The 41387-nt window shown below is 43.5% G+C and carries 38 protein-coding genes (1 of these 38 only partly in view); 6 read left to right on the forward strand and 32 right to left on the reverse strand.

The features are described 5' to 3' along the window. Together DFP79_RS01215 and folA are read right to left on the reverse strand one after the other, a co-directional pair. Window positions 1-410 carry the 5' portion of a secondary thiamine-phosphate synthase enzyme YjbQ gene (locus DFP79_RS01215; protein WP_133502140.1) on the reverse strand. The gene continues 10 nt to the left of window position 1, outside the view, so 410 of the gene's 420 nt are visible here — the first part of the coding sequence; its start codon is at window positions 408-410; its stop codon lies beyond the left edge, outside the window. 24 nt (window positions 411-434) lie between these two features. Beyond that, the gene (gene folA, locus DFP79_RS01220) at window positions 435-947 is read right to left on the reverse strand and encodes a type 3 dihydrofolate reductase (protein ID WP_133502141.1); all 513 of its coding nucleotides are present in this window, start codon (window positions 945-947) and stop codon (window positions 435-437) included. A gap of 135 nt (window positions 948-1082) precedes the next feature. Here folA and DFP79_RS01225 point away from each other — a divergent pair, with 135 nt between their 5' ends. Continuing rightward, a complete protein-coding gene (locus DFP79_RS01225; RefSeq protein WP_133502142.1) occupies window positions 1083-1934 on the forward strand; it encodes a thymidylate synthase in 852 nt (283 codons plus the stop codon). Between the two features lie 57 nt (window positions 1935-1991). Here the strand turns inward: DFP79_RS01225 and lgt are convergent, their stop codons facing one another. From lgt to DFP79_RS01240, 3 genes are all read right to left on the reverse strand, one after another. Continuing rightward, window positions 1992-2852, reverse strand: coding sequence for a prolipoprotein diacylglyceryl transferase (gene lgt / locus DFP79_RS01230; RefSeq protein ID WP_133502143.1), 861 nt, complete (start codon window positions 2850-2852; stop codon window positions 1992-1994). A 6-nt stretch (window positions 2853-2858) separates the two neighbouring features. Further along, window positions 2859-5150 carry a phosphoenolpyruvate--protein phosphotransferase gene (gene ptsP, locus DFP79_RS01235; protein WP_133502144.1) on the reverse strand — a complete coding sequence of 764 codons (2292 nt, stop codon included), beginning with the start codon at window positions 5148-5150 and terminating at the stop codon, window positions 2859-2861. A gap of 97 nt (window positions 5151-5247) precedes the next feature. Next, window positions 5248-5748: an RNA pyrophosphohydrolase gene (locus DFP79_RS01240; RefSeq protein ID WP_133502145.1), complete on the reverse strand. Its 501-nt coding sequence runs from the start codon at window positions 5746-5748 to the stop codon at window positions 5248-5250. Window positions 5749-5931: 183 nt separating this feature from the next. On the opposite strand from DFP79_RS01240, the gene DFP79_RS01245 reads away from it, so the two are divergent. Further along, window positions 5932-6588: a histidinol-phosphatase gene (locus tag DFP79_RS01245; protein ID WP_133502146.1), complete on the forward strand. Its 657-nt coding sequence runs from the start codon at window positions 5932-5934 to the stop codon at window positions 6586-6588. A gap of 105 nt (window positions 6589-6693) precedes the next feature. On the opposite strand, the gene DFP79_RS01250 is transcribed toward DFP79_RS01245, so the two are convergent. After that, window positions 6694-7890 carry a class I SAM-dependent rRNA methyltransferase gene (locus DFP79_RS01250; protein WP_133502147.1) on the reverse strand — a complete coding sequence of 399 codons (1197 nt, stop codon included), beginning with the start codon at window positions 7888-7890 and terminating at the stop codon, window positions 6694-6696. Window positions 7891-8008: 118 nt separating this feature from the next. Between DFP79_RS01250 and DFP79_RS01255 the strand changes: the two genes are divergently transcribed. Beyond that, the gene (locus DFP79_RS01255; protein ID WP_133502148.1) at window positions 8009-8875 is read left to right on the forward strand and encodes an HDOD domain-containing protein; all 867 of its coding nucleotides are present in this window, start codon (window positions 8009-8011) and stop codon (window positions 8873-8875) included. A gap of 58 nt (window positions 8876-8933) precedes the next feature. Here DFP79_RS01255 and DFP79_RS01260 read toward each other — a convergent pair whose 3' ends face one another. The 20 genes from DFP79_RS01260 to ffh form a co-directional block, all read right to left on the reverse strand. Continuing rightward, on the reverse strand, window positions 8934-10004 hold the full coding sequence (locus DFP79_RS01260) for an ABC transporter ATP-binding protein (protein ID WP_133502149.1): 1071 nt from the start codon (window positions 10002-10004) through the stop codon (window positions 8934-8936). A 16-nt stretch (window positions 10005-10020) separates the two neighbouring features. Next, window positions 10021-11694, reverse strand: a complete 1674-nt coding sequence (locus tag DFP79_RS01265) for an ABC transporter permease (RefSeq protein WP_208111377.1) — start codon at window positions 11692-11694, stop codon at window positions 10021-10023. A 47-nt stretch (window positions 11695-11741) separates the two neighbouring features. Continuing rightward, window positions 11742-12806, reverse strand: coding sequence for a Fe(3+) ABC transporter substrate-binding protein (locus tag DFP79_RS01270; RefSeq protein WP_133502150.1), 1065 nt, complete (start codon window positions 12804-12806; stop codon window positions 11742-11744). Between the two features lie 290 nt (window positions 12807-13096). Beyond that, window positions 13097-14104, reverse strand: a complete 1008-nt coding sequence (locus DFP79_RS01275) for a sterol desaturase family protein (RefSeq protein ID WP_133502151.1) — start codon at window positions 14102-14104, stop codon at window positions 13097-13099. Window positions 14105-14118: 14 nt separating this feature from the next. After that, on the reverse strand, window positions 14119-15486 hold the full coding sequence (locus DFP79_RS01280; protein ID WP_133502152.1) for a DUF4856 domain-containing protein: 1368 nt from the start codon (window positions 15484-15486) through the stop codon (window positions 14119-14121). A gap of 138 nt (window positions 15487-15624) precedes the next feature. Beyond that, a complete protein-coding gene (locus DFP79_RS01285; RefSeq protein ID WP_133502153.1) occupies window positions 15625-16845 on the reverse strand; it encodes a UbiH/UbiF/VisC/COQ6 family ubiquinone biosynthesis hydroxylase in 1221 nt (406 codons plus the stop codon). An 89-nt stretch (window positions 16846-16934) separates the two neighbouring features. Beyond that, on the reverse strand, window positions 16935-18236 hold the full coding sequence (locus DFP79_RS01290) for an aminopeptidase P N-terminal domain-containing protein (protein ID WP_133502154.1): 1302 nt from the start codon (window positions 18234-18236) through the stop codon (window positions 16935-16937). 59 nt (window positions 18237-18295) lie between these two features. Beyond that, the gene (locus DFP79_RS01295; protein ID WP_133502155.1) at window positions 18296-18892 is read right to left on the reverse strand and encodes a UPF0149 family protein; all 597 of its coding nucleotides are present in this window, start codon (window positions 18890-18892) and stop codon (window positions 18296-18298) included. Window positions 18893-19055: 163 nt separating this feature from the next. Continuing rightward, window positions 19056-19898, reverse strand: a complete 843-nt coding sequence (folD, locus tag DFP79_RS01300) for a bifunctional methylenetetrahydrofolate dehydrogenase/methenyltetrahydrofolate cyclohydrolase FolD (RefSeq protein ID WP_133502156.1) — start codon at window positions 19896-19898, stop codon at window positions 19056-19058. Between the two features lie 92 nt (window positions 19899-19990). Beyond that, the gene (gene recJ, locus DFP79_RS01305) at window positions 19991-21712 is read right to left on the reverse strand and encodes a single-stranded-DNA-specific exonuclease RecJ (protein ID WP_133502157.1); all 1722 of its coding nucleotides are present in this window, start codon (window positions 21710-21712) and stop codon (window positions 19991-19993) included. Window positions 21713-21887: 175 nt separating this feature from the next. Then, window positions 21888-23021: a GGDEF domain-containing protein gene (locus DFP79_RS01310; protein WP_133502158.1), complete on the reverse strand. Its 1134-nt coding sequence runs from the start codon at window positions 23019-23021 to the stop codon at window positions 21888-21890. Between the two features lie 192 nt (window positions 23022-23213). Then, window positions 23214-23924, reverse strand: a complete 711-nt coding sequence (locus tag DFP79_RS01315) for a 16S rRNA (uracil(1498)-N(3))-methyltransferase (protein ID WP_133502159.1) — start codon at window positions 23922-23924, stop codon at window positions 23214-23216. A 77-nt stretch (window positions 23925-24001) separates the two neighbouring features. Beyond that, the gene (gene thrC / locus DFP79_RS01320) at window positions 24002-25387 is read right to left on the reverse strand and encodes a threonine synthase (protein WP_133502160.1); all 1386 of its coding nucleotides are present in this window, start codon (window positions 25385-25387) and stop codon (window positions 24002-24004) included. Window positions 25388-25416: 29 nt separating this feature from the next. Next, window positions 25417-26718 carry a homoserine dehydrogenase gene (locus tag DFP79_RS01325; protein ID WP_133502176.1) on the reverse strand — a complete coding sequence of 434 codons (1302 nt, stop codon included), beginning with the start codon at window positions 26716-26718 and terminating at the stop codon, window positions 25417-25419. A 252-nt stretch (window positions 26719-26970) separates the two neighbouring features. After that, on the reverse strand, window positions 26971-27678 hold the full coding sequence (locus DFP79_RS01330) for a thioredoxin fold domain-containing protein (RefSeq protein ID WP_133502161.1): 708 nt from the start codon (window positions 27676-27678) through the stop codon (window positions 26971-26973). Between the two features lie 207 nt (window positions 27679-27885). Beyond that, complete coding sequence (gene rplS, locus DFP79_RS01335; RefSeq protein WP_133502162.1) at window positions 27886-28248, reverse strand: 50S ribosomal protein L19; 363 nt, start codon at window positions 28246-28248, stop codon at window positions 27886-27888. Between the two features lie 68 nt (window positions 28249-28316). After that, window positions 28317-29069, reverse strand: a complete 753-nt coding sequence (gene trmD, locus DFP79_RS01340; protein WP_133502163.1) for a tRNA (guanosine(37)-N1)-methyltransferase TrmD — start codon at window positions 29067-29069, stop codon at window positions 28317-28319. Between the two features lie 62 nt (window positions 29070-29131). After that, window positions 29132-29677, reverse strand: coding sequence for a ribosome maturation factor RimM (rimM, locus tag DFP79_RS01345; protein WP_133502164.1), 546 nt, complete (start codon window positions 29675-29677; stop codon window positions 29132-29134). A gap of 16 nt (window positions 29678-29693) precedes the next feature. Further along, window positions 29694-29942 carry a 30S ribosomal protein S16 gene (gene rpsP / locus DFP79_RS01350; protein WP_133502165.1) on the reverse strand — a complete coding sequence of 83 codons (249 nt, stop codon included), beginning with the start codon at window positions 29940-29942 and terminating at the stop codon, window positions 29694-29696. Between the two features lie 186 nt (window positions 29943-30128). Next, window positions 30129-31529 (reverse strand): signal recognition particle protein, encoded by a 1401-nt coding sequence (gene ffh, locus DFP79_RS01355; protein WP_133502166.1) that lies wholly within the window; start codon window positions 31527-31529, stop codon window positions 30129-30131. Window positions 31530-31712: 183 nt separating this feature from the next. On the opposite strand from ffh, the gene DFP79_RS01360 reads away from it, so the two are divergent. From DFP79_RS01360 to DFP79_RS01370, 3 genes are all read left to right on the forward strand, one after another. Next, window positions 31713-32480 (forward strand): cytochrome C assembly family protein, encoded by a 768-nt coding sequence (locus DFP79_RS01360; RefSeq protein ID WP_133502167.1) that lies wholly within the window; start codon window positions 31713-31715, stop codon window positions 32478-32480. A gap of 117 nt (window positions 32481-32597) precedes the next feature. Beyond that, the gene (locus DFP79_RS01365; protein ID WP_133502168.1) at window positions 32598-33854 is read left to right on the forward strand and encodes an HlyC/CorC family transporter; all 1257 of its coding nucleotides are present in this window, start codon (window positions 32598-32600) and stop codon (window positions 33852-33854) included. Window positions 33855-33879: 25 nt separating this feature from the next. Next, window positions 33880-34425, forward strand: a complete 546-nt coding sequence (locus tag DFP79_RS01370; RefSeq protein ID WP_133502169.1) for an NUDIX hydrolase — start codon at window positions 33880-33882, stop codon at window positions 34423-34425. A gap of 59 nt (window positions 34426-34484) precedes the next feature. Here the strand turns inward: DFP79_RS01370 and DFP79_RS01375 are convergent, their stop codons facing one another. From DFP79_RS01375 to DFP79_RS01400, 6 genes are all read right to left on the reverse strand, one after another. After that, window positions 34485-34796: a YqfO family protein gene (locus DFP79_RS01375; protein WP_133502170.1), complete on the reverse strand. Its 312-nt coding sequence runs from the start codon at window positions 34794-34796 to the stop codon at window positions 34485-34487. A 68-nt stretch (window positions 34797-34864) separates the two neighbouring features. Next, window positions 34865-35749, reverse strand: coding sequence for a DUF72 domain-containing protein (locus DFP79_RS01380; RefSeq protein WP_133502171.1), 885 nt, complete (start codon window positions 35747-35749; stop codon window positions 34865-34867). Next, window positions 35746-35925, reverse strand: a complete 180-nt coding sequence (locus DFP79_RS01385) for a GreA/GreB family elongation factor (RefSeq protein WP_243730167.1) — start codon at window positions 35923-35925, stop codon at window positions 35746-35748. Before DFP79_RS01385 ends, DFP79_RS01380 begins: the two co-directional genes overlap by 4 nt. Window positions 35926-36582: 657 nt before the next feature. After that, a complete protein-coding gene (locus tag DFP79_RS01390) occupies window positions 36583-38565 on the reverse strand; it encodes a site-2 protease family protein (protein WP_166637615.1) in 1983 nt (660 codons plus the stop codon). Between the two features lie 132 nt (window positions 38566-38697). Next, window positions 38698-40035, reverse strand: coding sequence for an efflux RND transporter periplasmic adaptor subunit (locus tag DFP79_RS01395; protein ID WP_133502173.1), 1338 nt, complete (start codon window positions 40033-40035; stop codon window positions 38698-38700). Between the two features lie 3 nt (window positions 40036-40038). Then, on the reverse strand, window positions 40039-41387 hold a 1349-nt coding region (locus tag DFP79_RS01400; protein WP_133502174.1), incomplete at its 5' end, for a putative Ig domain-containing protein.

Genomic DNA, 41387 nt, shown 5'->3' on the forward strand with positions numbered 1-41387 from the left:
TTAAACGTCAGTACTAATCTACGGGAGCCACCGTAGTCGCGGTGCTCACCGAGATAAATACCCTGCCACATCCCCAGATATAAGCTTCCGTCCCTCACAGGAAGAGTAAGAGAGCTTCCTAGCAAGCTTGCTTTGATATGCGCTGGCATATCGTCCGCACCTTCGTATGTATGCTTATAGTAAGGCTGATTTTCAGGCACCATATGGCAAAAATGTTTCTCCATGTCTTCTCTAACCAAAGGATCTGCGTTTTCATTTATGGTTAATGAGGCAGACGTATGGAGAATTTGAATATGCAGTAAGCCAACATGAGCGTGACGAATCTCATTTAACGCAGCTTCAATGTACGCCGTAATTAAGTGAAAACCACGCGATTTTTTCGGGATTTGAATCTCTTTTTGCCACCACATATTCTTAACCTCTCAACCTTAACCTTAACCTTTTAGGCTAATGCTTTGATAAATACAAAAACGATAGTCATAAGGGTTAGGGCCTGACGCTTCAAAACGTTCTTCTGCGATCTGATCGTACTTATCCCATTGCACTTCTGGGAAAAAAGCGTCGCCTTCGACATGCGCATCGACATGTGTAATATATAGACGATCTGCTCGTGGTAAGGCTAGATCGTAAATTTGCGAGCCACCAATGATCATCACTTCCTCGTGACCATTTACTAAACAGATGTCTTCACCTAATTGAATCGCCTCATCCAACGAAGCAACAACGTCTACCCCATCTGCTTTGTAATCTGGGTTACGCGTAATGACAATATTTCGGCGGCCAGGCAAAGGTTTACCAATCGACTCAAATGTATTGCGCCCCATCACGATCGGCTTACCCATCGTCGCTTGCTTGAAATATTTAAGATCATTAGGCAAATGCCAAGGGAGAGCATTATTAATACCAATCACTCGGTTCGTAGACATCGCCACAATCAAAGACAACATAGTTTTACCTTTTTTTAAAATGTGAATAACTTCACGAGGAACACATTTGCTATAATCCGTTTCAGACTATTATACCTGTGGTGAGCACGATTTCATTGTTGAATACCACGCGCATTATTTAACTTAGGTTTTTTCATGAAACAATATCTCGACCTTTGCCAGCGAATCCTAGATGAAGGGGTTTGGGTAGACAACGAACGAACAGGAAAACGCTGTTTAACGGTCATCAATGCCGATCTTACATACAAGGTGGGTGCAGGTGAGTTTCCATTGGTCACTACACGTAAAAGCTATTGGAAATCAGCCATTGCGGAGATTTTAGGCTACCTTCGAGGTTACGACAATGCTGCCGACTTTCGTAAGCTAGGCACTAAAACGTGGGATGCAAATGCCAATGAAAACCAAGTTTGGTTAAACAACCCCTACCGCAAAGGCGAAGACGACATGGGACTATGCTATGGCGCTATTGGCCGCAATTTTCCTAAACCCGATGGCGGTAGTATTGACCTATTGAAGCAAATCGTTGATGACCTTAAACGAGGTGTGGATAACCGTGGGGAAATTTTAACCTTTTATCATCCCGGTGCCTTTCATATGGCCTGTTTGCGCCCTTGTATGTATAGCCATCATTTTTCCCTGCTTGGCGACACTCTTCACCTTAACAGCACACAACGAAGCTGTGATGTGCCATTGGGTCTGAACTTCAACATGGTGCAGGTATATGTATTGCTGGCTCTGATGGCTCAAATTACCGGAAAAAAACCAGGCAACGCTTACCATAAACTGGTTAATGCACATATTTACGAAGATCAGCTTGCACCGATGCGTGATGTTCAACTAAAACGCGAACCTTTCGCTGCACCAACTTTGAAAATCAACCCAGCGATCAAATCACTCGAAGACATTGAAACATGGGTGACTATGGACGACTTTGAAGTAGAAGGTTATGAATGCCACGAGGCGATTCAATACCCTTTTTCAGTATAGTGTTTCATTCGCTTTTCATGAGTCTTTTGCTAAGAGCAAAGACTCATGAAAGTTTCTCTAATTTTTAACCTTTTTCGATTTACCCTTCTTAGACTTCTGCCCGGTTTCTTCAGCCTTCGGCTCTGCCGGTGGAAAGGTATTGAACTTAAACGCCAATACAACTAATCCAGCACCAAGCACGACCATTGGGAAAGAAAGCAACTGCCCTTCTGTTAACCAGCCAAACGCTAAGTAGCCAATGTGTGCATCGGGCTCTCGGAAAAATTCCACAAAGATACGAAACAGACCGTAGAAGATTAGGAACATACCAGATACCGCATATCTCGGCTTTTGTTTGCGACTAAAAAACCAAAGGATTGCGAATAAAGCGACACCTTCTAATGCTAGCTGGTAAAGCTGCGAAGGGTGACGCGTCAGTTGTAACGGATCATGCGGAAAAATCATCGCCCAAGAGACGTCGGTTTCACGTCCCCAAAGTTCGCCACCAATAAAGTTTCCTAAACGTCCAGCACCTAGACCAATCGGCACAAACGGAGCAGCGAAATCTAATACATCAATCATGTGTTTGTTATATCGCTTCGCAAACACAGACATGGCAATAATCACACCAATTAAACCACCATGGAATGACATGCCTCCTTCCCAAATACGAAATAAAACAAGCGGATTGTCGACGAATGAGGAAAATTGATAAAAGAGAATATACCCTACGCGACCACCTAATATGACACCGATAGCACCATAAAAAATCATGTCGCTGACTTTATCCTGATCCCAAAGACCGTTAGATGTTTTTGCACGGTAACAGCCTAGGTAATAAGCAGAGGCAAAGCCGATGAGATACATAATGCCGTACCAATGTACGGAAATAGGGCCGATTGAAATCGCAATCGGATCGATATTAGGGTAGGCAATCATTTTATACTACTGATTCATTGATGAAGATTTAGCCGGACGTACAAAGCGCTCTATATTGGCATTGCGCATTAGGCCTTCCATGGTCTTTTTGACCGCAGAGGCACGTGATAGGTTCAACACTTCGTCCAGCATATTTTGTGCTTGTGCCATGGTAATGTTTCGAATGACTGCTTTCACTTTTGGCAAACTGGTAGAGCTCATTGAAAGCACATCATACCCCATCGCCATAAAGAGAATCGCACCCATCGGATCACCCGCCATTTCACCACATACACTTAGCGTAACATTTTCATCTTTCGCTTCTGTGACAATGCTCTGCAATGCTCTAAGTACCGCTGGGTGGAATGAGTGGTATAAATCTGCAACACGCGGGTTGTTTCGATCTACTGCCAGCAAGTATTGGGTCAAATCGTTGCTACCAACCGACATAAAGTCCACCAGCGCAGCCAGCTCTTTTACCTGATACACGGCAGCTGGAACTTCGATCATAACACCCACTTCAGGCATTACGACGTCATACCCTTCTTCAAGTACTTCGTCATACGCTCGTTGAATTAATACGATTGCTTCTTCTACTTCCGATACATTTGAAATCATCGGAAGCATAATTTTCAGGTTATGAAGACCCGCACTGGCTTTAATCATGGCGCGTATTTGCGCCACGAAGATCTCAAGATGGTCCAAAGTAACACGGATACCGCGCCAGCCTAGAAACGGGTTTTCTTCTTTAATCGGGAAATAAGGTAATGCTTTATCTCCACCGACATCAAGTGTCCGCACTGTAACGGGCGCTGGAGCAAAGCCTTCCAACTGCTGGCGGTAGATGACTTCTTGCTCCGCCTCTGTAGGGAATCGATCTCGAACCATGAACGGAACTTCCGTCCGATAAAGTCCAATCCCTTCGGCACCTCGGTCAAGTGAACGCGCTATGTCAGCAGACAATCCAGTATTAACAAACAAAGACAGGCGTTTTCCATCTTTTGTTTCACACGGAAGGTCTTTTAATGCTTCAAATTCCGTTTCTAACAATCGCTCTTCATCGACGATTTGCTGGTAATTTTCGGTAAGATGGTCAGACGGGTAAGTAAAAATTTGACCTGAATACCCATCCACAATCATGTCAACTTTATCAAGCTGAGTGTAGGGCACATCCAGTGCGCCCATGACGGTTGGAATCCCCATTGCTCGGGCAAGAATCGCAACATGTGAGTTGCTTGATCCCATGACAGACACTAGACCGATAACTTTATCTATAGGAACTTCGCCCAGCATAGAAGCGGTCAACTCTTCTCCGATCAAGATCACTTGTTCTTTGAATGTTTCTGCGGGGCTTGGTGCGGTTTCTTGAAGGTGAGAAAGAATACGGCGTCCGAGATCTTTTATATCGGATGCTCGTTCGCGTAGGTAAGGGTCTTCCATGCGATTAAAGTTCGACACGTGAAACTGAATCACCTGACGCAATGCGCCTTGCGCCCAATTCCCCTCTTTGATCTTATTTTCAACTTCTGCTGCTAGCGCATTGTCATCCAAGATTTTGAGGTAAACATCGAACAGGGCTTTTTCATCTTCACTCAGGTGCTGGCTTAAACGCGAGCTTGCACGCCGAATGTCTTTGCGTACGGCTTTAAGCGCTTCTGAAAAGCTACTTAGCTCAGATTCTGTATCATGCGTCTTTCGATCTGGAATCACATCCAAATCAGCAGGAGGATACACAACCATACCTTTACCAATAGCCACACCGTGGCTACCCGCTATCCCTTTATAGCGAAAATCCTGCCCTGCTGGTTTCGAGGTCTGGCTCAGTGTCGTCATCGCGCCCGTTGCTTCAGCATGCGCAATAACACCTGCTAATTGGGCGGACAAGGTAATCAAAAAGGCTTCTTCACCTTCATCAAATCGACGTTTGTCTTCATGCTGAACAACAAGAACGCCTAATACTTGGCGATGATGAATAATCGGAACCCCAAGAAAAGACTGATATCGTTCTTCTCCGGATCCACTTAAATAATGGAAAGATGGATGAGCATGCGCATCTTCGAGGTTCACAGGCTCAGCTCGACGACCAACCAAACTGACCAAACCTTCATGAGCTTTTAGACTCAATTTGCCCGCGACATCTGCATTCAGTCCACGGGTCGCCATCAAGACATATTCTTCAGTATGAGGGTCAACTAAGTAGATCGAACACACCTCGGAGCGCATTGCCCGACGCACTCGTCGAACAATGATATCCAATGCTGAGGGCAACGTTTGCGCTGCTGTCACCTCTTGTGTGATTCTTCTCAATAAACTTAGCATAACCCTCCTTTTGAATTTCTAGTATGTGAAACAATATGCAAAGCAAGAACTAAGACACTCTCTCATGCTGAGCACAGCAAATCGTATTGCGTCTAATTCAGAGTTTTAACTGTTTTCTTTCTAACCAGCGATGCGCATTAGGAACAAGTTCTTTTAGCGCACGACGGTAGACATCCTTTTTGAATGCCACAACTTGTCCAAGAGGATACCAATAGCTGACCCATCGCCATCCGTCAAATTCTGGGCATTCAGAACTGTCTACACAAACACAGGTATCAGCACAGCGAATGGTTAATAAAAACCATTTTTGCTTTTGACCAATACACAGTGGCTTACTATTATGCCGTAACATTCGTTTTGGCAAACGATAACGTAACCACCCCCGAGTTTTCCCCACGATTTCAACTTGGTGTGGATCCAACCCTACTTCTTCTTTTAGCTCTCGGTATAGAGCTTCTTCAGGGGTTTCATCAGATTTAATGCCACCTTGGGGGAATTGCCAGGCATTTTGCCCTACTCGCCTCGCCCAAAGCAGCTGGCCACGCTCGTTCATCAAAATGATGCCCACATTCGGCCTATATCCGTCTGCGTCAATCACGAGCTATCACCTATACTTTAAAGATAAACTGAATTCATTGTTCCATAAATCGGACTTTTACACAATTCGATATACATTTTGGCACACTTTTAGAAGCGCATTCTGCGATTCAAAATATACGCTATCGTAAGAAGCATTGGATGCGTATAATTTGCCCTTACTCTGTATAAGTGAGGCCAACTCGTGACTCTTGCGATTTTTGATTTAGACGGTACGTTGCTTAGTGGTGACAGTGATTACAACTGGGGACAATTCCTTGTAGAAAAAGGACTTGTTGATATTGATACGTACAAAGAAGCCAACGACCGATTCTTTGAGCAATACCAAAGTGGGACGCTGGATATTCTTGAATATTTAAGTTTCTCTCTTAAACCTCTTACGCGCTTCACTAAAGACGAACTGGACACTCTGCACAACGAGTTCATGATCGAAAAAGTCGCGCCTATGATGCAGCAGAAAGCCGCAGACCTTTTAAAGAAACACAAAGATCAAGGTCATTTTTTACTTCTGATCACTGCAACCAATCAATTTGTAACGGGCCCTATCTCAGAACAACTGGGTATGGATCACATTATTGCCCCCGTTCCTGAGATTATTAATGACGCCTATACCGGTGGCATTGTTGGCGTACCCAGCTTTCAAGAAGGAAAAGTTACGCGATTAAACGACTGGCTTAAAGAGACTGGACACTCGATGGAAGGCAGCTACTTCTATACCGATTCAAGAAACGATCTCGCACTTCTTGAACAAGTCGAACACCCAATCGCAGTTGATGCAGACAATATTCTGACGGAAATTGCCAAAGAGCGTGGCTGGGAACATATCTCACTTAGAGATTAAGAGGGTTTAGCCTTTAGAACCCACCTCCCCTTTTTTAACCGGGGAGGTCTAGGAACTTTATCAGGCAGCACCACAAAAAGTGTGCAGATAACGCTATAAATACGTTTATAGCCCCATATTATTATGCACACGATAGAACAGTGCCTTAAGATATTCCGTCTCGTCAATCGCAGGATGAACAGGATGATCCGGTGCTTGCGTTCCACGGTAAATTAACTGCGAAAAGCGTTCTAGTTGGCGGCTGTTACTGCGAATGATGTCGTGAAGACGATCTGTAGCAAGATGCATTGAGCAGGACCCCGTTACAAGAAGACCGCCTTTTGCGACCAATCGCATAGCCAATTGATTTGCTCGATGATACGCCCCTTCTCCCGCCTTAATGTCTTTACGACGAGCAATAAATGCAGGAGGGTCCATAACGACAATATCAAAACGTTGCTTTTCTTCTATCAAGGATTGCATGGCTTCGAAGGCATCTCCATGCATTAAGTTTGAACCACCTTCGTATTGGTTAAGCGATAGATTGGCTTCAACATGCTCCAGAGCCGATGCAGATGCATCGATAAAAGTCACATCGGTTGCGCCTGCCGCAGCCGCTTGGACGCCCCAGCCACCAACATAAGAGAATACATCTAATACACGTTTACCCGCACTGAATTGCTGCATGGTTTTGCGATTTTCTCTGTGGTCGTAAAACCAACCCGTTTTTTGTCCGTCCCAAACAGGCGCTTGAAAAAGTACATCATTCTCTTGAAGGTAAACCACTTCCGGAACGGTTCCGAGCACTTCTTCCACGTATGTATCCAGACCTTCTACATTACGCATTTTGCCATCGTTTTTCATAAGAATAGCAACAGGTTTGATGACATCTTGCAGCGCTTCAATGATCTCATTTTTGACCCGTTCCATTCCAGCAGTCGAAATTTGCACCACTAAGATATCAGCAAAGCGATCTACAACGAGGCCAGAAAGACCATCAGCATCTCCAAAAACTAGGCGATAGTAAGGCGTGTTATAGCTCGACTCTCGTAATGAAAGAGCTATTTTTAGGCGATGAACCAGCGTAGATTTATTTAAAACCGTATCAACACTTCGGCTAATTAATCGTCCACAAATCAGCGTATTAGGGTTTATCGTAGCAATGCCGAGCGCTTTACCTTGGGCATTCTCAACCACTACCTGATCACCGGGTTCAAATTGCTTCAAAGGTGTAGCATCGGTGTTTACCTCGTTACTGTAAATCCAATGATGTCCTGCACGAAGACGACGATCTGATTGACCTTTAAGTCGAATTACACTCAATTTATTCACCCAATAGCATTAAAAAAGCGATATTATAGTGACTATACTCTTCGATTGCTAAACGAGTATTATATTAGTGTGAAAAGATGTAATGACAATACGACAGTGAGGCAAGCCGATGTCAACTGAGCTCTCTGATTCTCAAATAAAACGCGTCCTACAAGGTATTACGATCCCTCCCCAACCCCAAGTCATGGTCGACTTGCATATGGAACAAGCAATGCCTGAACCTGATATGGGACGCATCGCTCAAATTGTTTCTCAGGATGTGGGTCTATCCGCTGCGGTTTTAAAATTTGTAAACTCAGCATTTTATGGTTTGCCAAGGAAAATTGCGTCTATTCAGCAAGCGGTCATGATGCTGGGGATCAACAGCATAGCCAACATCGTAAACGGAATTTCGGTAAAAAGTGAGTTATCAGACCAAAGCATTGAATCCATGCACCAGTTTTGGGATAACGCAATGGATGTCGCAGCGGTGAGTTCGAGTATCGCAACTCAAGTTGGATTTAAATATCAGGACGAATGCTACGCCTTAGGGTTATTTCACAATGCAGGCGTACCAATGATGATGACTCGCTTTGATGGCTACCCTGAAGTAATGAAAGAAGGGTATCAGGACGAGAGCTTTAATTTGACCGACAGAGAGAATAAAGCGTTTAAAACGAATCACTCGGTTGTTGGTTATTACCTTGCCAAATCATGGGCTCTTCCTAAGACTTGCTGCCATGTCGTCGCTCATCACCACAGAGCAGAGCAACTTTACCAAAATAGAATAGCGGGAGACGCAAAGCATCTCACTTTTATGTCCATCTTAAAAATGGCTGAACATATTAGTAAGACCCACGATATTTTGGGTGGAAGCCGTATCGACCACGAGTGGACGAAAATTGGGCATTATGCTTTGGAACACCTAGAACTCACAGACTACGACTTCGAAGGCATAATCGACGCATGTCGAGAGCAAGGCATCGGTGCAATGTAATTTAGATCCTAGAACATCAACGGCATTAAGAATAGAGCAATAGAAAACCTCTATTTCTCTATTCATGCTCGAACATCACCAAGTGATCAAGTTCAACGGTAATGCCTATTTCTTGTCCAATAAAGTGATTGTGATGCGACGAAGCGAAACAATATACAACATGGCCTGAACCCAATTTCACTCGATATAAAAAGTGAGACCCTCGAAACCATTTACTCACTATAAGGCCTTTTGACGGGCTGTCGTCATCGTGAATAATATCGTCTGGTCGTACCAATAGATCCACTTTTACATCATTTTCAAAACCGTGGTGCAGCTCACCTTGAATACGCCCTAAATCCGAATGGACACAGTTTGGACCGCAAACAACCGCAGGTAAGAAATCTCCCTGACCAATAAACGTCGCTACGAAACGCGTTTTAGGACGGTGATAAATTTGATAAGCCGTACCATATTGATGCACTCGACCCGCATCCATCACAGCAATCATGTCGGCCATTGCAAAGGCTTCCATTTGATCATGCGTTACCAATATGGCACTCATTTTTTCATGCAAAAGTATGCTTCTGATGTCTGGAACAAGCTCTTCACGTAGCTTGGCGTCCAACCCAGAAAACGGCTCATCCATTAGGAGTAATTTTGGTTTTGGCGCGATGGCTCTGGCTAACGCAATACGTTGCTGCTGCCCGCCAGAGAGTGAATGAGGATAACGCTCTTGATACCCCGATAAGCCGACTAGATTCAACAACTCCTCCACTCGCGCTTTCTTATCGGATTTGGACAGGTGACTGAGCCCAAAAGCGATGTTCTCTGCGATAGTAAGATGTGGAAACAGTGCAATATCTTGAAATACCATACCGATTTCACGCTGTTCAGGCGGTAAAACGTTCGCCTCATTTGAAAGAGTCTTATCATTCAAACAAATTTCGCCAGACATAACGGGTTCAAAACCCGCAATAGCTCTTAACAGGGTGGATTTCCCGCAACCACTTGGCCCTAACAAGCAGCCGATCTGACCTTCTAACAGTTTAAATGTAACGCCTTCCACTACGGCATTCCCTTGATAACCCACAGCAAGGTCAATTACATCCAATTCTTTTAAGATTTTATTAGGAGGGAAGGAAGTCATGGAATGTCCTGAATCATCAGTGGTTATTTGAAATAGATCGATTTAACAGTATCACAGGTAATAGACCCACCAATACGATCATTAAAGACGCAGGAGCTGCATCCACCAGCCGCTCGTCTGAGGCCAACTCAAATGCCCGCACGGCCAACGTGTTGAAGTTAAATGGGCGCAATATTAGAGTGGCAGGTAATTCTTTTAATACATCGACAAAGACAATCAGAATCGCCGTTAATATTGAGCTTTTTAATAAAGGAAAATGAATTCGCCTCAAGACCGCCATAGGCTTCAAGCCTAAAGAGCGCCCTGCCATGTCCATACTCGGTTTTACTTTCCCTAAGCCACTTTGTACTGCGCCCAATGACACAGCCATAAAACGAACCGTATAAGCGAATAATAGCGCAACCAAAGTACCTGACAGCAGCAAACCGATTTTCACATCAAACGTATGTTTAACAAAAGTGATAATTTTATGGTCCAGCCACGCCAGCGGAATAATCACACCAATAGCAATAATAGTTCCTGGAAGAGCGTACCCCATTCCCGCACTGGTCACGGCGTATGAAACACTTTTACTTTTATGAAGTCGCATTGCGTAAGATAAAACAAGAGCCAGAAAGACGGCAATAATGGCCGCATACAATGCAAGAGAAAATGAATTCCACGCCAGTTGGATAAAATCCCATGTAATAGGTTCAGCCTCAAACACAGCCCAATACAATAGAACCGATGCGGGTAAGATAAATCCAAGCAACACAGGTACAGCACATACAAGTGTCGCTGCGACGCCCTTCCAGCCAGATAAAGGAATTTTTCTTTGACTGGTTTTACTTAATCCAGAGGAATGATATTGAATCTTGCGACGCGAATAGCGCTCGGTTAACACCAATACACACACAAATAAAAGCAAAACACCCGCCAGTTGAGAAGCCCCCGCTAAGTCGCCGAAACCATAAAATGTTCGCATGATCCCAGTCGTAAACGTCGTAACACTAAAATACTGCACCGTGCCGTAATCTGCCAGCACCTCCATCATTGCCAGTGTTAAACCTGCAATAATGGCGGGTCTTGCGAGAGGCAGCGCCAATTTGAAAAAAGATTTGATATTGGAATGGCCGAGAGTGCGACTGACTTCTAAAGTGTTTGCAGATTGCTCGAGAAAAGCCGCTCGACTCATTAGATAGACATATGGGTACAAAACGAGGCTTAGCATAGCAACCGCACCACCGATCGACCTCATTTCAAAAAACCAATACTCGCCATAGCCCAAACCAGTGATATCACGAATAAAAGTCTGTATGGGGCCTGCAAAATCAAACAGCCCTGTATAGGTATAAGCGATAATATAGGCAGGCATGGACAGAGGAAGTAAAAGCGCCCAAGTTAACACCTTCCTTCCTGGAAAGTCGCAAACGCTTGTTAACCAAGCGGCAGGAACACCGAGGAGCAATACCCCCATTGCGACACTCAGCATCAATATTAGCGAATTAGAAACATAATCCGCTAATACTGTATTAACCAAGTGCACCCAAACCTCAGTTCCACTAAAGAGGTTTGAAACAATAACCAACACAGGCAGAAACAAGAGCACAGCGATCATAACGCTTGCCCATTTTAAATAAGGGAAAGAGCTCATAGAGACTGCTTTGCTAACAGACCCACCGGCACTCGCTCTTTCTAACTTCTTATTCATTCACTCTGCCTACTCTACTCACTCGCTATAAAGGTCATTCAAAAACGCTACTTCCAGCCCGCTTCATCCATCAGCTCAACCGCTAAACGGTTATTATCACCTAACACGCTGAGAGACAGTTTATCTGCTTTAAATTCACCAAATGGTTGTAAGCTTTTAGGCGGAAGAACACCTTCAACAACCGGGTATTCATTATTAACATCTGCGTACCACATTTGAGACTCATGGTTCGTCAGATAACGCATGAGTTTCACAGCATTATCAACGTTGCTTGCTGATGCTGTCACAGCTGCGCCGCTGACATTAACATGTGCACCTCGTTCATTCGCTTGTTGATTTGGCCAGAAGAGAGCCAATTTGTTATATACCTCATTGTCTTTTGGATTGCTGCTTTGGCCTAAGCGCCCAAAATAGTAGGTATTCGCAAGCGTTAGATCGCATACTCCAGCGGCAACAGCTTTTAATAAGTCAGTGTCTCCACCAAAAGGTGGGCGAGCAAGATTTCCGATATACCCTTCTATCCATTCGAGCGTGGCTTCTTTTCCATCTGCGTCGATCATAGAAGCGACTAAAGACTGGTTGTAAATATTCGTCGACGAGCGAGTGCATATCCGTCCCTTCCATTTCGGGTTTGCTAGGTCTTCATAAGTTGAAAACTCAGATGCATCCACTTTTTTAGGGTTGTAGAAAACAACACGTGCTCGTTGGGATAAACCAAACCAATAATCGTCACTGTCACGCAGGTTTTCAGGTATCGCGCTTTCCAGTTCAGCATCCTTAATAGGTTGCAACACACCCGCGTCTTTTGCTCTGAATAATCGCCCAGCATCGACTGTGATAAACATATCCGCAGGACTGGCATCACCTTCTACTTGTAAACGGCGTAGCAATGCGTCGGCTGAACCTGTAATTAAATTTACAGTAATGCCCGTTTCATCGGAAAATCGATCCAAGGCAGGTTTGATTAATGCTTCTTTACGAGCGGAATATACGTTCACTTCATCGCTCGCAGCAGCGTAAAAGGGGGTAGATGAAATGACGGTGGCTAAGGTTAGGCTGGAAAAACGAATGTGATTTAAAAAACGAGAAATAAAAGAAGTTTGCAAGCGCATCGGTATTAGTCTCTTTACTTTAATTCTTCAATCATCAAAACCTTATCCTAAAGAGCAATCGTACTCAGATTTTGACAAAAAACAGGTCACGTTGATTACGTTCAAAATGATAAATGAAAAGCGTTTTTATTAATATGTATATTTTGTAGCTCATCTTAAAGATTCAAATTATTTGTCCGCTCCTTGTCTTTTATCGACTTTTTTCACCAAATAATGACGTTTTTTCTCGAAAAAATCGAAAAACACGTTTTTGCAGGACGCAAATCAGTCCTCTCATACGACTTCACAGGTTAGCGATGCTTTATCAAACGACGCAATGAGGAAACACCTGATCGAGCTAAGCTGATAAAGGGTTCAACGTACAGCATTACAACATGAGATTGATCCAATGAAGTTCCCGTACCATAAAGTAACTTTTGCGAGTCACTCCCTTTCGCCCATGAAGAAAACAGCCGATCCCAAATGGCTAAAACCACACCAAAGTTACAATCGTAATGCGCCTTATCACGAGAATGATGCAACTGATGTTGGGCCGGAGAAATGATCCATTTTTCAATTTTAGAACCATAGCTGAGTGGTATCGGAGAGTGCCTTAAATTCGCCCCTAAAAGATTGAATACGAACGTACTCGCAAACACACCCATCACCATGAAAAGCGATACCTGCCCCGGAAACAAAATAATGAATGTCGAAACAAGCACGGACTGTACCGCCAAAGAGCGTAAGTAAAACAGTACGCCTTCAATAGGATGGGTTCTCAGAACTGTGAACGGAGTCAACACAGTCGCACTGTGGTGAACTCGATGAAATTGCCACAAAAACGGCCACCAATGCATAAGCCGATGCGTATAAAATCGTGAAAAATCATCCAATAAGAAATAGCTCACGGAGAAAAGAGTCATCACTTGCCAATCACTGAGCGCTAACGACACTTCGAATAATTCCACTCTGCCTAGTTGATACATCAAAAAGGTAATCAGCGTGAGCTTGGTAATAAGCTTTGGATAAATAAACGGTAAGATTAGGCGATTCAAAATCCAAAGACCGTAATCGGATCGAGCGGACCGATTCGTCCACAGAGTAAGGGTAAACAGTGGTTTAAGTCTTTCTATGGCTGTCGCGCGGTAACGCAAATAAAAAATCACGTACGTAAAGAGAATGCCCGTCAATAAATACGGAAGGGACACTCTCTTCTTTAAGTTAGTTAGATCAGAGAAAATTCCACTCAATTCGATCACAAGCCACTCGCTATAGCCTGCGATCATACTGCTTAGAACTCCACCTAACTCAATCGACATGCGAAACGAACACCTTAGTCGTTCTCTGCACTAGAGCCTGTGTTTAACTGATTCAATACTTTGTCCAACCCTGCTGTTTTGTCTTTGAGTCTTGCGGACAAACCAAACTGGGACGCCAATACATTTTGTACTTTAATCATATTAACTTTGTATTCTTGCATTGTGATGGTCGGCGCTTGGACATAGCCGCCTTTACCGTTTGCTGCGACGACTTGGGCATCACCGAAGAGTACCGGACTGAATCCAATAAGACGATCCAACTGCACTTGCGCTTCACCTAACTCACGTCCTGCCGCTTCCAAAGCCAGTGCGAAGCCTTTCAGCTCACCCCAGTGCTTGATATAAGATCGGTATGCTTTTTTAACGTCGCCATGGGATTCTTCAATAATCGCAATTTTCTCAAGATCTGAATAGACACTGCCGGCATACTTAAATGCAGCTTCTGCGATGACTTTTTGCCACTCTTCAGCAATGATATTCGCATAATTTTTCAATGCTTCACGCTCTGAAGAGGACAGTTTCTCTGCGTTTGCGTTTGAAATTAGCTCACGACCATCAAGAAACGCTTGTACGATAGTATGGAAGTAATTTGTATCGCTGCTCGCATCAATGCTTGCGGCATAATAAGCATACGCAAAGGCCATTTCAGATTTTAAATCGACGACTCCGTCACCGTTTACATCTGCTTTGGTGAAATATTCTGGATTACGTTTCGTAATCTGCACCACGTCTTTCGCCGTTAAATTCATGGAGTGAGCAGGCGCTCCGAAATAACCGAACGCTTCGTCCCAGACATGTTCTTTTCCGGTATAAGCCACGCCATCTTTATAAGCTTTATCGTTTGGCTTCACGTCCGCTTCTAACAATTCATCCAAATAGTGGTTAACCGCTTTGTTATAAAATACGGCTCCCATTGTGAACTTGGAAATCAGCTGAATGTAGTCGTAGCCGTTTACCGGGTCATAACCGGATTTGGTCTTAGCGGCCATTGCAACCATTTGTTCAAGCGTTTCTTTACCCGTCAGGTTGCCCGGCCAACCAGTGATTACACCTTTGTATGCACTTGAAGCTAAATTTTTACCAGAAGAAAGCTGGTCGATTTTCGTTTGTTTAATCGCGAAACCGTCTTTACTCACAGGGTCAATAATCAGTCGTCCGGCGTCACTTCCAGAAAAGTACGCCTGCATTTTTTCAGCATCCGGTTTTTTAGTGAGGACTTTTAAAGAATTGTGGAGTGCATGACGTGCAATTTGGCCTCCGTATGATACGGATGAATTTGAATCCCCTTCATATTTTTTCAACGTAACGCCAAATTCATACGTTTGTGCTTGTAGCGAAACGGCGGACAGCCCAATGAATGCAGCGATTATTGTTTTTTTCATCAAATGCTCCAGTGTCAACTTTAAGTAAATAAAATGCAAAAACTGGAGTCAATGTACCCGTCAAGAAACAATAATGCAATTCATTATCATTAGTGTCTTATAACTTTTTGTATCTGACCAAAAAGACAACAAGAGCCGTTAGGAGCGATCGCGCTCATTATTACTCCTCAACCCTGCTGCATGCGCAACAAGCTGCTTTTTTATGAACGAAGAGTTTTGACAGAAAGACATTCCAATATTTCTTAGCTGAACAATGGCGGGTTGGCGAGTTGTAAATACACGTTTAAATGTTTCCATAGAGGCCGACATTGCGATGTTATCAAGCATACGCGCTCTCTGATAACGTCGTAACGTTTTCATTTTCCCAAGCTTTTCGCCACGTTTGAATGCATTGGAAAGCACTTTTACCAAGGCGCCTGCATCTGAGAATCCTAGGTTTGCACCCTGTCCTGCTAATGGATGAATCGTATGGGCAGCGTCTCCAATCAATACAATGCCAGGTTTGACATATTGCTTCGCATGACGCTGTCGCAAAGGAATGGCCACTCGGGGAACCGTTAAATTTAAAGCGGTAAACTTACGATTAATCGCATAGGTCAAACGACGACAAAATGCGTCTTCTTCTATAGACATAAGTGCGTCTGCTTCTTGTGGAGGAACAGACCAAACAATTGAAATGTAATGACGGCCTTCAACACTAGGAAGCGGTAAAAATGCAAGAATGCCCTCTTCACCAAATGCTTGCCAAGCTGTATCTTGATGTGGCGCATCCACTTCTACCGTTGTCACTATGGCGTGGTGTCCATAATCCCATTCTACGGTTTCAAAGGCACTTTGTTGTCTCAACTGAGACAAAGCACCGTCGGCAGCAATTATCAGTTGCGCATCCAATTGACGTGCGGAATTTAACTCGACACTTACGCCGCTTTCCGTGCAAGTATATTCTGAAATCACATCATCAAAATACGTATCGATTTCACGCATTTCGCCTACTTTCGACATCAGACCATCACATAGAACGGTATTTTCAATTAGGTGTCCAAGTTCTCCCAAACCATTTGAATAGCTTTCGAACTCCACCGAGCCACTTCCTAAACCGTCCCAAACTTTCATATTTCGATAAGGAGCAAGGCGACTGGCATTTAGTTTTTGCCAAACATCAGCCTCTTCAAACAAACTCTGGGAATGCCTCGAAATGGCACTGACACGAGCATCATAAGCAGGTGGTACGGACAAAGGATAATGGCCATGGCTTTTATCTACGAGAGCAATGGACATACCTTTGTTAGCTAATAGAATAGCGGTCAGGCTTCCAACCATACCGGCACCGACAACAATGACATCATATTTTTTCGCCATTACTTATTTTCCTGCTTATGCGTCTTAATTTTAAAGTGGGCTATGAATACAAGGAACGGTAACGAGCCTACCGCTCCTATGAGACTCATTTAATTCGCCATTAAAGCTTCGATTTCATCGATTTCTTTTGCCAACCCGTGTGTCAATACATAGGGACCAGATGCCTGAATCAATACATCGTCTTCTATCCGAATACCAATACCACGCCACTTTTCGTCTACGTTATGATTGTCTTTTGATACATATAACCCAGGCTCAATGGTAAGCACCATACCTTCTTCTAAAAGACGAGACTTGCCATCTACTTTGTAGCGCCCGCAATCGTGAACATCTAACCCTAACCAATGCCCTGTATTATGCATATAGAAGTCTCTATAGGCCTTGCTTTCAATCAATTCATCAACAGATCCCTCTAACAAACCTAACTCTACCAACCCCTCTGTAAGGGTTAAGACAGCCGCGTTGTGACACGCTTCATATGGGCGATCGACTTGAAGTTCCTTTAGCCCTGCATAGTATGCATCCAATACGAGTTGATACAGCTTTGCTTGAGGCTCTGAGAATTTTCCGTTGGCAGGGAATGTTCGCGTAATATCCGACGCATAACAGCCTAGTTCGCAACCTGCATCGATTAAGATAAGATCGCCATCTTCGATGCGTTCGTCATTCTTAATGTAATGTAAAACACAGGCGTTAGAACCAGAAGCAACAATGTTGTTGTATGCAGGAGTTCGTGCTCCATTTTTCATAAACACGTAATTCAGTTCGGCTTCGAGCTCACCTTCAGTCATGCCCGGAGTCACCGTTTTCATTGCTTGTATGTGTGCCTTAACACTGATCTGAGCAGCGGCTTCCATAACAGCCACTTCTTCCTGATCTTTGCGTAAGCGAAGCTCGTTAATGGAATCGGTCACATCGATGATATTGCTCGGCGCAACCACGCCCATTCTAGCTTTACCACGCAACGTATCTATCCATGAATAAGCTTGGTCTCGTAAAAACTCATCTTCAAATAAAAACGCAATATTCTCTTTGCCATCGAGCTTTAGAGCGACAAACTCTTCAAGCTCATCTAATTCAATGGCATTTTCCACGCCGAACGATTCTATTGCTCCTTGCACACCGTATCTAAACCCGTCCCATTGCTCTTTCTCTGGGTCTTTAGGCAGTGTAGCTAATGTCGCCTCGCCAGAAGAATCGATAATTAGATAGGCCTCAGGTTCAGGGAAACCTGTGAGGTAGTAAAAGCTCGAATGAGGACGAAATTCATAATCACAATCGTTGTTTCGAGTACAAAGGCTGCCCGTACGTACAATCAGTAGGGTATTGTCAGGCAACGACGACATTAGCGTTTGTCGACGCGCTCGGTAAGTTCCTTTTGATATATTCATTTCGACCTCAATATAAAGTTAATGCTTAACATAACGGCTTCGATCCTACCGCTGTTTCCTTAATGTAATGGATTCGATTTCGTATGATCCACATCTGGGTTCACTTCATGGTGTTCTGAATACAACATCATGGCAGACAGCCTTACATACTCAATCAGTTCCGTTAAGTCTGCTTCGTTATCATTGTTGTCTTCTAGGTCTTTCATTTCAGATTGCATTGCAGAAATGTTCGCGAAATCCTGAAGCACTTGCTTAACATCATCGGATAGATTGTCTTTCTTACCTGATAAGCCGTAACCCGCTAGAAAACCGTGCGCCCATTGTGACAAGGTCATTCCTCGAACACTTAGCTCTGAATCATCGTCCGCAATACTCGGCTCAAATGCGTATTCGCCATTTTGCAGTAGCGTTAATGTTGCATTGTACAACGTCACAATTGCTTCTCGGCTAGCGGTATCTTTCCACGCTTCAATGTCACAAAACTCCACAACCATTGCCAACCATTGCTCTAGCGGCAAAGACACGCCAGAAGCAAGATAACCACATAACTGGCCATGTAATTCTGCTGGAGATGCCGAAATAGATTCTGTAACAAACACATCCGCGATTGAATCAAAATCCAATGCATCTTTTAGCACTTCTGTTGGAGTTGTCATTAATAAAACCTTTGTTAGTACATATACGTTTAAATCATTGGGGCTGATGACTAAATTTCCATAAAATTTAGCAACAAACACCTAATATATAATGCAAGAAGCCGCGCGTCTGCGCGGCTTCTAAAACCTTGTAACATATTCAGCTGAAATTATATCGCTAGAATTAGCTGAGCTGCTTCAAGCCTGATTCAAGAGTTTGAAGAATCAAAGTATTGATTGTCATGGGGCCAACACCACCCGGTACAGGTGTATAAGCAGCAACGCGATCCGTCAAAGGCCCAAGCTCAATATCACCTACACCACCTGGGTGATAGCCTGCGTCAACAACAATTGCGCCATCTTTAATCCATTCTGCTTTGATAAACTCAGGTTTACCCACTGCGCCTACGATCACATCCGCTTGCTTAATAAATTCAGAAAGATTCTGTGTACGGGAGTGACAAATTGTCACTGTCGCATTGCCGTTAAGCATCATCATCGACATGGGTTTACCCAAAATTGGGCTTCGACCAACGACAACCGCATGCTTACCCGTTAAATCTACATCGTAAGCTTCTAAAAGACGCATGATTCCAGCTGGCGTTGCTGCACCGTAAGCAGGCTCTTGCATTGCCATTCGACCAAAGCCTAAGCAAGTTACGCCATCAACATCTTTATGTGCAGCGATTGCATCAAAACAGACGCGCTCATCAATTTGTGCTGGAACAGGGTGTTGGAGCAAAATTCCATGCACGTCTGAGTTTGCATTCAGCTCATCAATCTTGGCTAATAGCTCTTCTGTCGTAGTAGTGTCTGGTAGCTCAATTGCTAGTGAATCCATGCCGACACGACGGCAGGCATTGCCTTTCATTTTCACATACGTTGCAGATGCTGGATCTGCACCTACCAAAATAGTAGCCAGAATGGGGGTTCCGCCTGTACGCTCTTTTAGTTCTGCAACTTGCGTTTTCAGGCGTTCTTCGGTTTCTTTGGCACACTGCTTGCCATCAAGAACCAATGCTGTCATCGATTACTCCGCGAATACATTTGTGGTGGTGTTTGGGGGGCACCATTATAACGCATATCGAGAACTTTTTGTGCACTTTGAAACGTGTGTTTTCAGCGTGGTTCAATATGATCTACCATCAGCTGCAAGTTTCTTTGCCCTCTGAACTCATTAATATCAAGCTTAAAAACCAAATGCGCTCTTTCACACTCACTTGGCCATGTATTTAGATCTGCGAAAAAATGTATCGCATCCAACAAGATACCAGAACGAGGTTCACGAACCGTGAGCTTTAGATGTTTCTCGCCCACAATTCGCTGTTGTAATAACTCAAATTCACCATCAAAACATGGCTCAGGAAACGCTTGCCCCCAAGGCCCTAAAAGCCTAACTTGCTCTGCGAACCCTAAACTGAAATCTTCACATGCTAGTTCGCCATCGGTATATATGGTGGCTTCCAATTGTTCGGGTGTTACCCATTCGGTGATAATCTCATCGAAAGCTTGAGCAAATGCACTGTAGTCATTTTCTTTTATAGACATGCCCGCGGCCATGGCGTGACCACCGAATTTACTGAGTAAATGCGGATGACGCTTTGCTAAAAGATCTAAAGCATCGCGAATATGCACACCAGGGATTGAGCGAGCAGACCCTTTTAACGTTCCGTCATCTGCTTGCGCAAACGCAATCACTGGCCGGTAGCACTTTTCCTTCATGCGAGACGCAAGAATACCAATCACACCTTGATGCCAGCACTCGTCGTAAAAACACAGTCCATTTGGCATATCGTCGCCAACTGTTAACTTATCGAGTTCAGATTCTGCCTGCTGCTTCATCTCACTTTCGATAACTTTGCGCTCACGATTAAACTGATCGAGTTGCTGTGCATACTCTCGGGCGATGTGTGTGTGAGTCGCAAGTAAGCATTCAATGCCGATAGACATGTCATCTAAACGACCCGCAGCATTAAGGCGCGGCCCGACAACAAACCCCAGATCAGAGGCTTTTAAGCGTCCATACTCTCTTCCTCCCAATTCAATCAATGCAAGTATCCCCGGACGAGCGTAACCACTTTGAATTCGCTGGATGCCTTGCTGCACAAGGATTCGGTTATTTGCATCTAACGGGACAACATCAGCAACCGTTCCAAGCGCTACCAGGTCCAAATAATCCGCCATTTTCGGAGGACGAATATGTTGTTCTTCAAACCATCGTCGAGAAGTCAGCTCGGCTCTTAACGCACTCATGACATAGAAAATAACACCCACACCCGCCAACGATTTACTTTCAAATTCACACTGAGGGTGGTTTGGATTCACAATGGCATCAGCATCCGGCAACTCATCGCCCGGCAAGTGATGATCTGTCACGATCACCTTCATTCCAGCCGCTTTTGCGGCGGCGACTCCCTCAATACTGGCGATCCCGTTGTCCACTGTCACCAAAACATTTGGCTTGGACTCACATGCGACGGCGACAATTTCTGGCGTCAGCCCGTACCCGAACTCAAAGCGATTAGGCACGAGATACTCAGGTGAAACTGCACCCATTGCCTCCATAGCCAGTATCCCTAATGTCGTCGAAGTTGCGCCATCGGCATCAAAATCTCCCACGATCAGAATTTTATCACCCTTCTCAATCGCGTCAGCAAGTATGTTCGCCGCATTTTGAATATCATAAAAGCGTTTAGGATGAAGCAAATAAGGGAGCCGGTAGTCAATTTGCTCGGCATTGGTGACACCACGACAGGCCAGTACCCGCTGCAATGTTAAAGATAAGTGAGATGGGAGCTGTATTTCTTGATTATTAGGGGGCGTTCGAGGCTGAATATGCATTTGCGGTTTCTAAATTTCGAATCTTAAGTTGCCCTATTCTACCACGCCTTTGATTGCTGAACGAACGGAGCTCAACTAAAGTGAAATTAGCAGTATCGCTTTTCGCACAAAGTTGTATTGCTAAATCCCGCTCGGGGTTCGGTTTATTGCCGGATTCCGAGCTTCTTATTCCTTACTACCACGGACGTCTTGATTCATCTTGACCGGTAGCAACAACATAACGATTTCGCCCTTCTCTTTTCGCCTTATACAAAGCAGCATCGGCATAGGAAATCGAGTCATGCACCATATCGTCAGGTTCAAGTTTGCTAATTCCAATACTGATCGATGCTTGAAGTAAATCACGCTTATGAGGAACATTGAGTTTACAGACGTCTGAGCACACTCTTCTGGCCCAATGCTTTGCTTCGTCAATACTGCTCGTAGAAAGCAGTACCAAAAACTCTTCTCCTCCCCAGCGAGCGACAACCCCTTCAGGTCCGATCGTGGAGGTTAATACCTGTGCCACTTTTTCAAGATATACGTCACCCGCATCATGACCATAGATATCATTAATTTGCTTAAAATGATCAATATCCATCAATAATATATGGCGTCGTCCACTCACCGATGTTTCCAGTTTTTCATACATGCCATATCTATTTAAAAGTTTTGTTAACTCGTCCGTAATGGCTTTCTTTTCCAATAGATAACTCGATTCTCTCAACATCTTATTATAGTGAGACATGCTGTATTCATAGATAGTGGACAAGGCAACAACAACTAAGAATGAATACATTATCCGACTAGCAATTACGTCATCGTAATCATGCCCGCCTCGAAAATCATCGGCAAAAAAGAGAATCACGCCCAACAACAAGGAGAAAACACACAGCTCTTTTACTCCTCTTCTTAATCCTTGAAGAAAGAGCGATACGGCAGGCACGCAAAAGATCCACACATGGCCGGTTCCAGATACTCCGCCTGTGTATACCAAATAGAGCATAAGCGCATATAAAGGATAGATGAAAAGCTTACCAGCTAATTGATAATTGGTGGCCCAACGAATAAATAACACGGCAAAAAAATACAAACAGCTGATAAAAAGCAGTATAAAAGAAAGCAACCAATCACCCTTAATAAGCGCGACGATGCCGAGCAAGCCAGTAAAAAAGATACCAACTAGGCAGAATAAACTGGTAATCAACATTCGACGTACGTTGTTGTTTAATAAGTCAGAATTCGCTTCGCCATAAACAAGTCGTCGAACCTTTTTCTTGAACGAATTAAAAATGTTGCTTTCCTTTCTATTGAAATGGATCACTGGCACTCAAAACTTCTAGGGATATCCATTAAAAATAGACTTTATATGATAAAAGTATATTGCCTTTTGTTGAGTTCTGTAATTAAAGCGGCAAAGTAACACTGCTACCACTTGAACTCCAACCGTATTGACTGAGCCGTAAACAGCCATCATAAATTGCTGTTTACATCGTCTGTGCGGGGTTATATTTTTCCCAAATTACGCAGGATATAAACGAGAAAGCAATACAGGCACAGCCGTCTCGACTTTAAGAATCCGATCCCCCATCTGAACCGTTTCGACTCCTGCTTCTTGCCACTTTCCTACTTCATATTCACTCCAACCACCTTCGGGGCCGATAGCCAATATAGAAGGCTGTTTAAGATCAATAGGGCAAGCCTTGGCATTATATGGATGAGCGAGCAAGCCAAGCACATCAGGCGTCATCAAGGTTGGAAAAATATCTTCGACAAACGGTTTAAAACGAGGGCAAAACGTAATGGTTGGTATTACCGTATCTTTCGCCTGTTCCAAACCTTCAAAAACAAAGTTTTCAATACTCTCAGGCTTCAATACAGGACTTTGCCAATAACTTTTTTCAACCTTTGAGGAGTGAATTAAGTAAACGTTCTTAACGCCCATTGCCGTAATATTCGTCAGCGTGCGCTTCAACATGTTAGGCCGTGGTAACGCTAATACCAAAGTAAGCGGTAAGCTTTTAGGTGGCAAAGCATCTAGATGCACAATATTTACCAAGCCAGAAGGCAAATCAAATATCGCATCTCCTATATTGCCATTAACCACACCGACACGAATTCGCTCTCCATCAGCCTTCCTCAAAACTTGCGTAACATGCTTCATCTGACTTTCTGTCAGTTTGTATTGAGTTGGAGTTTGTTTCTGTTCTTCACGTAATAAAATTAGGTTCATATCTTAAAAAAAAGGAGCCATTGGCTCCTTTTTTGATTTCCTTAACTATCAATATTTCTGCTCATGCAGCAGCAAAACTAGATGTTCGCAGCAACAAACTGCTGAATGTCAGACAACTCGTTCTCCAGCACTTCATAAGACTCTTTTCGTTCAAACAAGTCTTTCATGTGTTCTGGTAACTTAGGTGATTCACATCCTGCTTTTTCGACCGCTTCTGGAAACTTAACTGGATGCGCTGTCGCCAATGTAATCATTGGAACAGACTTATCCTTCCAGCACTTGCGCGCAGCCTCAAGACCAATTGCTGTGTGAGGGTCTAAAAGATACTGAGTGTCGGCAAAGACATCTGCAATCACCTGACATGTCACTTCGTCATCAACTTTATAACTGTCAAAGTTATCTTTAACAAACGCCCATGCTTCATCGTTTAAAGTCACGTCGCCTTCGTTAAAACGCGCCATCAACTCAGATATTTTTTCACCATCACGACCATGAGCATCAAACAACAAACGTTCGAAGTTACTGGATACCATGATATCCATACTTGGTGATAACGTTACATTCAGCGATTGACGGCTCATATCGTTTTCAGAAATAGTACGGTGCAGAATATCGTTTTGGTTTGTCGCAACAACCAACTGATCAATGGGTAATCCCATTTTTTTCGCTAGGTAGCCGGCAAAAATGTCACCAAAATTCCCAGTCGGTACAGAGAAAGACACCTTACGATGTGGACCACCGACCGCCAAGGCAGACGAGAAGTAGTAAACAACTTGAGCCATAATACGAGCCCAGTTAATGGAGTTTACTGCCCCAAGTTTTGCACCCTTTAGAAACGATTGGTCGGCAAAGCTTGCTTTAACCATACCCTGACAATCGTCAAAGTTACCTTTTACCGCAATATTGAACACATTATCATCAACAATGGTCGTCATTTGTCGACGTTGCACTTCAGATACGCGCTGATAAGGGTGAAGAATAAATATATCCAAATGCTCTGAATGGCGGCAACCTTCGATCGCAGCAGAACCAGTATCGCCAGACGTCGCACCAATAATAACCAGTTTTTCTTCGCGTTTCACCAATACAAAGTCCATCAATCGACCTAACAATTGAAGAGCGAAATCTTTAAACGCAAGCGTTGGGCCTCTAAACAGCTCTAGCACCCATTCATTGTTACCCGTTTGAACCATCGGCGCGACCGACGTATGGTTGAAGCTAGAGTAAGCTTCATCAATCATACGTTTGAAATCGTCAGCAGGGATTTCCCCTTCGACAAATGGCCACATAATTTTAAATGCCAATTCTTGATAACTCAGAGACGCCCAAGATGCAATTTCTTCTTTTGTATAACTTGGAAGAGTTTCTGGAATGTAAAGACCGCCATCATTAGCAAGTCCAGCAAGCAGAACATCTCCAAAACCCAGTGCAGGAGCTTGTCCGCGAGTAGAAATATATTTCATTACTTTATCTTCTCAATCAAATATCGGCGTTAGGCCAAATGTTCAACACGAATTCGTTGTATTTTTCCAGCAACATCTGGTAACTCTTCGATCGCTGTAATCGCCGCATTCATATTTTGTTCTTTGACTGTGTGAGTCATAACCACTAGTGGAACCAAATCGCCACCGTTACGCTCTCGTTGAATAACAGATTCGATACTGATTCCGTTTTCAGACAAAATTTGTGTGATATTCGCAAGAACACCAGCACGATCCTGAATTCGCATATTTAGAAAGAAACCACTTTCGATTTCTTCAACTGGCAGAATCGTCGTCGCCGCTAGAGAACCTTCCTGAAAAGCCAAATGCGGAACGCGATTGGTTGGGTCTGCTGTAAGCGTACGTGCGACATCAACAACATCAGCAATAACAGAAGATCCCGTAGGCAATGCACCAGCACCTGCTCCATAAGTCAATGTAGGACCAACCGCATCGCCTTTCACCATTACAGCGTTCATCACACCGTTTACATTAGCAAGCAACTGCTTATATGAAATCAATGTTGGATGAACACGCAACTCAATCCCATCGTGAGTACGGCGAGCAATACCTAGGTGTTTGATTGCATAACCCAACTCATGTGCAAAAGAAACGTCTTCTGATGTAATTTGGCTAATACCTTCCGTGTATGTTTTTTCAAACTGAAGCGGTATACCGAAAGCAATTGACGCTAATATAGTTAACTTATGGGCCGCATCGATGCCTTCGACATCAAATGTTGGATCTGCTTCTGCGTATCCAAGCTCTTGTGCCTCAGCCAACACGTCTGAGAAATCACGACCTTTTTCAGACATTTCGGTCATGATGAAGTTGCCTGTACCATTTATGATACCGGCCAACCATTCAATTTTGTTTGCTGAAAGTCCTTCGCGAATCGATTTAATGATTGGAATGCCACCTGCAACTGCAGCTTCAAACGCAACCATAACGCCTTTTTCTTCGGCGCGAGCAAAGATTTCATTACCGTGCTCAGCAATAAGGGCTTTGTTTGCTGTAACAACGTGCTTACCATTTTCAATTGCCGTCAATACAAGCTCTTTTGCAATGCTTGTGCCCCCGATCAATTCCAATACGATATCGATCTCTGGGTTGTTAACAACGTCGAAAATGTCTCTGGTAATGTTTACACCGGTCAGATCGCACGCTGGGTTATCTCTGCGAGCACCCACCTGTTCAACCACAATGCTACGCCCTACGCGTCGAGTAATCTCTTCTGCATTATTTAGAAGAATGTTTACACTTCCAGAACCTACGGTTCCAAGCCCACATATTCCGACTTTTACCGGTTTCAAAACAGTACCCCACACCTGACGGTTATTAAATGACGACGCTGGAACATTCTCCAATGCGATTTGCATACGTCGATTGGCCTAATATCTGTATTTTATTTGGCCCAAGAGACCCGATTATAGCGCTTGTCTGAGCTAAACCCAATGCGGAAAAACGCTAAAATCAAGCTATATGAATATTTCTAATTAAGGAAAGAGAATTAAGAAGTTGCTGAGTGCTGTAATCAAAAACGACACTCAGCAACTTAAAGCAGATTAGAGGCCTAATTCAGCAGCCAGTCTGTTAGCTTCAATGTAGCCCGGCATAAATTTACCATTACTTAAGACAATACTTGGCGTTCCGCGAACACCTACTGTATTGCCAAGTTTAAATTGATCGGCCACTGGGTTTTTACATTTATTTTGTGGCACCTCTTCGCCTTTTTTAGCTTGGGTCATCCAGTATTTTGGATCATCGGAACACCATATACTCACCATAGTATTGTAGGCTGGAGAGCCGACGCCAGCACGAGGGTAAGCCATATAACGTACAGTGATTCCCAATTCGTTTAGCTGATCTATCTCTCGGTGTAACATCCGACAATAACCACAATCAACATCAGTGAATACGGTAATATGCGCTTTTTCATCTTCAGCCTTAAAGACGATCATTTGATCTTCAGGCACGGTTTCCACTTTTGCCATTTTGGCAATTTCAGTCTCATTGACTAGTGACGTACTTTCTACCCGATACAAATCCCCAAGCACAAAATACTTACCGTCTTTAGTAACATGCAAAGTTGGCCCATTTTCTATGGATACAACATAAAGACCAGCCGCATCATGTTCTGCAATAGAGGTGATTTTTGCTCCTGGAATTGCCTTTTGTAGCGCTTTTTCTATGTCTTCCTGATCGGCAAATACAGGTTGAACCAAAAAAGTTAAAGACAGTGAAAGCAAACCAAGTATGTAACGAATCTTCATTTATTGTTCCTAGTATCGAATATGCTATTGCCATTAGGCCACAATATATTAATGAAGTTCCACGATAAACCAAAGAAAAGTTACGTCATCTTATTATTCAAGAAGTGTGAACAGCAGGAATTCATCGTTGGTATGTAAAAAGTTGGCCATAAAAAAAGGCGACCTGTGGTCGCCTTTTTTACATCTCTTACGAAAAGAGAAAAGAAATTAACGCTTAGCCAATTTCTCTTTGATACGTGCAGATTTACCTGAACGTTCACGTAGGTAGTAGATCTTAGCTTGACGCACGTCACCGCGGCGTTTCACTTCAACACTTTCTACTAGAGGGCTGTATGTCTGGAACGCACGTTCAACACCTACACCACTAGAAATTTTACGTACAGTGAATGCAGAGTTAAGACCACGGTTGCGTTTCGCGATTACAACACCTTCAAAAGCCTGTAGACGCTCACGTGAACCTTCTTTAACTTTAACCTGAACAATAACAGTATCACCCGCGCCAAACGCAGGGATCTCTTTTGTCATTTGTTCTGCTTCTAGCTGTTGAATCAGCTTAGTTTTGTTGCTCATGGATTTGACTCCTAACAAATTGGTTTCCTATCAGGACGAAAGTTAGCGTTCCGATAGGCTCATGAATCTTACTCTGCCGAGGTTGGAGCTTCAGTTTCACGAATAAACTCTTCTAATAACTTCTGCTGTTCCTTGTCCAACTCGAGGTTCTGCAGAAGGTCTGGCCGACGTTGCCAAGTTCTTGCGAGCTTTTGCTTTAAACGCCAGCGTCTTATCGCCTCATGGTTTCCGCTAAGCAGTACCGGCGGTACAGGTTCGCCGTCTAATACTTCAGGTCGAGTATAATGCGGGCAATCTAACAACCCATCTGCAAATGAATCTTCATCCGCTGATGCTTGTTTACCCAACACCCCAGGTACCATACGAAAGACTGAGTCCATCAATACCATTGCGGGTAACTCTCCACCGCTTAACACAAAGTCGCCAATCGACCATTCTTCATCAACCTGAGATTGAATCAAACGCTCATCAACGCCTTCATAGCGACCTGCTACCAGAATAATTTCTGCTTCATTAGCAAGCTGCTGCACACCTTCCTGTGTGAGTGTGCGCCCCTGAGGGGATAAAAAAATTACTTTTGCATTAGGCGTCTTTTGTTTCGCACACGCTATTGCATCTGTGAGAGGCTGAACTTTCATCAGCATCCCTGGACCACCGCCGTAAGGTCGATCATCTACAGTTCGATGTTTATCGTGAGTAAAATCTCGCGGATTAAAAAAATCCACACTGATCAATCCAGATTTAATGGCTCTGCCTGTTACTCCAAATTGAGTAATAGACTGAAACATCTCTGGGAACAGAGAAATCACTCCGAATTTCACTTAAACGCCCCTTAATTTAGCTTCAAACTAGTGTTTTTAAACTATCGAGCTTAAACTTTCGTTTAAAACTCAGGGTCCCAATCAACGACCATTTCTTTACTTTCTAGATTTACATCTAAAATGTAAGTCTCTGGTACATAAGGGATTAAGCGTTCTTCGCGATCATAGCTACCTTCGCAAGCACGCACTACGACAACGTCGTTTGCACCCGTTTCCATTAGCTGTGACACCTTACCTAAGAGAACACCCTCTTTAGTAGTCACGGTAAGACCTTCAAGTTGGCTCCAGTAAAAATCACCTTCATCCAATTCCGGAAGATCTTTTACATCGATATAAATATCTTGACCACAAATCTCGCGAACAATGTCTCGATCAGTGTAGCCTTTAATCGATGCGACCAAACCACGACCTTGAGTACGGCCTTGATCTAGTTCAATTTGCTTCCAACCCGTTGAGGTTTTCAGCCACCAATGAGGGTAATCAAAGATTCCTAACATTGGTTCGGTGTGTGAATAAAGCTTCACCCACCCTTTAACACCATATACTGATGTAATGCGTCCTACTACAAGCGCTTGCTCAGGAGCGGTCGCCTGTTTTAATGCAGACATAGCACTACCTCAAATATTAAGCGCTTTTACCAGCTTCTTTAATAAGCTGTGCAACACGATCAGAAAGCTGTGCGCCTTGACCTACCCAGTGATTAACACGGTCTAGATCAACACGTAGACGTTCTTCTTGACCACGAGCAACAGGGTTAAAGAAACCAACACGCTCGATGTAACGACCATCACGAGCACGACGACTGTCAGCCACGTTCAAGTGATAGAATGGGCGCTTCTTAGAGCCACCACGAGAAAGACGAATAGTTACCATATTATTGGTTCCTTATTGCTTAACAAAACGCTTCTTGTCACCCGTTATTGGGCATCTAGTACAAGAAGGCGGCATATTCTAGTCGATTTGACTAAAAAACAAAAGGGCGAATCATCGCCCTTTTGAATAATTTCGCTAGTTTTTTAACCACAGATACAATTAATGCATCAAGGTTTCAATACTGCGTTAAAACTTTGGCGGAAATCCGCCACCTGGGAAATTGCCACCGCCGCCAGGCATACCGCCCGGCATCATTCCACCTAGGCCGCGCATCATTTTTTTCATGCCGCCTTTGGAACTCATTTTTTTCATCATTTTCTGCATTTGCTTATGCTGTTTAAGCAGACGATTTAAATCTTGAATCTGAAGGCCAGCACCCGTAGAAATACGTTTTTTACGAGAGCCATTAATCTTATCAGGGAAACGACGCTCATCGGGTGTCATAGAATTGATCAACGCTTCCATTTGAACGAACATCTTGTCGTTAACTTTATCTTGGATATCGCCAAGTTTTCCCATTCCCGGAAGCTTGTCTAACATAGAGGTCATTCCCCCCATGTTTTTCATTTGCTGCAACTGCTCCTTGAAATCTTCCAGATCAAAGCCCTTGCCTTTTTGTAACTTACCAGCAAGTTTTTCCGCTTTTTCTTTATCGATTTTTTGCTCTGCTTCCTCAATAAGAGAAAGCATATCGCCCATACCAAGAATACGAGATGCCAAACGATCAGGGTGGAAAGGTTCTAACGCATCCGTTTTTTCGCCGACACCTAAGAACTTAATGGGTTTCCCTGTGATATGACGAACAGACAAGGCCGCACCACCGCGCGCATCACCATCTGTCTTCGTTAAGATCACACCCGTTAGAGGAAGAACATCACCGAAGGCTTTCGCCGTATTCGCAGCATCTTGCCCTGTCATGGCATCAACCACAAACAGTGTTTCTACTGGGTTAATAGCACCATGAAGCGATTTGATCTCCGCCATCATGTCTTCGTCGATCGCTAAACGACCTGCCGTATCGACAATCAATACGTCTTTATGTGCTTTCTTTGCTACATCAATCGCATTGTTCGCGATGTCGATAGGCTTTTGAGAGATGTCGCTTGGAATAAAATCGACGCCGATGTCTGTTGCCAGTGTCTCCAACTGTTTAATCGCGGCAGGGCGATAAACGTCCGCACTGACGACTGCAACCGATTTTTTATGGCGCTCTTTAAGAAACTTCGCAAGTTTACCCGCAGAGGTGGTCTTACCAGCACCTTGAAGACCCGCTAAAAGAATGACCGCTGGTGGCGTTGCTCGTAAATCAAGCTCATCGTTCGCCTGTCCCATCACCGCTTCAAGCTCTTGCTTCACGATTTTCAGGAACACTTGCCCAGGGCTAAGACTTTTAGTGACTTCAGTACCAACTGCTCGCTCTTTTACAGCAGCGATAAAGTCTTTAACAACGGGTAATGCAACATCAGCTTCGAGTAATGCCATACGCACTTCACGCAAGACATCCTTGATATTGTCTTCTGTCAATTTGGCGCGGCCGCGGATTTTATCCAACGACGACGTCAAGCGATTCGATAAATTGTCGAACATGGAGCCCTCAAAATTTTGCTTTAATTGGAAAAAACCTACGTCTATGGTTTAACCAAGGTTAAATTGACCTTATTATAGCGAATAATCAACAAGGGAAGCTATGAATAACTCCTTCACAGTGGGTCGGATTCACTCATATCTTCTTATTGACACGAAATCTTTAACTGTGGACTGGTTAATTTCATGACCCAACTAACCCTTTGGCTAGCGTGCGTTACCTCTTTACTTGCTGGAGGAACTTACTTCAAACGCCCTGGCAATCAAATAACTCAAATATTTGGGTCTCTTGCCATTGGCGTGCACATGTTGGCACTGATCCAATTGCTTCGAAGCCAAGATGGCTTTAATTTCCTGACGATTGGCCTATTGATCGCATTGATCGGTAACACCTTCCTCTGGTTTAGTAATCGCAACAAAGATTTGTCATTGCTTTTAGTCTTCTCTTACCCTCTTGCTGCATTCATCATCGCACTTAATGCAATAGAACCGTGGCAACTAGAGCAGCTACACAGTCAGTCGTTCGGCACTTCGATTCATATTCTCATTGCTTCAGTTGCGTATAGCTTATTCATGGCCGCCTGTGGCGTTGGTATCCTACTTTCAATACAAGAGCACCAATTAAAACATCACAGACTGAAACAATTACTACGTGTCCCTCCGTTACAAGTTTTAGAACGACTCATGTTTGAATTTTTATGGGCGGCTTTTATTTTGCTGACAGCGACCATTGCAACGGGTTTTTACTTTATCGAAGACATGTTTGCACAACATCTGGTTCACAAAACATTCTTTACCCTAAGCTCGTGGCTTGTCTTCGCGAGCCTTTTAATCGGCAGACATTTTCTAGGTTGGCGCGGCCAGCTGTCCGTAAAATGGACTCTGAGCGGCTTCATTCTTTTAATGCTTGCGTACTTTGGAAGCAAGATCGCATTGCAGATTATTTCGATGTAAGCGGACACTTTTCCCAACAAGATACTGTCAACTTACAGAAGCGTGTAAATTGTCGTTTGACACGAACTTCTAATACGCTAATAATCCCAATAATATAATCAATGAGGCGAACCTTTTTTGAACGATGTCCCCTTAGGTATTCTCGGTGGAATACTCTTCTTTTTAATCCTTTTCTCTGGCTTTTTTTCCAGCTCAGAAACAAGCATGCTTTCGATCAACAAATATCGACTTAAGCACCTTGTAAAAAATGGTCATAAATCTGCGTCAAAAGCATCCAAATTACTAGAACGCCCAGATCGTTTAATAGGCGTCATATTAATTGGTAACAACTTTGTTAATATATTGGCCTCCGCTATCGCGACAATAATTGCGGTAAGAATATGGGGAGATGCAGGCGTTGCTATCGCGACAGCAGCATTGACTCTGATCATACTTATCTTTGCTGAAGTCACCCCAAAAACCATCGCGACCATACACCCCGAAAAAATCGCTTTTCCTGCGTCTTGGGGCCTGACTATTTTACTTAAGATACTTTATCCGCTTGTTGTCATCGTCAACACTCTATCAAACGGATTAATTCGTCTTATTGGCGTAAAGCCTGCTAACTCTGAGCAAAACACACTCAGCACAGAAGAGCTACGAACCATTGTTAACGAAGCAAACGGGCTTATCCCAGCGGCTCACCAAGAAATGCTCGTTTCCATTCTTGACTTAGAAAAAGTCTCTGTCGACGATATTATGGTTCCTCGTAACGAGGTCGTTGGCGTAGACATTGAAGACTCTATCGAAGAAATTATCGAGCAAATTTGCCAAAGCCGTCATACTCGTATGCCGGTTTACAACGGCGAAATAAACAAAGTAATCGGCGTTCTTCACGCGCGTAATGCCGCGCTTTTCTTACGAGAAGAAAACCCAACTAAGGCTGCACTCCTTAAAGCCACTCTACCGCCTTACTTCATCCCTGAAAGCACACCACTTAATACCGTGCTATTGAACTTCCAAAAAGACCACCAGCAAATGGGCATTGTGGTTGACGAATACGGCGATGTTCAAGGCATTGCAGCATTAGAAGATGTTCTAGAAGAAATTGTTGGGGAATTCACACCTCCCACTCAGGATGAAGAAGAAGAGATTCAACCACTTGATGATGGCGCTTTCAGAATAGACGGCTCAACTCATATACGAGACATTAATAAGACATTAGCGTGGCACCTGCCTACTGACGGTCCAAAAACACTAAATGGCCTTATTATCGAAACCTTGGAGTTTATCCCTGAGCGTCCAACCAGCCTGTGGGTCGACAACTACTTAATCGAAATTCAAGAAATTGAAGACAAAGTAGTAAAGTATGCAAAGCTACACTTGAGGCATTGATCCTCAGATTAAGAGGTTATAAAGAATGAGATATTGCCCGAAATGCGGACATCAGGTTGTCATGAGCATCCCAGCGGGAGACAACCGTGAACGCGCTGTCTGCCCTCAATGCCATCACATAGATTATGACAACCCGAGACTTATAACGGGTACTATCCCTTTGTTTGACGGTAAAATACTGCTCTGCCGACGCAATATTGAACCTCGCTTGGGTTATTGGACTCTGCCAGCAGGGTTCATGGAAAATCAGGAAACCACCAGCGAAGGCGCACTCCGAGAGACAGTAGAAGAATGTGGCTCTAACGCGATATGCAAGCAAGCATTCAGCATGATCAGCATCCCCAAAATCAACCAAATACACCTTTTCTATATTGCTGAGTTACCCAAGCCAGACTTCCATGTGACAGAAGAAAGCTCAGAAGTACAACTGTTTGCTTTTGATGAGATCCCTTGGGATGATTTAGCGTTTAGCAGCGTTGAAATCACATTGAAGCTGTTTATAGAAGACCACAGCAAAGGCTCGTACGGTTTCCACGAAGATACGATACGAATCAATAGCATTCCAAGCTAAGCGCACTTCAGACTGAGGCTCAGCCACGGCGGGTTGAGCAACCACTCAGAATATGATCTCTAAGTTTCTACAGCAATCAGGTGGTAGGCAACTTCTTCATAAGGATGAGCCGACTTTAACGCCGTAACAACTTGCGCCTTAAATTCAGGTTTTAAAACCAGCTCGACACGGTACTCATCGACGTATTCAAGATCCCCTCCCGCCTCGCCGATAAATGGATTCGCACTGGAAGACGGTTTAAATTGCCCTCTGCCTAACGTTTGCCAACAGCATTTTTCATAATCACCGATTTGACCGCCACCTGCAGCAAAAACAGCACTTTTAACCGCCTCTAAGTGCGTTTCTGGCACATAAAACACAAGCGAATACATCTATGTCTACTCCTAAAAAAGTATGCCAAAATCCACAATAACACTCTCAATTCTAACCACCCAACACACTACCACAACGCAATCTGCTCTTGGGTCTCCGGCAAGTTGACCATCTTGGATGAAAGCGCGCCATTTCCCACCAGTTTATCATCTAGCCAAGAAGCCAGCGTTGGTGCCGCTATATTATCCGAAGAATGCACAAAGACAGTGGGCTTGAGCCCGCCCTCTAACCAAGATTTTATTTTTTCAGCCCATTGATCCAACCAAACATGATTTAAAGCTAAATCTGGATGACCAATAAAACGAACAACTGGGTTTTGCGCTGTTGCGACAACATGGCAAGGTACTCTGGGCTTTTTTCTCTGGGCGTCTTGCAAGGTTTCGTTATAGGCATCTGTTGAGAAGACTGGACGAGAGTCCATAATAACTTTATTGACTTTTTGACTTGATAAACTTCGCAGCAACTCCGACTCGATCACGCCTTTATCAAAATAATTTAAATGACGGACTTCAACACTAAGGGGCGAACTAAGCTCCCATGTTTCAATTAAAGAAAGGATTGCAGGCAATAAAGATTCATCTAAATGACTAGGAAACTGCAACATCGTCGGCCCAAGCTTGCCATCCAGAGATGACAGTTTTGCTTGAAATCGCTGCCAATCGGCATTGCGCTCTTCTTCAGGGCGCTCAGCAATACGATGTGTGACGAGCTGAGGTGCCTTAAAACAAAACCTAAATGCGTCGTCAACTTGATCGTACCAGCGCCTCAACTGCTTCTCTTCTACTTCGGTGTAAAAAGTGCTTCCTACTTCAACACTCTGAAACACTTTCGAATACTCTCTCAATCGCTCTGCATTGGGTACAGTTGACGAATACAACCAATTAACCCACGCAGAATGCTGCCATTGCGCCATTCCGTAACGAAGAGGGTTATTTTGGCTTAACGCAGTCATACAGATCGATATTCCACAGAGTCGATGTAATATAGTTTTTCGCCTTCCGCCCTGCGAATAGTGACTTCATCACCCTCTTCCTTTTTCAGCAGAGCCTTTGCAACAGGCGAATCGATACTGATGTAATCTGAATGGTGGTACAGTTCATCTGGACCGACTATTCGGAATGTTTCCAAATAACGAACACGACAACCTATCTCCCTGAACTGCTTCTTACCGTATATATAAGAATACCAGCATATATACTATTTTATAGTTCAGGTGGCTTAAATTGATTATCATATAAAAAAATTAACACAAAATATGAGGGTGTTGCTAGTAATATCAGTTACTAGCTTCCTGCCCTTATAACTGAAAATGGCATTATTATTTCTCACTTGCGCTATCTTGCTTGGCTCAACACCAAAAGCGCCTCATGGCGTTAATGAACAAAATTTTTTCTTTAACGCATTTTTACCTTCACTATCTTCAGATTTAGTAATAGTCATACTGCTTTTCTAGCCGAACGGTGGGTTAGCCAATACATAATCAACTCTGTCTTCGCCGTCTATCGAAATTAGCAAAGCATCGGCACACTCAACTTCAGGCTCGCCATTTATAAAATGATGCGGACTCATCCCATGTTCAAGGCAAAGCTCGGAGACGGGCTCTCCAGCTTCAACTTATTTTAAAATCGCCATTATTTGGCTGCATGTATGGCGTGACTTTTTCAAGCAGAGCCTCCTGCGTTTAGATTACGAGAAAATTCTACTTTTGGCGGCTGTTAATTTCCGGGGAAATTACCGCAAAGCAAACATGATTATGAGAGTACTTACCATGTAATAGCTTCAGACTTAAAATGCTGACTCCTTAATAAAGACACCATAGAGATGACGCAATCCTTTCATCAGATAACTCTCAGGCTTAACAAAGAGATTCACCTTACCCAGCGCTTGCGTTGTTAGTTGAGTTTCTCCTTTTAATTTAAGATGCACTTCATAAATCGCCTCATTCGGAATAATACTCTCTTCTAATTGCTGGGAAGCAATAGCACCACCATAAAGAGAGGATAAACCTAAAATATTTAACTGGGTAATGGAAGTTGGAATTATTTTATCAATAACTAACGCACTCTCTAAAACAGTTCCATCATTAGCAATAAACCTAGACACCTTATCGGTTTGAACTTTAGTCACTAGCTGACCACTGATATAAGCTTTAATCAGCACACTTTGATCATCATAAAGTGTGGCTAGAGACATGTGAGGCGTCACATAATCCCCCCTTTCTAATGGCAGCCACTCCCCTATCACACCATTAAAAGGAGCCTTAACAGAAAGTTTTGCTTGCTGTGCTTCCAATGCCTGTAAACGGGAAGCCTCCCTAGCGATTTCAGTTTTCAGCACCAGTCCAGAAGAACGCTCATTTGCATCTACACCAGAACGCTGCCATTTAAGATTAAGGTGATCAAGCTTAGTTCGAGTAAGCGCCATCTCCTTTTCCAACTCGGCAACACTTAATTCAACCAAACCCTGACCTTTTTCGATCCTTGCATTCGGTGTTATCTGCCAAGATATTATCTCACTTTCCTCACTAGGATAGAGGCTAATATAACGTTCGAATGTCATCACCGCAGGTACACTCACGGTCGTTCTCCAAGGTATAACCAGTAAAGCGATAAGAGCAAGCATAATGCTTAAGGTAATGAAGCTCGCGCGATTTAAAGACATTTGACTCCTTAATTTATGCCAAACAAAAACCTCTTTTATTATGGGTAGCAATACAAACCAAAGAACCTCAACCACAAACAAGACCACACCCAGCAATTTAAAGGTGAAGAAGTAGACGAGAAAAGCAATACCGATAAAAATAAACAATCGATAGAGCCACGTACACCAAGCATATACCACCATTAACAAGCACTTTTGACGATTTAAAGGCTCAGGCGGGACAAAACCAAAACCAAATAAGCACTCTCTTAAAAACCATTTCCCCACCAAAAAAGAACGGATCTGCAGGTTCTCCATACCTAAAAAATCTGAAAAGGCATAATAACCATCGAAGCGCATAAAGGGACTGATATTAATTAATAGGGATGAGACCCAGCTGGTCGTTGCCACGAAAAATACCATATTTCGAAAAGAGCCATCGGGCAGAATACCCCACAAAAAAGTAGCCACACAGGCAATATATATCTCAACTCGTACTCCTGCGGTGACTATACTTAAACGCTGAAATCGGGATCGTAATCGCCAAGCATCGGTTGTATCTGTATATAAAATGGGGGTCATTAGTAAAAAGGCGATGCCCATAGAACTCACTCGACAAGCATAACGCTTTGCTACCAGAGCATGGCCTAGTTCATGAGCGGATTTAACAAACACCAAGGCGATAATATAATAGCCAATTGAAGGGGCATTGAGCATATTAGAGAAGGTAGAAGTAAAAACCTGCCACTGCCTCATAACCATTACCACTCCTAATATCCCAATCACAAAAATAGGCCAATGGAGCTGCAAGTTAAACAAGGACTTTATGCTTGGATATAAGCGTGTTAAAAACAAATCTGGACGAATTAAAGGGATTTTAATAAACAGATAATTATGCAACACCCATAACAACAAACTTTTTTTTTGCTGAGCTAGATCTTGATTAAATAGATCCGTTTCTTGCTGAGAACTTACTTCCAACAGGTGATTGAGCTTTAAAAACTGAATAAAGTTATCTAGCTCTTCTTTCTCAATTTGAACCTGTTTCGTGGCTACCCGCTTAATTAAGTCGTGAGTATCTAAAGCATAACGCCATTGGGTAAACAAATAAAAAGCAGAAACAGACAAGTAAAAAAATTTGTTGCGAGTTGCATCAAATATTTGCCATCTAACCTCACCCTGCTCATCTGGCGGAGCAGAAAATAAATGCAGATTTTGACGAAGCTTGGGCAGTGGCTGTTTGTCTAGATGAGAAAACATTTACCAACCTAGTGTCTGACGAACATAGGTAATCGGACGACGCAGTACATAATAGGCTAAAGAGACCTCTTCACCGTATAATTTTGCCACTCCACGAAGACCTATTCTTGGAGCAATCGCTAGCCCATCTCTCTTAGCAATAATACGATAAGCCAAGGTTTGACTCGGTGTTAAACTAGACTTAAAAGACGAATAATTAACCTTAAATGAAATAGGCTCAAGTGGATCGGTATCCAGATAAAATTTCACCTCATCCCCCTTTTTTAAGGGAATAGAATCCTGTACCGCAACCCTGATTTCTAGCTCTATTTTCTTTGGGTCAGCAATAGATAAAATGCGCTCTCCTACTACAACAGAGCGGCCTTTCCATTTTTCAGGGTCATCCAAAACAGCAACCCCTTGCTGCTTAGAAAAAATCGTTGTTTGTGCTAGCTTGCCTTTAATATAATTGAGTTCAATCGCCTTTAGAGCCACTTGAGAGGCTAGCTCGACTCGCTGTGATTTGGCTTTTTTATCCACATAACCGGCTTGCTCTGCGGTTCTTAATTCGGCCTTGGCTCTTTCCAGCTCCCTTAGCGCAATATCATAGGAGCCTTGCAAGGCTGTTTTATCCATAGTAACAAGTGGCTGCCCTTGAGTTACCAGGTCTCCTGGTTTAACCAAGACTTCTGAGACGGCTCCCGCTATCGATGACATAACAAGATTAGGTTCTTTTGCAATGACTTCAGAAGGGGCTAAAACCGTTAACCGAACAGGAACAAAGCTCAGACCGATCAACAAAGATAAAGACACTAATTGAGTTTTTTTAGACAGCAGTTTTTTAACCAGGGTTTTAATCGCCGATTTTTGTCTGAATAATTGCATCGCATGGGCATAAGATGAGGCAAGATGTTGTAATAAAGCTCTCTCTTTTTCGCTCCAAGGTTCCGATTTAGCCATCACTAGAACACCTGCCCGTTCGCTTGGCTTGGCAGGAATCAATAGAGGAAGCCATAATAAATAGGGAGGACTGAATTCTTTTAACTCTGCTTTTAGTTCTAAAGGCCAGCGCTCCGGTTTTACTGAATGAACTTCTGTTCCTTGCTCAGACCCTTCAACTAAGCTTGCAACTTGCTCGATCCAAGCACTATAAGGCGTGCTTCGATCAACCAGAGGAATATCACTTAAGGCAAATAACTTAAGTTTTTCAAGCTCATTGCCATCCAGATATGTTGCCTGCTCATACGCCACCAAATTGCGTGACGTATTCACCATTAAAAAACTAAGCTCGGTCGCTGTTTCACAGCGACGAACCTGTTGCTCTATTTGAAACAGCTTAGCAATTGCAGTATCAGACATAGCTTAAGACGCTAATAATTTCATTAAATCACTGCCATAGTTATCTTGTTCATTACTCGCCAGTTCAAGTTGTTGCTCAAAGGTCATGTGGCCTTCCTTCGCATCCGTTATCACGTCCGAGTGAATTGTATCTGTACCAACTGACTCTGATAGACTTTCTAAATCTATTTCAACTTCCAAAATCCGAGTAATACCATCAAATCCTCTGGCATTTATTTTCAATGTGATTTTTTCTTGACCTTCTGGAGGATCTATAAAAACATCACCAGTATTTGGGTCAACTTCAACCCAACTAGGTAAATCGGTTCCATCAGATAAAGTAGCACTAAAATATGAGCCAATACCAATATCAGTTAACTTGATATCAACACCGACCTCTTGAGGAACAATATCCTCTACAGAAAGGCTCACCCCCTGATCAAGACTATCACTTTGGGTAATTTGAACTTGACCATTAGCATCAACATTAACAGATACCTGAGATTCAAATACCTGTGTACTACCTTGATCGACCACAACACCACTCGCATCAGCATTAATACTCGAAGACGCTACAGCCTCTGCTGATCCATTGCTTGAATCGCTACCTTCAGAGGAAAAACCTCTTGAATCAACACCATCTCCCAAAGTACCAGACGGTAAAGCATCAATATTTAAATTAATATCGGGGGCAGTAAAGCTCGTTATCGACACATCTGTTGCGGAACCCGTATCAGGGCTGACATCAATTGTGACAGGGGCAGACTCTAAGGTTAAAAGAATCGGGATTTTTGCTTGAGCACCATGAATATCCGTTGCGACTAGATGTAAAAGATTAGCGCCTTCAAAACCACTGACTGCCACCCCAGATATAGTCAAGCTATTTGCGTTAAATATCAGCCCATCAGGCAAGCCATCAAGACTATAAGTCAGTGTTTGGTTTTCACCAAAATCAGCATCTTCAAATAAGTTGCTCGCTAATGTAACAGGACCAAAAACGAGGCTTGAGGTTCCCGCTATATTTGGTAAGTTGGCAAGTGCTATAGGGGTATCATTGTCTCCCACCAACGTGATGGTGACATTTTGGGTTTCCATTACCCCTTCATCATCGGTCACAGTAATGCTAAATACCGCAGTTACTACTTGACCTTGACCTAAGAAATCCAGGTTAGCTTCGCTAATGTTATAGGCCCAGTTGACCGTGCCATCATTGCCATTGGTCTTGACATTTTCAATGCTAAAGGCCGCTTCAATGGCCGCCCGTTGTTCTGCCGTCAGCGTCAGAGCGGTGGTGCCATCTTGCCCGATAGCACTGACAGATGAGGTGGATTTAGTCGCCGTTGGTGTATCAGTTAGATCCACATCAGTAAAGG

Source organism: Marinomonas balearica (assembly GCF_004362145.1).
Taxonomy (GTDB): Bacteria; Pseudomonadota; Gammaproteobacteria; order Pseudomonadales; family Marinomonadaceae; genus Marinomonas; species Marinomonas balearica.

Coding starts and splice junctions, on each gene's coding strand:
- folA (WP_133502141.1), bottom strand. CDS start 947: ATGTTGTCTTTGATTGTGGCGATGTCTACGAACCGAGTGATTGGTATT.
- DFP79_RS01225 (WP_133502142.1), top strand. CDS start 1,083: ATGAAACAATATCTCGACCTTTGCCAGCGAATCCTAGATGAAGGGGTT.
- lgt (WP_133502143.1), bottom strand. CDS start 2,852: ATGATTGCCTACCCTAATATCGATCCGATTGCGATTTCAATCGGCCCT.
- ptsP (WP_133502144.1), bottom strand. CDS start 5,150: ATGCTAAGTTTATTGAGAAGAATCACACAAGAGGTGACAGCAGCGCAA.
- DFP79_RS01255 (WP_133502148.1), top strand. CDS start 8,009: ATGTCAACTGAGCTCTCTGATTCTCAAATAAAACGCGTCCTACAAGGT.
- DFP79_RS01260 (WP_133502149.1), bottom strand. CDS start 10,004: ATGACTTCCTTCCCTCCTAATAAAATCTTAAAAGAATTGGATGTAATT.
- DFP79_RS01265 (WP_208111377.1), bottom strand. CDS start 11,694: ATGAATAAGAAGTTAGAAAGAGCGAGTGCCGGTGGGTCTGTTAGCAAA.
- DFP79_RS01270 (WP_133502150.1), bottom strand. CDS start 12,806: ATGCGCTTGCAAACTTCTTTTATTTCTCGTTTTTTAAATCACATTCGT.
- DFP79_RS01275 (WP_133502151.1), bottom strand. CDS start 14,104: ATGTCGATTGAGTTAGGTGGAGTTCTAAGCAGTATGATCGCAGGCTAT.
- DFP79_RS01280 (WP_133502152.1), bottom strand. CDS start 15,486: ATGAAAAAAACAATAATCGCTGCATTCATTGGGCTGTCCGCCGTTTCG.
- DFP79_RS01285 (WP_133502153.1), bottom strand. CDS start 16,845: ATGGCGAAAAAATATGATGTCATTGTTGTCGGTGCCGGTATGGTTGGA.
- DFP79_RS01290 (WP_133502154.1), bottom strand. CDS start 18,236: ATGAATATATCAAAAGGAACTTACCGAGCGCGTCGACAAACGCTAATG.
- DFP79_RS01295 (WP_133502155.1), bottom strand. CDS start 18,892: ATGACAACTCCAACAGAAGTGCTAAAAGATGCATTGGATTTTGATTCA.
- folD (WP_133502156.1), bottom strand. CDS start 19,898: ATGACAGCATTGGTTCTTGATGGCAAGCAGTGTGCCAAAGAAACCGAA.
- recJ (WP_133502157.1), bottom strand. CDS start 21,712: ATGCATATTCAGCCTCGAACGCCCCCTAATAATCAAGAAATACAGCTC.
- DFP79_RS01315 (WP_133502159.1), bottom strand. CDS start 23,924: ATGAACCTAATTTTATTACGTGAAGAACAGAAACAAACTCCAACTCAA.
- thrC (WP_133502160.1), bottom strand. CDS start 25,387: ATGAAATATATTTCTACTCGCGGACAAGCTCCTGCACTGGGTTTTGGA.
- DFP79_RS01330 (WP_133502161.1), bottom strand. CDS start 27,678: ATGAAGATTCGTTACATACTTGGTTTGCTTTCACTGTCTTTAACTTTT.
- rplS (WP_133502162.1), bottom strand. CDS start 28,248: ATGAGCAACAAAACTAAGCTGATTCAACAGCTAGAAGCAGAACAAATG.
- rimM (WP_133502164.1), bottom strand. CDS start 29,677: ATGTCTGCATTAAAACAGGCGACCGCTCCTGAGCAAGCGCTTGTAGTA.
- rpsP (WP_133502165.1), bottom strand. CDS start 29,942: ATGGTAACTATTCGTCTTTCTCGTGGTGGCTCTAAGAAGCGCCCATTC.
- ffh (WP_133502166.1), bottom strand. CDS start 31,529: ATGTTCGACAATTTATCGAATCGCTTGACGTCGTCGTTGGATAAAATC.
- DFP79_RS01360 (WP_133502167.1), top strand. CDS start 31,713: ATGACCCAACTAACCCTTTGGCTAGCGTGCGTTACCTCTTTACTTGCT.
- DFP79_RS01370 (WP_133502169.1), top strand. CDS start 33,880: ATGAGATATTGCCCGAAATGCGGACATCAGGTTGTCATGAGCATCCCA.
- DFP79_RS01375 (WP_133502170.1), bottom strand. CDS start 34,796: ATGTATTCGCTTGTGTTTTATGTGCCAGAAACGCACTTAGAGGCGGTT.
- DFP79_RS01380 (WP_133502171.1), bottom strand. CDS start 35,749: ATGACTGCGTTAAGCCAAAATAACCCTCTTCGTTACGGAATGGCGCAA.
- DFP79_RS01395 (WP_133502173.1), bottom strand. CDS start 40,035: ATGTCTGATACTGCAATTGCTAAGCTGTTTCAAATAGAGCAACAGGTT.